The following is a 55,382-nucleotide window of genomic DNA, read 5'->3' as shown; positions in this document are numbered from 1 at the left end:
CGGATCGTCGAGTTCGCGGTCCGTGAATCGGTCGATGTCCTGGCGATGCAGGAGATCAAGTGCAAGGCCGAGCAGTTCCCGTTCGAGCAGTTCGAAGACGCCGGCTACCACGTCGAAGCGCACGGGTTCTCGCAGTGGAACGGCGTCGCGATCGCCAGCCGCGAGCAGCTCACCGACGTGGAGCATGCCTTTCCCGGCATGCCGGGTTTTGAGAAGGACCATGTCGGCCCGGACGCTCCGCAAGAGGCGCGGGCGATCGGGGCCACGGTCGGCGGCATCCGAGTGTGGAGCCTCTACGTGCCCAACGGCCGGTCGCTCGGCGACCCGCACTACTTCTACAAGCTGGAGTGGCTCAGCGCGCTGCAGCAGTACGCGACGGACGCTCTGTCGGCCACGCCCGACCTCGCGCTCGCCCTGGTCGGCGATTTCAACATCGCCCCCACGGATGCCGACAACGGCGATCCGGCCGTCGTGCCCGGGTTCTCGACCCACGTGTCCCCGCCGGAGCGCGAGGCCTTCGCCGCGCTCGAGTCGGCCGGGCTGACCGACGTGGTCCGCCCGCTGGTGCCGGCCGGATTCACCTACTGGGATTACAAGCAGCTGCGCTTTCCCCGCAACGAGGGCATGCGCATCGACTTCATCCTCGGCTCGCATGCGTTCGCCGGGGCCGTGACCGGCGCCAGGATCCACCGCGACGAGCGCAAGGGCAAGGCCCCCAGCGATCACGTACCCGTGGTCGTCGACCTGGATCTGACATCCCCGGACGACGATGACGACCGCCCGATGATCTTCGGCTGAGCATCAGCCCACCTGTCACTATCCCCGAGCACGCGGCATCCGCTACTGTGTGGCGAACCCGAAGCACACCCGAAGCGACCGCGAACCGACGCCCGTCGAGGACCCGAAGCTCGACAGGAAGGCGCCGCCATGGCTGGAACCCGTCCAGGAGGGGTCACCCTCGTCGCTGTGCTGGCCTGGATCTCCGGTGCCGTGAACATCATCGCCGGCATCCTGCTGCTGATCGCCGCGTTGATGGCTCCGCAGGCGCTCTGGTTCGGCCTGGTCCAGCTCGTCCTGGGGATCGTCACGATCGTGGTGAGCATCGGGCTGCTGCGCGGAGCCAACGGCGCGCGCATCGTGCTCACCGTGGTGTTCGTGCTGAACCTGATCTCCGCGGTGTTCGTGATCTTCTCGCAACAGGCGCAGATCTGGTCCGGGATCGTCTCCGGCATCGTGGTGCTGATCGGTCTGGTCCTGCTCTGGACGCGACGGGCGAACGAGTTCTTCCAGCCCTGATCCAGGGGCGAGGAGCCGCTTCGCTCGCGCCGTCGATCACGCGCCGCCGGCCATATCGCCCGTGGCCGGTTCTCCCGGTGCCGGGCCGTACCGCAGCAGCAGCGTCCCCGTGGGGGAGGTGACCGCCGGCTCGAGCAGTCGGAGGTTATGCGGCGCGGCTCCGTCGGGGAACACCTTCTTGCCCTGGCCGAGGACGATCGGATAGACCCACAGCTTCAGTTCGTCGAAGAGCTGCTCGGCCAGCAGCGTCTGGACCAGATCGATGCTGCCGATCACGTGGATGTGGCGGTGACGCCGGCGCAGCTCGCGCGTCTCGGTCGCCAGATCCCCGCGCAGCAGCGCGGATCCGGCCCACCCCAGGTCGGGCGTGTGGCGCGAGGCGACGTATTTGGGGACCGAGTTGAACAGCCGCGCGATGCTCGCGTCGGCCCGGGAGTCCTGGTACGGCCAGTAGTCGGCCCAGATGTCGTACGTGCGCCGCCCGAGCAGCAGCGCGTCCAGATCCGCCATCCCCTCCATGATCTGGCGGCCGACCAGCTCGTCGAACAGCGGCGCCTGCCATCCGCCGAACCGGAATCCGCCGTCGCGGTCCTCGTCGGGTCCCCCCGGTGCCTGCCCGACTCCGTCGAGGGTGGTGAACAGGTCGATGTGGATGCGGCCGAGGCCGTCTGCGTCAGTCATTTCCCCTCCTGGGGTGGATGCCGGAGCCGGCGCTCATGCGGCGACAGCACTGCCGGCGGGGTCGATGTGGAAGGTGGCCGCGAAGCGCGGCAGCAGCGTCGCGTCGCCGGAGATGACGGCGAGCTGGTCCTGGTCGATGGCGTCGGCGGGGGTCAGTTCGCCGGAGATGACCCGGCGGATGCCCGGCCCCGCCGCGAACACGAGCTGCGGCTCGCCCTCGGGGAGGCGGCCGCCGACGGGCGGTGACGGCGGAGCGAGCTGGCTGATCCGCAGCCGCTCGCCGTCGACCCGCACGCGCAGCGCGACGTCGCCGACGTGGACTTCGTAGTCCGCGGGCGGCATGGCGGCCGCGGCATCCGGCTGGAAGGCGGTGCGCAGCGCCATGGTGAGCGAATCCGCGGTCACCACGTCGCCGGGCTCCGGCTCCCCCATCTGCTGGAATCCCCAGCGGCCGAGCGCGAGCACGATGGGCTCGAGCTGGCGCCCGTAATCGGTCAGCTCGTACACGAGCCCGCAGTTCATCAGCGGAACGCGACGCACGACCCCGCCCTCCTGCAACTCCTTGAGCCGCGTGGAGAGGATGTTGGTGGGGATCCGGGGCAGGCCCTGCTTCAGGTCGGTGTAGCGGCGAGGGCCGACGAGCAGGTCGCGGACGATGAGCATCGCCCACCGCTCGCCGACCAGCTCGATCGCCGTCGTGACTCCGCAGTACTGTCCGTAGCTGCGCGAGCCCACTTACGCCTGCGCCTGCTCCGCCATGTAGACATCCGGGCCCTGCTCGGCGGCCTTCGGGTCCATGTAGAGGAACTCGACCCCGTTGCCGTCCGGGTCCTCGAGGTCCCGGCTGTACATGAATCCGTAGTCCTTGGCCTCGTTCGGCTCGGTGCCGCCGGCGGCCAGGCCCGCCTCGAGGATCCGGTCGACGTCCTCGCGCGACTCGCGGCTCAAGGCTATGAGTGTCTGCGCGTGGGTTCTCGGGTCCACCACCTGCTTGTCGGTGAAGGTGGCGAAGTACTCCCGCGTGAGCACCATGAAAAAGACGTTCTCGTCCCAGACGATGCACGCAGCGTTGTCGTCGGTGAAGAGCGGATTGATGTCCGCGCCCAGTGCCGCATAGAACGCCTTCGCGCGCTCCAGATCGGAGGTCGGGATGTTGACGAAGATCTGCGTCATTGCTTTCTCCTTGCCGGTCGTGGTTGCGGCTCCCGCCGCGGTGATGACGCCATGGTTGCAAAAAGCAAGCGAACTTGTCAATAGCAAGTTCCGCGTTTGTCCGCCCTGCGGGGGATGCCGGTCCCGCGGCTCCCCCGTACCGTGGATGGCATGCCCGCGCTCCCCGTTCCCTCCGAGGTGACGACCCGCCCCCGCCCGACGTCCGCGGACCTCCGCGCCGACGGCTGGCTCGCGGCCGGACTGCTCCTGGGGGCGATCCTGAGCGCCGCCCTCGGGTCGGTGGCCGGAGTCTACGGAGAGGACACGTCGCACCTGAGCTGGGCACTGCTGTACACCGTCGCGCTGACCGGTCCGCTCGCCGTTCGCCGGCGGTTTCCGGAGATCGCCGCGGTCATCGTCGCGGTGGCGTTCTTCGTCGGCGTCTCGCTGAAGGTCCCCGAGCTGTACGTCGGCAACATCGCCCTGTTCATCGCCGTGTACACCGTCGGCGCCTGGGTCGACGACCGCCGCCGCGCGAACCTCGTGCGCATCCTCATCATCGTCGGCATGTTCGGGTGGCTTCTGGTCACCACGTTCCAGTCGGCGACGGCACCGATCGACGATGGCCTCTCGCGCGTGGGGGTGTTCTCACCGTTCGTGGCGTTCATGCTCATCCAGTTCCTGGTGAACGCCGCGTTCTTCGGAGGCGCCTACTACATGGGCGATCGGGCATATGCCTCGGCGATCGAGCGCACCGTTCTGCAGCAGCGCACCGCCGAACTCGAACACGAACGCGAGCGCACCGCCGCCCAGGCGGTGGCGCTGGATCGGGTGCGGATCGCGCGCGAGCTGCACGACGTCGTCGCGCACCACGTCTCGGCCATGGGGGTGCAGGCCGGTGCGGCGCGGGCGGTGCTGGAACGCGATCCCGACGCCGCCCGCCGGGCGCTGCGAGGTATCGAATCCTCGGCCCGGTCGGCCCTGACCGAGCTGCGCCAGCTGCTGGAGACCCTGCGCACGTCGCCGGGCGCGGATCCGGCCGAGTCCACCGTCAGCCTCGCCGCGCTTCCGCGCCTCATCGACCACGCCCGCGAGAACGGCCTGCCCACCAGCTTCACCGTCGTCGGCGACCCGGTGGAGATTCCCGAGCTCGCGCAGGTGAACATGTACCGCATCGCGCAGGAGGCCCTGACCAACGCCCGTCGGCACGGCGGCCCCGGTGCCGCGGCCGATGTCCGGCTGCGTTACGACGACTCCGACGTCGAGCTGGAGGTGGCCAACACCGGCCGCGGGTCATCGTTCGCCCGGCCCGGCCTGGGCATCGTCGGGATGCGCGAGCGTGCGGCGGCCTCCGGAGGACGGATCGAGATCGGCCCGCGCGAGCGCGGGGGCTTCCTCGTGCGTGCGCGGATCCCGATCTCCGCCGGGGTGCGCGCGTGAGGGCGCAGCGGGGGAACGCCGCGGACGGCGCAGCGGCTGCGCCCATCCGGGTGCTGCTCGTCGACGATCACGCCGTGATGCGGCTGGGCTTTCGCATGATCCTCGAGGCCGAACAGGACATCGTCGTGGCGGGCGAGGCATCCACCGGCGTGGAGGCGGTCGCCGCGGCATCCGTTCTGCGCCCCGACGTCATCTGCATGGACGTGCAGATGCCCGACATGGACGGGCTGGACGCGACGCGCCGCATCGTGAGGGACTCCGGCCTGGAGGCAGCCGTTGTGATCGTGACGACGTTCGACCGCGACGAGTATCTGTTCCAGGCGCTGGCGGCGGGAGCCAGCGGGTTCCTGCTCAAGAACGCCGGCCCGGAAGAACTGGTCTCCGCCGTCCGGGTGGCCGCCGCCGGTGACGCACTGCTGGCCCCCGAGGTGACCAGACGCGTCATCGAGCGCTTCGCGACGCTCGAGGATCCGCCCGCGAGCGGGCGGGCCGGCGCTGTGCCGGCGGACGGTTCGCCGGCGAACGGTTGTGTTCCGGTCACCGCCGCCGAGCCCGCGTTCACCGAGCGGGAGCGGGAGGTGCTGCACCTGCTCGCCCAGGCGCTGAGCAACGCCGAGATCGCCCAGCGCCTGTTCATCGGGGAGGCGACGGTCAAGACGCACGTCTCGAACGTGCTGCAGAAGCTCGGCGCGCGGGACCGCGTGGCGGCCGTCGTCTACGCGCACCGGCACGGCTTGGCCTAGGAGGCGGCTCCCCTCGCCCCGCGCTCTCTGAGCGGGGGGCGGCGGGGCGGCGCATAACTCCGGCAGACCCGCGGAGCCCGGTGGGTTCGGCCGCGGGTGGTCAGGGCGCCGTGCGACCTGACCCGCAGAGCGCAGGAGTTATGCGCCGTCCGCTACGACGCCGACTACGCGGCGGCCGGAACGCGCTCGCTCGCGTAGCGCTCGACGAGCGCGGCGAACGCGTCGAGGTACGCCACGAGGAACGCCGCGGTCGCGTCATCGGTGACCTCGCCGGTCTCGGAGAACAGACCGGGCGTGGTCTGCACGTACCCCTCGGGCTGGCCCAGGGTCGGGGCGTTCATGTGGCTGAGGATCGCCTTGAGGTGCTGCTGAGCGGCAGCGGTCGCAATGCCGCCGCCGGAGGTGCCGATCACCGCGGTGGGCTTGCCGTTGAACGAGGCCTGCCCGTAGGGGCGCACCGACCAGTCCAGCGCGTTCTTGAGCACGCCGGGGATCGAGCGGCTGTACTCGGGGGTCACGATGATGACGCCGTCGACGTCGGCGATGGCCTGCTTGAAGTCCAGCGCCACCTGCGGAAAGTCCGCGTCCATATCGGGCGAGTAGAAGGGAAGGTCGGCGATGGGGATCTCGACCAGGGTGGTGCCCTCGGGGGCGAGACGCTCCAGGGACTTCGCCAGGCGGCGGTTGATCGAGGTGCTCGAGATGCTTCCGACGATGTAGCCGATGGTGCGCTCGCTCATGGGTTTCCTTCCAGGCAAAGGCGACCCCCGGTGCGGGGGCCACCGTGGACGTTCCGTCCGGTGCAAGGAAGGCGCGGGCAGATGTATTCCTGCATCGTTCTGACCCGATGCGGAGGCCTCCCCCTGCCGGTGGACCGGGGTGTGCGAAAACCCGCCCTCGGGGGGATGCCGCGCGGCGACGGTCTGCGTAGCGTGATTGTCGATGCGCGTGCGCTGCGTATGGACAGCCGAGTGGAAAGACGGGAACAGGATGCTGGAGCTCAGAGGGATCACGAAGAGTTATGGCGGGAGGCGGGTGCTGGACGACGTGTCGTTCGACGTGCGACCGGGCCGGCTCACCGGGTTCGTCGGCGGCAACGGCGCCGGCAAGACCACCACGATGCGCATCGTGCTGGGCGTGCTCGCCGGCGACGGCGGCACGGTCACACTCGATGGCACCGAGGTCACTGCGGCCTCCCGGCGTCGATTCGGGTACATGCCCGAGGAACGCGGCCTGTATCCCAAGATGAAGGTGCTCGAGCAGATCGTCTACCTGGCGCGGCTGCACGGCTACTCGAAGGCGGACGCCACCGAGCGGGCGAGCGTCCTCCTGGAACAGCTCGGTCTCGGCGAGCGCCTGGGCGACAACGTGGAGACGCTCTCGTTGGGTAACCAGCAGCGTGCGCAGATCGCCGCGGCGCTCGTGCACGAACCGCAGGTGCTGATCCTGGACGAACCGTTCTCGGGTCTGGATCCCCTGGCGGTGGATGTCGTGGCCGGCGTCCTCCAGGAACGCGCCGCAGGCGGCGCCGCCGTCCTGTTCTCCTCGCACCAGCTGGATGTCGTCGAGCGGCTCTGCGACGAGCTCGTCATCATCGCCGGAGGCAGGATCCGCGCCGCCGGAACCCGCGACGCCCTGCGCGCCGAGCACTCCCGACGCCGGTACGAGCTGGTCTCGGCCAGCGACGCGGGTTGGCTGCGCGACGAGCCCGGCGTGGAGGTCCTCGAGTTCGACGGCGGCTACGCCGTGTTCGAGACCGAGAGCGAGCAGACCACCCAGCGCGTGCTGCGCCGCGCCGTAGCGCAGGGCGATGTCGCGAGCTTCGCGCCACAGCATCCGACCCTCGCCCAGATCTTCAAGGAGGTCATCCAGTGACCGTGCACACCGACCCGTCGCCGCGCACCGTCGGCACCCCGGGCCCGCCGAGCACCGCGCAGAGCATCGCGCTGGTCGCCGAGCGTGAGATCGCCTCGAAGCTGCGCAGCAAGGCGTTCGTCATCTCGACCGTGATCCTGTTCCTCGGGGCGCTTGCCCTGGTGGTCTGGGGCGGGTTCTCCGCCGGCACCTCGTCCGGCACTCCGGTCGCCGTCACCAGCGACGCCGCGTCGTACGTGCAGGACGTCCCCGGCCTCGAGGTCACCGGTGCGGCGGACCGTGCCGAGGCCGAGGCGCTGGTCACGAGCGGAGACGTGGACGCCGCCATCGTCGGCGATCCCTCGTCGCCCGTCGGCGTCGCGGTCATCGCCGAGACGTCGGCGCCCACCCAGCTGCTGCTGAGCCTGGCCCAGGTGCCCCCGGTCGAGCTGCTGAACCCGTCGGACACCAACCCTGCGCTGCGCTACCTCGTCGCACTCGGCTTCGGGATCGTCTTCCTCTTGGCCGCGTCGCTGTTCGGCGGGACGATCGCGCAGAGCGTCGTGGAGGAGAAGCAGACGCGTGTGGTCGAGTTGCTCATCTCGGCCATCCCGACGCGGGCGCTGCTGGCCGGCAAGGTCGTGGGCAACACCATCCTGGCCATGGGCCAGATCCTGGTGCTGGCCGCGGTGGCCGTGATCGGACTGACCGTGACCGGACAGGGTGAGATCCTGCAGGGCCTCGGCGCGCCGATCGCGTGGTTCGCGGTCTTCTTCTTCTTCGGCTTCATCCTGCTGGCGGCGCTGTTCGCCGCAGCGGCCGCGATGGTCTCGCGACAGGAGGACATCGGCTCGACCACGACGCCGCTGACGATGCTGATCATGGCGCCGTACTTCCTGGTCATCTTCTTCAACGACAACCCGCTGGTGCTGACGGTCATGTCGTACGTGCCGTTCTCCGCCCCGGTCGGGATGCCGATGCGTCTGTACCTGGGCGAGGCGCAGTGGTGGGAACCGATCCTGTCGCTGCTCATCCTGATCGCGACGTGCATCGCCGCGATCCTGATCGGCGCGCGGATCTACCAGAACTCGCTGTTGCGGATGGGGGGGCGCGTGAAGCTGCGGGAGGCACTGCGCGGCTGACCGACGACGACGATGGATGCCTCGGCCGGAGCGGCCGGGGCATCCATCGTTCCCGCACGCGGCGGTGGGAATTTATTCGGACGAATAAGGTTGACTCTGAGGGCCAATGGCGACCCGCCCCCCGAAGAACCGCTACATGTGAGGTCGCCATGACTGCCACCCTGTCCCGCTCGGCCGACACCGACGCTCCCGTTCTCGACGTGCTCAGCGCGCGTTGGAGCCCTCGCGCGTTCGCGGTGGACGCTCCCATCGATGAGTCCAAGCTCGCCAGCGCCCTCGAAGCGGCGCGGTGGGCTCCGTCGGCGAACAACAGTCAGCCCTGGCGGTTCATCGTCGCCCGCCGCGGCAGCTCGGCCCACGACGCGATCCATGACAGTCTGCTCGGCTTCAATCAGGCATGGGCGGACAAGGCCGCGGTGCTCATCGTCGCCGTGGCTGAGACCGCGGACACCTCCGGAAAGGCGACGCCCTTCGCCGCGTACGATCTCGGGCAGGCTGTCGCGCACCTGAGCGTGCAGGCCCACCATGACGGGCTCCACGTGCACCAGATGGGCGGCTTCGACGGCGACGCGCTGCGCGCGCGGTTCGACCTCGGCGAGAACCTCCGCCCCGTCACCGTCATCGCCCTCGGCGTACTCGGCGATGCCGCCGACCTGCCGGAGGCGCTTCAGGAACGCGAGTCGGCGCCCCGTGTGCGTCGCGCGCTGTCCGAGAGCATCCTCCTCGACGCCTGAGGCCCGCCGCCGCGGCCTGAGGGCCGCGCCCGGCTGAGGCCCGGCGCCTCAGCTCTCCTCGGGCCGCTCCACCAGCACGCCGTCCGCATCGGCCCATACGTGCCGGCCCGGCGTGAAGGCGACCCCGGCGATGACGATCGGCACATCCACCTCGCCCGTCCCGTCCTTCGCGCTCTTACGCGGATTGCTCCCGAGCGCCTTCACGCCGATGGGCAGAGTGCGGATCGCCGCACGATCGCGAACGGCCCCGAAGACGATGATCCCGGCCCAGCCCTGATCGACAGCGGATGCCGCGATCACATCCCCGACGAGGGCGGACTCGAGCGAGCCGCCGCCGTCGATCACTAGCACCGCGCCGTTCCCCGGTCCGGCCAGGACCGCCTTGACCAGCGCATTGTCGCGGTGACACCGCACCGTGCGGATCGGACCGTTGAATGCGGTGCGTCCGCCCAGGTCGTGCAGCTGGAGTGCCAGCGAGTTCAGCGCGTCCCCGCGCTGGTCGTACAGGTCCGCAGTCGCGATCGTCATGACGACACGCTAGCCAGTCAGCGCTCGCTGGCGCTCCGATCGTTGTTGTTATAAATCATTGATTTTCACTACAATCTTCTCATGACCAGTGTCGCTCTTCCCCGTACGATCTTCGGCGATTACCACGACGAGTTCCGCGACGTGGTACGCCGCTTCGTGGAGCGCGAGGTCACCCCGCACCTCACCGCCTGGGGCGAGGCCGGACGCGTCGACCGCGACCTCTTCCGCAAGGCAGCCGAGACCGGTCTGCTCGGGATCACCGCGCCCGAGGAGTACGGCGGCGGCGGCATGGACGATTTCCGGTTCAATGCGATCGTGATCGAGGAGTTCGCCCGCGCCGGCGCGAGCGACGTGTCGATGTCGATCAGCGGTGAGAACGACCTCGTCGCGCCGTACTTCACCAACTTCGGCACCGCGGATCAGAACGAGCGCTGGCTCGCCCCGATGCTCGCCGGGCGGAAGGTCGGCGCGATCGCCATGACAGAGCCGGGCACCGGCTCGGATCTGGCAGCCATCACGACCACGGCCGTCCCGGACGGCGACGTGCTCGTGCTCAACGGCGCCAAGACGTTCATCTCCAACGGCCTGCTCGCGGACTTCTTCATCGTGGCCGTCCGCACCGATCCTGCCGCAGGCCGCAAGGGGATCAGCATGCTGATTGTGGATGCGGATGCTGCGGGATTCACCCGCTCCGGACCGTTGAAGAAGATCGGCCTGCCCGCGCAGGACACCGCTGAGCTGTTCTTCCAGAACGTCCGCGTTCCGCGGACCAACGTGCTCGGCGGCGAGGGCGAGGGCTTCACCAACATGCGCCGCAACCTCGCGATCGAGCGTCTCAGCATCGCCATCACGTCGATGGCGCGGATGCGGGCGACCTTCGAGCAAGCGCTCGCCTACGCCGGCGAACGCCGCGCCTTCGGCGAGCGCATCGCGGATTTCCAGGCCAACCGCTTCTACCTGGCCGAACTGGCGACCGAGATCGAGGTGACGCAGACCTTCATCGATCGGTGCATCCTCGATGCGTCCGGGCACGAGCTGGATGAGATCACCGCCGCGATGGCCAAGTGGTGGACGACCGAGCTGCACCAGCGCGTGATCCAGCGGGCGCTGCAGCTGCACGGCGGATACGGCTTCATGCGGGAATACGCCGTCGCTCGGGACTACATGGATTCCCGCGTCGCCACGATCTTCGGCGGCACGACCGAGATCATGAAGGAGATCATCGGGCGCCGCCTGACCCGCTGACGGACGCGCCGACGCGGTCCCGGCTTCAACGCGCGGACGGCGGGTTGAGGTCGGGATGCAGCGCGGTGAACAGGGAGTAGGGCTGACCGTCGGGATCCGGACCGCGCTCCTTGAACTCGTTGATCACCTCATACAGGCGCTGCGCCAGCTCCTCGCGGTGCTCGTCGTTGATCTTCAGCCCGAGCCACGTCGTGTCCACGTCGTCCGGCGGCAGTCCCGCGATCTGCTGCAGGAACGTCTCGACCATGACCAGCGACCCGCCCGGCATCGAGGTCCGCCACGACAGTCCGGTCGCCCGGTACGGCACCTCGCGCGCCCCCTGGGTGCCGGCGCGGTCGGGTTCGGCTGCCAGGAACCCGGTCTGCACGAGCGTTCGCACGTGATGCAGCATCGTCCCGGGGTTGACCCCGAGCAGCTCGGCGAGCTCCTTGTTCGTGCGCGACTCGAAGGCGCACAGCCGCAGGATCCGCAGTCGCGTCGCGGAGCCGAGGGCGCGGATGCGCGCCTGCGCGGCCGGGTCGCCCTCGTCCAGCACGATCCGCTCCTGGCTCATGGCTCCAGCCTAGCCGGGCGATTGACATTCCTCAATCAGTGACGGACACTGATTGGCATGTCCCAATCAGAGTCGGATGGCACGGACCGCGACGTGATCGCCGAGGCCCGTGCCGAATCCGAGCGACCGGGCGGGTTCGCCGGCCCGGTCACCGCGGAGACGGACGGCGACGGGCTCGGGTCTGCATCCGCCGTCCGCACCGGGCGCCCCCGGGCTCCCCGGAGCCTGTGGCGGGACCGCAACTTCCTCACCCTGTGGAGCGGACAGGCGTTCAGCCAGTTCGGATCGCAGATCCAGGAGCTCGCGATCCCCGTGCTGGCCGTGCTGATCCTGAACGCGACCGAGCTGCAGGTGGGCATGCTCACCGCCGCGGGCGTCGCCGCGTTCCTGGTCGTCGGACTCCCGGCGGGGGCGTGGATCGACCGGATGCGCAAGCGCCACGTCATGATCTGGGCGGACGCGGTCCGTGCGCTGGCGCTCGGGCTCATTCCGCTGCTGTGGTGGCTCGGCACCCTGCAGATGTGGCATCTGTATGCCGTCGCCCTGGTCGTGGGGATCGCGACGGTGTTCTTCGACGTGTCGTACCAGAGCATCATCCCCTCGCTGGTGCGCCCGAGCCAGATCGCCGAGGCCAACGGCAAGCTGCAATCCACGTACGAGCTGGCCAACATCGCCGGTCCGGGAATCGGCGGCTGGCTCATCGGCATCCTCACCGCGCCCTTCGCCATCCTCGCCACCGTCGGCACGTACGTCATCTCGTTCGTCGCCCTCCTGCTCACGCGAGACGACGAACAGGACCGCGCCCCCGAGGACCGTGCCCCGATCCTGCACGAGATCTGGGAAGGGCTGCGCTTCGTCTTCACCGAGAAGTTGCTCCGCCGAATTGTCGGGACGACCGGCGCCTCGAACTTCTTCAACACCATCTCGATGACGATGCTGCCGATCTTCCTGCTGCGCGAACTCGGGCTGAGCCCGATCTCGATGGGGGTCATCTTCTCGCTGGGCGCCGTCGGCGGTCTGGCCGGCGCCATCGCCACCCCGCACATCGTGCGGTGGGTCGGCGAGGCCCGGTCGATTCCGCTCAGCGCGATCGGATTCAGCGTCGTCGCGGTCTTCCTGCCGGTCGCGGCGATGGTGCCGTCCGTCGCCTTCCCCCTCCTGGTCGCGCAGGGATTCGTCGCCAGCTTCACGGTGCTCTGGTACAACATCACGCAGGTGACCTTCCGGCAGCGGATCACCCCGCCGCGCCTGCTCGGGCGGATGAACGCCTCGGTCCGCTTCGTCGTGTGGGGTGTGATGCCGCTGGCCGCGCTGCTCTCCGGTGCCCTCGGCGCGTGGCTCGGGGTGGTCGCGACGATGTGGATCGGCGCCCTCGGCCAGCTCTTCGCGGCGCTGTTCGTGCTGATCGGCCCGTTCTGGTCGCTCCGCGACCTGCCCGACGCCCACGCTCCCGCGGCCCGCTGAGCGGGCGGCGCCCCTTCCTCCGTTCACTTGCCCTATATGTACGCGAACCGGGGCGATCGGCGTGCATACAGGGCAAGTGAACAGCATGGGTGGGGGCCGCGGCGAGGATGGGCGGGCGGCGGCGCGGGACGCGACGAGGGCGCACAGAGGCGGCGCACAGAGCAGGGCGCACAGAGGCTGGCGCACAGGGATCGCGATCGTGCAATCCCTTCGCGTCAGCGATGTTCCCGGCATATCGTGAAGCATGACCGCACGCATCCTGTCGATCGGAACCGCGACGCCACCGACGACGATCACACAGGATCGCATCCGCGACTTCTTCGCCCAGCAGCCCGACTGCGACCGGCTGACGCAGCGTCTCATCCGCGCCACGTTCGACGCCGCCCAGATCGAGCGGCGGCACACGGTCCTCCGCGAACTGGGCGATCCCGGTCGCGACGGCATCTTCGTCGACGCCGCGGGCGCGCTGCGCTCCCCCGGCACCGCGCTGCGCAACGCGGAGTACATCCGGCTCGCCCCCGAGCTGTCCCGCCGAGCGGCGCAGTCCGCGCTGGACGAGGCGGGGATGCCGGCATCCCGGATCACGCACGTCGTCACCGTCTCGTGCACCGGATGCTTCGCCCCCGGCCCCGATTTCCGGATCGTCCGCGATCTGGGACTGGCATCCTCGACGGAGCGCTACCACCTGGGGTTCATCGGGTGCGCGGCCGCATTCCCCGCGCTGCGCGCCGCTGAGCGGTTCTGCGCCGCGCAGCCGGATGCGGCGGTGCTGGTCGTGTGCACGGAGCTGTGCAGCCTGCACATCCGGCCGAGCACGTCGCCGGATCAGATCGTCTCGTCCTCCGTGTTCGCCGACGGATCGGCCGCGGCGGTCATCACGGCCGATGCGGCCGAGCGTCCCGGCCTGGACCTGGAGCGGTTCGGCACGACCCTGACCAGCGAGGGCGAGAAGGACATGGCCTGGACCATCGGCGACGACGGGTTCGAGATGGTCCTCACCGGCGAAGTCCCCCGGATCATCGGCCGGGAGATCCGGGCTGCGGTGGACGGCTTCCTGGACGGCGAGGTGCCCACTGCCTGGGCGGTCCACCCCGGTGGCCGCAGCATCCTGGATCGGGTTCAGGCCGGGCTGGAACTGGCCCCCGAAGCGCTGCAGGCATCGCGGGCCGTGCTGCGGGACTACGGCAACATGTCCAGCGCCACGGTGATGTTCATCCTGCGCGAACTGCTGCACGATGACACGGTCGGAGACGGCGCCAGGATCGCCGGCCTCGCCTTCGGACCCGGCCTCACCGTGGAATCGGCGCTCTTCACCAAGCGGACCGCGGCGGTCGTGCCCAGTGCCGGCGCAGAACGACACCTGGCAGCGGCGGGATGAGCCTGGCCGAGCGCGACGTCGCCCTGCGCGAGCTGATGGACGATCCATCGTGCGACCCGGACCGCCTGCGCGCCACGCTGCGGCGGTTCGAGACGATCAACCGGCTGGTGTCGCGGTGGCGACCGGTCTACCGATCACGCATCCGCCCCTTCTTGGCGACCCGCGACGGGCCGGTGCGCGTCCTGGACCTCGGCTGCGGCGGAGGGGACGTGATCTCCCAGCTGTCGAGATGGGCGCAGAGCGACGGATTCGAGGTGGAGTGGGTCGGAGTCGACCCCGACCCGCGCGCGCTCGAAGTCGCGCTCAGCCGCCCCGCTCCGCCCCGGACCACCTTCCTGTGCGCCGATGCTGCCGACCTGCTCGCCACCGGCGAGCGCTTCGACCTCGTGCTGTCCAATCACGTCGTGCACCACCTCACCCCAGCCGAGCTCGGCGAGTTCGTCGAGCAGTCCCGCGACTTGTCCCGCGGCATCGTGCTGCACAGCGACATCGAGCGCGGGCGACTCGCTTACGCGCTGTATGCGATCGGGGTCACGCCCTTCGCCGCCGGCACCTTCCTGCGCACGGACGGCCTGCGCTCCATCCGCCGCAGCTACCTACAGGACGAGCTCGCCGATGTCCTCGGAACGCCGTGGCAGGTGGAGAAGTCCGCCCGGTTCCGCCTGCTGGCGGTGGCACCGGGCTCAGCCGGTGGTTGAGGTCCTCGTCGTCGGCGCCGGACCGGTCGGCACGCTTCTCGCGGCCGAGCTCGTGCGCCGCGGCGTCGACGTGCGCCTCCTGGAGCGCCGGGCGAGGCCGGGCGGAGGCACGCGCGCGATCGGCGTGCACGCACCGGTCCTGGCCGCTCTCGAGGAGTCCGGAGCGACCGAGCGCCTGCTGGACGCCGCCCGCCGGGTGCCGCGCGGCGAGGCGCGCGCCGGGTCTCGGATCCTCGGCATCGTGCGCTTCGATCACCTGTCGGCCCGCTTCCCGTTCGTCGCGACCCTGCCGCAGGCCGAGACCGAGGCGGTGCTGGGCGGGCTCGCACCCGCCCCGGAGCGCGGTGCCGACGTGACAGTGATCCGGCCGCGACCGACCGGCGTGGACGTGACCATCGCACGACCGGGCCGGGCGGACGAAGAACTGCGCGCACCGCTGGTCGTGCTGGCCGGCGGGTGGTCGGCCCGGCACCTGGCGTTTCGCGCCGACCGGATTCCGACCACGACGTACCGGGACCGTTACCTGATGTCCGACGTCCCCGTGGGGGACGGGGCGGATGCCGATATCGCCGTCGTGAATCTCGCACCGAGCGGGGTGCTGGAGTCCTTCCCGCTGCCGGGGTCGATGCGTCGCATGGTGGCGTGGGATGCCGCGGCCGTGCAAGCCGAGGACTCCGCGTCCGCTCGCGTGCAGCGACTGAAGGCGGCGCTGCGAGCCCGGGGTGAAGCATCCGTCGCCGATGCCGTCGTCACCGCGACCGCATTCGGGGTGCGGCGGGTGTGCGCGCCGCGGCTGCGCCACGGGCGGCTGCTGGTGATCGGGGACGCCGCGCACGAGGTCAGTCCGATCGGCGGGCAGGGCATGAATCTGGGGCTGCTCGATGCGGTCGGGCTGGCACCGCTGCTGACGCGGTGGGTGCACGAGCGCGCGGCGCCCGAAGAGGGGCTGGCGGCATGGGAGCGCCGCCGCGTCCGCTCGGCCGTGCGGGCCGGACGACTGGCGGCCGTCAACACGGTGCTCGGTCGTCCGCGCGGCGCCGCCGCCGACCTGGCGCGTCGCACGTTCGTGCGCGGCATGCTGGCTCCGCCGCTCGGGCGCGGCTTCGCGTGGGCCTACGCGATGGGCTTGGACGCCGGCCCCTGAGCCGCCCGCGAGCCCGCGAGACTGCAGAGGAGCCACGAGACTGAGGCATTGCACCACTGTTTCGAGGCGCCTATGCGGTCTCGAGGCGCTCAGCGGGGGCTCAGCGAGCTGGAGGGGCTGCGGCCGCCGACGCGGCTCAGGCGGCGAGCGCCCGACCCGTCGCCGCGAGCAGGACGCACAGCAGCAGCGACGCGAGCATGACGAGCTGGAACACGCGCCGCCCGGGGGGCCGCACCAGCGCGAGCACCAGACCGGCCGCGGCGATGGCGACCACGCCGACGAAGATGACGATGCTCAGCCACTCCGGTCCCGCCGGAGACGCGGGTCCGACCAGCACCGCCACCGCTCCCCCGACCAGCGCCAGCGCCGCGATCACCGCGGAGAGGCGACGACCGAGGCGATGCGGCAGGCCGCGCACACCGGTGCGGGCGTCGTCATCCAGATCGGGCAGGACGTTGGTCAGGTGGATCGCGATGCCCAGAGCGGCGCCGGCGATCCACGCCCACCCGGCGGCGGGCCGCGGCTCCGCGGCGGACAGCGTGACCAGCGAAGGCAGCAGCCCGAAGCTGACCATGAACGGCAGCACCGAGACCGGCGTGGACTTCAGCCCCGCGTTGTAGGACCACGCGGATGCCAGCGCCACCAGGTGCGCGAGCCCCATCGCCCAGCTCAGGGCGACGGACAGGCCCAGCGACAGCAGCACACAGACGGATGCCGCCGCCCACGCGACGCGCAGCGACACGTCCCCGCGCGCGAGCGGCTTGTCGGTACGCGCGATGAGACGGTCCCGACGCGCGTCGATGGCGTCGTTGGAGAGCCCGACCGAGAGCTGCCCGAGCAGGATCGCCGCGGTCAGCACCGCGATCCGCCAGGGGTCCAGGCCTGCGGCGACTCCGAGGGTGAGCGCCACTGCGGTCACGACGAGGCTGGGGCCCGGGTGCGTCGAGCGCCAGAGTGCCGCGATCACCGACGGTTTCGGGTCACCGGCGATTCGCATGCACCCGACCGTACCGCCGTCCGGGGCATCCCCGCGCAGGCCGGGCAGGCCGCTCCCCTGTCACGAACTGCGCGCCGGGCCGGCGTGTCGTGACAGGGGAGCGGAGGACCAGGAGCGCGGCTCAGTCCTCGAGAATCGCCGGGCACGCCGCTCCCCTGTCACGTTCTGCGCGCCGGGCCGGCGTGTCGTGACAGGGGAGCGGAGGACCAGGAGCGCGGCTCAGTCCTCGAGGATCGCTTCGACGACCTCGTCGTCATCCACGGTGGCCTCGGTGCCCTCGGCCGGGCCGGCACTGGTGAGCACCAGCGTCGATCCGTCGACCGCGACGTCCACGCGCACGACGTCGCCGTCGCGTACGCCGCCCGAGAGGATCGCCATCGCGAGGCGGTCCTGGATCTCGGACTGGATGAGCCGGCGCAGCGGTCGAGCGCCGAACACCGGGTCGTAGCCGCGCTCGGCGAGCCACGCTCGCGCGTCCGGTGTGACCGCAAGGGTCAGGCGCCGCTCGTGCAGCCGGCGCTGCAGCGCGTCCACGGTGAGCTCGACGATCTGCGCGAGATCATCCTCGGTCAGGGCCTGGAAGATCACGATGTCGTCCAGGCGGTTGATGAACTCGGGCTTGAACGCCTGGCGCACCAGCCCCTGCACGGCCTCGCGCTTCTGCTCGATCGACAGCGTCGGATCGATCAGGATCGGCGAACCCAGGTTCGAGGTCAGCACCAGGATGACGTTCTTGAAGTCCACGGTGCGACCCTGGCCGTCGGTCAGGCGGCCGTCGTCCATCACCTGCAGCAGCACGTCGAACACCTCGGGGTGCGCCTTCTCGACCTCGTCCAGCAGCACGACGCTGTAGGGACGGCGGCGCACGGCCTCGGTCAGCTGTCCGCCCTGCTCATAGCCGATGTATCCCGGGGGCGCACCGACCAGTCGCGACACGGAGTGCTTCTCGCCGTACTCGGACATGTCGATGCGGACCATGGCGTGCTCGTCGTCGAAGAGGAAGTCCGCCAGCGACTTGGCCAGCTCGGTCTTTCCGACACCGGTCGGTCCGAGGAACAGGAACGAGCCCGTCGGCCGGTCCGGGTCGCTGATGCCGGCGCGAGAGCGCCGCACGGCATCCGAGACCGCCTTGACGGCCTCCTTCTGACCGATCAGCCGCTTGCCGAGTTCGGCTTCCAGATGCACCAGCTTCTCGGTCTCGCCCTGCAGCAGCCGGCCGACCGGGATGCCGGTCCAGGCGGCGATCACCGAGGCGATGTCCTCTTCGGTGACCTGGTCGTTGACCATGCGGTCTCCGGCCGGCTCCTCGCGCTCGGCTTCCAGGAGCTGACGCTCCAGCGCCGGGATCTCCGCATACAGCAGCCGGGACGCCTTCTCGAGGTTGCCCTCGCGCTGTGCGCGGTCGGACTCCATCCGGGCTGCATCCAGCCGGGTCTTCAGGTCGCCGACGCGGTTGAGCGACGCACGCTCGCGCTCCCAGCGGGACTGCAGCTCGCGCAGGCGCTCCTCTTCGCTCTTGAGGTCCTCCCGCAGCTTGACCAGACGCTCCTTGGATGCCGCGTCCTTCTCCTTCTTCAACGCGAGCTCTTCGAGCTTGAGCCGGTCCACGTGACGGCGCAGCTCATCGATCTCCAGCGGCGCGGAGTCGATCTCCATACGCAGGCGTGACGCGGCTTCGTCGATCAGGTCGATGGCCTTGTCCGGCAGCTGACGGGACGGGATGTAGCGGCTGCTCAGCGATGCCGCCGCCACCAGCGCCGCGTCGGCGATGGCCACCTTGTGGTGGGCCTCGTAGCGCTCTTTGAGCCCGCGCAGGATCGCCACCGTGTCCTCGACCGAGGGCTCGCCGACATACACCTGCTGGAAGCGGCGTTCCAGCGCGGCATCCTTCTCGATGAACTCCCGGTACTCGTTGAGCGTGGTGGCGCCGATCATCCGCAGCTCACCGCGGGCGAGCATCGGCTTGAGCATGTTGGATGCCGCGACCGAGCCCTCGCCGCCGCCGGCGCCCATCAGCACATGCAGCTCGTCGATGAAGGTGATGACCTTGCCGTCGGATTCGGTGATCTCCTTCAGCACGCTCTTCAGGCGCTCCTCGAACTGACCGCGGTACATCGCCCCGGCGACCAGCGCCGAGATGTCCAGAGTGACCAGTTCTTTGTCCTTGAGGGACTCCGCGACGTCGCCGGCCACGATCCGCTGAGCGAGGCCCTCGACGACGGCGGTCTTGCCGACGCCGGGCTCGCCGATCAGGACCGGGTTGTTCTTGGTGCGGCGGGTGAGCACTTGGCTGACGCGCCGGATCTCGCTGTCGCGTCCGATGACCGGGTCGAGCTTGCCTTGACGGGCGCGGTCGGTCAGGTTGATCCCGAACTGCTCCAAGGGGCTCTGCTGCTCCTCCTGTCCGGGCTGCTGCGTGGCGTTCATCTATCTCCTGAGGTCTGGGGTCGGGCTCATTCAAACTTGAGCCGCGTTGACTCAAGTTTACCAGAGGGGCGCATGGGCGGCAATGCCCCTGCCCGCAGCGCGGTCGTGACCAGCCCTACCCAACCGGCGGGACGTTGACTAACGTCGGAGCGTCGGCGTCAACGAGGTCGCCGAAGGTCCGAGAGGAGAACCATGTCCTTCACGTCCCGCAGGACGGCTGCGGCGATCGCCGCCGCTGCCATGGTGGCAACGGTGGGTCTGGCATCACCAGCATTCGCCGTACCCGAGGCCGATACGGTCACAAAGATCACCCGCGCGGTGAAGATCAGCCAGGTGATGAACCACCTGAAGGAACTGCAGCGCATCGCCGATGACAACGGCGACCGCGCCGCCGGACGGCCAGGGTACGCGGCATCCGTGGATTACGTGGTGCGGGAGCTCGAACGCGCCGGCTACACCCCGGAGGTCCAGGAGTTCCCGTTCACCTACGCCGAGGAGAACTCCGCGCTCTCGCGCGTCGACCCCCCGACGACGTGGGTGGACGGCCAGGACTTCCTGCGCAACAACTTCGACTCCGGGAGCCCCGAGGGCACCGGGACCGGTCCGCTTGAACCGGTCGATCTGGTTCCGCCGTTCCCCGCGGACGGAACCAGCACCAGCGGGTGCGAGGCGGAGGACTTCGCCGACTTCGACGCCGGTTCGGTCGCGCTGGTCCAGCGCGGCACCTGCGACTTCTCGCTGAAGGCGCTGAATGCCCAGGCTGCCGGCGCTGTCGCGGTGATCGTCACCAACGACGGCCGCCCGGGGCTCGTGGGAATGATCGGAGACGCCACCGGCCTGACGATCCCGGCGATCTTCGTCGCGTCATCCGTGGGGCAGGACCTCGCCTCGACACCGGGCGCGGAGGTCACGGTGACCGTGGACTACTTCGCCGAGGAGCGGACCGCGTTCAACGTGATCGCCGAGACGCAGATCGGCGATGACAGCAACGTGGTCATGGCCGGCGCGCACCTGGACAGCGTGCAGAACGGCGCGGGCATCAACGACAACGGCACCGGCAGTGCAGCGCTGCTGGAGACGGCGATCCAGATGCAGCGCGTCAAGCCGACCAACACGGTGCGCTTCGCCTGGTGGGGAGCCGAGGAGGAGGGCCTGCTCGGCTCGGAGTACTACGTCAACAACCTCACGCCCGAGCAGCAGGATGAGATCGCCCTGTACCTGAACTTCGACATGATCGGCTCGCCGAACTTCTTCTACGGGATCTACGACGGCGACGACTCGAGCGGAACGGCGCCCGAGGGGTTCATCCCCGAGGGTTCCGCGGCGATCGAGGACGTGTTCGAGCAGTTCTACCAGTCGCAGGGACTGCCGTATCAGGACACCGACTTCTCGGGACGTTCGGACTACGGCCCGTTCATCAGCGCCGGCATCCCGGCCGGCGGACTGTTCACCGGTGCAGAGGAGATCAAGACCGCCGAGGAGGCCGCGCTGTACGGCGGGCTCCCGGATGTCGCGTACGACCCCTGCTACCACCAGCCGTGCGACAGCCTGACTGCGGACGGCGCGGACCAGGAGCTGTACAAGGCGCTGAACAAGTCGTACAAGCAGCGGCTCGCCGGCAACGTCAACCGGATCGCCCTGGACGTCAACTCCGACGCGATGGCGGCGGCCATCATCACGTTCGCGTTCGACACGTCGACGGTGACCGGGACGGTGGACACCTTCAGCGCGAAGTCGGCGGGGTCGGGCGTCGACCTGAACGCCCTCCGGGACCGCTTCACGCAGTAACGGGCACGGTGCGACCGAAGCGGCGGGGGCGGTGCGTCCCCCGCCGCTTCGGTGTGAGCGGCAGCGAAGCGCGCCGATCCGCCGGGCTATGCCGCCGGGACCGCTGTCGTCGCGCGCGCGGTGTCGTGCGCCTCGAGCGCGGAGCCGTTGGTCCCGATCCCGCAGCAGAACGTCGCCCGGTACGCGGTCGGGGTGGTGCCGAGCACGCGCGAGAAGTTCTGGCGCAGGACGGATGCCGATCCGAAACCGCACTCGTAGGCGATGCGGTCCAGGCCCAGGTCGGTCTGCTCGAGCAGCCGCTGGGCGTGGATGATCCGCTGCCGGCCGAGCCATGCCGCCGGCGTCGTGCCGTAGTCGGCCTTGAACCTGCGCGCGAACGTCCGCGGCGACATGTGCGCCTTCGCGGCGAGCTGATCGACGGTCAGCTCCATTCGCAGGTTCCCCAGCATCCAATCCGTGACCGGCGACAGCGAGAGGCTGGCCACCTGCGGAAGCGGCCGAGAGATGAACTGCGCCTGCCCGCCATCCCGCTGCGGCGGCACCACCATGCGTCGTGCGATCGTGTTGGTCATCTCGGCGCCGAGCTCCTGACGCAGCAGGTGCAGGCACGCATCCAGGCCCGCCGCGGTGCCGGCGCTGGTGATGATGCGGCCGTCCTGCACGTACAGCACGTCTGGATCCACGTCGATCGCCGGGTACATCCGGGTCATGGTGTCGGCGTACATCCAGTGCGTCGTGGCGCGGCGACCGTCCAGAACGCCGGCCTCGGCGAGGATGAACGATCCGCTGCAGACGCTGAGCAGCCAGGCTCCGCGTCTGGCGGCGTGCCGAACCACCTCGAGCACGCGCGCATCCGTCCGGCCCCACCATTCCTGGGGCGTGGGCGAGACGACCACGAGGTCGGCTTCGTACGCGAAGGACAGGTCGTTCTCGACGTTGATCGAGAAACCCAGCTTGGATTGCACGATCCCGGGCGCGGGGGCCACGATTCGGAAGTCGAAGTTCGGGATGCCGTCGTCGGTGCGGTCCAGACCGAACGCCTCGCACGCGACACCGAACTCAAAGGGCGCGAATCCGTCTTGGACGATGACGGCAACGGTCTTCATGGCGGCTCCTCGATGGGGTCGTGGCAGTAATCGTGCGCTGCATGGCCATCCTGCCACTCGTGGCGGGATTCGGTCAAGCGTAGCGTTCCTGCCATGTTGATGATCATTGCAGTTGCCGCCATTGCCGCCTACGCGATCGGTGCTTCGGTCCTCGCCCTGACCAAGGACGGCTACCACCGGGTGCCGACCGACTACACGCGCCTTCCTTGAGCGGTCCCCGTCCACCACAGGCCCATAACTCCTGCACTTCGCCACCATCGGCGATCGCGGAAGGCCGGATACCGGCTCGACCCGGCACCACTGCTCGCAGAGTGCAGGAGTCATGCGCCGCACACGGGCGGGTCCGCGCTGACGACCGCTGCCCCGGTCAGGCCCGAGCGCGCCGGTAGACCTCGACCATCGCCGCGGTGCGCGACGACTGCCGGAATCTGTCCCGCACAGAGCCGTCCGGAATCGGGCCGTGCCCGCTCGCGATCTGTGTGACCGCGGTGCGCAGGGTTGCCGCCAGCGCCGCGGATGAGGCATCCGGCACCGCCCAGAGGCCCGATCCCAGCTCGGCGGCGATATCCGGGTCGCTGACGACCGCGGGCGTGCCCAGCGCTGCGGCCTCGAACACCGTCATGCCCTGCGTCTCGAAGCCGATCGAGGTCTGCACGACCGCGTCGGCCGCGGCGATGCGGTGCAGGGTCTGGACGTACGGCAGCCGACCGGCGAACACGACGGATGCCGTGGGCGTGAGCCGCTGCACCAGCCTGCGCGCCGCACCCTCCTGCCCCCCGCCGCCGATGATCTCCACCTCCGCCTCGATCCCGGCCTCGGCAACGGCCTCCAGGAACGGCAGCAGACGCTTCTCGGGACTCATCCGCCCGAGCCAGACCAGACGCGGTCGCCCCGCGGCCCGCCGGGCCGGTTCGGAGGCGAGCGCGGCATCCAGCACGTCGTCGTCGATCCCGTTCCACACGACATCGACGCCGGGCACGGCCCCGAGGCCGGGAGTCACGCCGTGCTGCTCCAGCCGCCGCGCGAAATGCGATGACGGCGCCGTGACCGCCTGCGACCGCGCGGCGAAGCGGCGCAGATACGCCCAGCCGTCCCGCCCGGTGGTCGCTGCGGCGGTCCGGTCGGGGGCAGCCGCAGCGCCGCGCCCGACCGGCGCGAGTACGCGCCGCTGCCACGCGTTCAGGCTCCGCAGCACCACACCCGGGAACGGCGCGGTGGCCTCGATCCCGACGTCCACGCGGTTGTGCATGGTGTGCACCACCGGCAGTCCGTGCCGCGCCGCGAAGCGGTGGCCGATGAATGCGCCCCAGAAGTCACCCTGGACGTGCACCACGTCCACCGGCGGGCGACCGGACAGGGCGGCGTCGACGAACCGGTCCGTGCGGCGCCCGGGCCAGGACATCGAGTATTCGCGATCGACCGTGAGCGGGATCGAAGGGGTGTCGATGTAGGCGTCGTCCGCGATGCCGGCGCGGGGGCCGTGCATCCGCGGCGCCACGATGCTCACGGTGTGGCCGGCACGCTCCAGGAAGCGCCGCTGCAACCGCATCGAGACCTGCGCCCCGCCGAGGGATTCGACGTGCTGATCGCCGAACATCACGACGTGCATCGGCACCTATTCCGGAATCGGGTCGCCGCGGTACAGCGCCTCGAACGTGTCGAGTGTGCGGTTGATGTCGTGGATCACGACGCCGTCGAGCGAGGCCTGCTGCATGCGGAGGCGCTCCTCGGGAGCTGCGGTGAGCACGTCCGCGAGCCGCGCGGACATCTCCTGGACGTTGCCCGGCTCGAACAGGTACCCGTTCACGCCGTCGTGCACCAGGTGCGGCAGCGCCACGGCGTTGGCGGCCACGATCGGCAGACCGGAGGCCATCGCCTCCATGGTCGCGATCGACTGCAGTTCGGCGATCGAGGCGATCGCGAAGACGCTGGCGTGACTGTACAGCGCACGCAGCTCCTCCTCGGGGGCGTGCCCGTGGAAGCGGACGCGCGCGTCCAGGCCGAGGGAATGCGCGAGCTGCTCGAGGTTCTTGCGCTGATCCCCCTCTCCGACCAGGTCCACGTGCACGTCCAGCCCAGCATCCAGCTGTGCCGCTGCGCTGAGCAGGACGTCGATGTGCTTCTCGGTGGTGAGCCGGCCGACGAACAGGATGCGGTTGGCGTCGCGCGGGGTCAGGTCGGGGACGTAGTTGGAGCGATCGATGCCGCAACTGATCGGGATGACCCCGTGGATGTCGATGGTCGACTCCAGGAAATCCGCCGCCCGGCGAGTGGGTGTGGTCACCGCGCGGGTCATGCCGAAGGTGCGCTTCGCGTCCGCCCACGCGAGTTTGACCATCACGTCGTTCAAGGCCTTCGGCAGGGTGGTGTGATCCAGGACGTTCTCGGCCATCACGTGGTTGGTGGCGATGATGGGGATGCCGCGCTTGCGCGCCTCGCGGGACAGCCCGCGGCCGATCACGATGTGCGACTGGATGTGCACGACGTCGGGCTTGACCTCGTCCAGCACGCGTCGGGCGTGGCGCTTGGACATCCACGGCAGCACGAAGGTGAGCCAGTCGTGCGGATACCAGCGCCACGACGGCAGTCGGTGCACGGTCATCGGCTCGCCCTCGATGATCTCGGTCGAGGTTCCGCGCGTCCAGTGCGTGGCACTGGGCGCCATGACGTGCACCTCGTGCCCGCGCGAGACCAGGCCGGCGGCGAGGCGCTCGGCGAACCGCGCTGCGCCGTTGACGTGCGGAGCGAACGTGTCGGCGCCGATCAGGACCGCGAGGGGTCGCCGGGTGTCCGGCCCGTCGGCGCGGGGATCGTCGGGCGTCTCGGACGGGGTCACGGGATGCTGGTTGCCTATCTCTGCGCTGGGGGCGGGTCGCACAGGTCGGTGCGTGCGCGCTTCAACTCTAGCCGAGGGGTCTGTGGGAGGCCGGGAAGCACCGTGGCCGGGTCCGATGTCCGCCCGGGGTCCGCGCCGGCGCGGTGCAATCGGCGGCGGATGCGGTGCTCCCACCTCGTACCCTGGAGGCATGCCCCGACTTCAGGCTGATGCCGACCCGAACCGCTGGGTCGCCGTGACCGGTTCGCTGATGTTCGGCGGTCGCCGGCACCGCAAGGCCGCGATCGGCATGCTCCTCGATCAGGCCACGCGTGCGCTCGGCGCGTCCGGGACGCCGGCCGACGGCGGCAGTCCGCGCCGCCGGGGTGGCTTCGCGGCGTGGGCGATGAGCCAGGCCACCCCGTTCCTGATGCGCCGCGCGGCGGGCCGCGTGCTGGTGTGGGTGTGGAAGGCGGACCCAGAACTGCTGGTGGTGATGGCTCAGGTTCAGGAGGCCACCGCACAGCTGCGCGCCGCGCGCGCCTCGCTGCCGATGGAGTACGACGACACCGAGTCGTTCCGCGGCACGTACCTCGGCATGGGCGAGAAGCTGGTGATCCCGCTGCCCCCGGATCAGCGCACGCCGCCGTTCGCCACGTACACATGGGATACCGGCACCCACTTCGTGACCGTCACCGCGGTGTGCGGCGACCGCGAGCGGTTCGGCACGGTGATCGGCGCCGTCGACGATCTGGCGCGCACCCTGCGGATCGTGGATGACCTGGCGGTCGGCGAATCCCCGGAGGTCCTGCGGATCGAGCCCTGAGCCTTCCGCCCGGCCGGTACGCCGCGCTCCGCGGGGCGCTGCGGTTCAGCGCGGCGCCGTGCCGGCGGTGTCCCCGGAGAGCCAGCGCAGCCAGCGCGCGTCCGGGTCGACGTCCAGCACGAGCGCGCGCACGAGCAGGGTGAGCGGGATCGACAGGATCGCGCCGAGCGGGCCGATGATGAAGGTCCAGAAGATGACCGAGAAGAAGCTCAGCGTGAGGGTGAGATCCACCGCGTCGCTGACGAACTTCGGCTGCACCAGGACCTGCAGCACGACGTTGACCACGCTGTAGATCGCGATCACGACGAGCATCAGCGGCCAGCCGCCGACGACCAGGGCCAGCAGTGCGGGCGGGATCAGGCCGATGACGAAGCCGATGTTGGGGATGAAGTTGGTCACGAACGCGAGGATCGCCCACACCACCGGTGCCGGGACCCCGATCGCCCACAGCGCCAGTCCGTCGAGGACCGCGACCAGAGCCCCGAAGGTGGCGTTGACGACGTAGTAGCGGCGTACGCCGGAGTTGAAGAGCCGGATGCGATGGACCACGGGCGTCGCGGCGGTGCCGAAGGCCGCCTCGGCTCGGCTGTAGCGGGCCCCGTCGACGGCCATGAAGATCACATACGCCAGGACGAAGAACATCGCGGTGAGGATCCCTACCGCCGTTCCGCCCACGGATGTCACCGCCGACACGATGCTCGACGGCTCGAAGACGGATGCCGCGGCATCCGAGGCCTCATCGCTCAGGCCCACCGTTCCGAGCCAGTCGACGAAGCCGCCGGCCGCGTCGCGCAGCTGGTCGGTGTAGTCGCCGACGAGTCGGACGAACTGCGTGCCCGCGAAGAACAGCAGCACCCCGAGGACGGCCAGGATCAGGTAGGCCAGGCCGATCACGGCGGTCGTGGCCAGCCAGCGCGGCCAGCGGTGGCGCTCCAGCCCGTGCCGGACCGGGTGGCAGATGATCACGATGACGCCGGCCAGCACGAGCGGGCCGACCAGCTCGCGGGCGAAGAACAGGCCGGCGAGCGCGATCACCGCTGCGGCCAAGCCGAGCAGAAGCCGCAGGGAGGGCGCCATCGCGGGCGGGGGGACCCGGCCGGAATCGCTCATCGTGCGTCCGCGTTCTCGGCGGGCGGGCGTGGCAGGCGAGCGCTGATGTCGTCGATCTTGTGCGCCACATCGCGCAGCTGTCCACGGGTGGCCGGCTCGTCGGCGTCCCGGCCGATGGCCGCCCGCTCCAGCACCCAGGACGCCAGCGTCGCCGTCACCACACCCACCAGCGCGACGCCTCCGCACATCAGCAGCACCGCGATCGTGCGGCCCCACGGGGTGACCGGATAGAAGTCGCCGTAGCCGACGGTCGTGACGGTGACGAACGCCCACCAGATCGCATCGCCGAAGGTCTCGATGTTGGCGCCGGCCGCTCCGCGCTCCGCTTCGAGCTCGGCCAGGGCCGCGACCCAGATGAGCACGGCAGCCGCACCGGACCCGTAGATCGCGATGCGACTGCGCAGCGCGGTGCCCGCGGTCTGCTGCAGCATGTGGACGAGGGTGAGCGCCTTGAGCAGGCGCAGCGGCTTGAGGACCGGAAGGACGACGACCAGAAGGTCGAAGATGTGCCTGCGGAACCACGGACCGCGCGGGTGAGCCAGCCCCAGCCGCACGGTGTAGTCGACGGCGAAACTCACCCACGTCAGCAGGATGAACACGCGTGCGACCAGATAGGCGGTGCCCTGAAGGTCGGCGATCACCTGCCAGGAGTACACCACGATGAAGATCACCGAGGAGACCAGAAGCGGCCAGTAGGTCAGCTGCCGCCACCGCTCCTCGGTCATGCCCGAACTTTAGAACCGGCACCGGCGGGATGCCGGATCCCGCGCGGCGCGGCGGCGACCGCACTGCGCCCCCGCGTCACTCGTGCTCTGCCAGCCAGCCCCGGGACAGCCGCTTGGGCGCCTTCAGAAGCCACGAGTCGGTGATCACCTCGCGCAGGAAGTCCCGCGTGATGATGTCCAGGCGGACCAGGACGGCCGGGTAGCCGTCGAAATGCGGGATGGTGAAGAAGACATCGGGGTACGCGCCGAGCAGCGCCTCCTTGCCCTCCAGCCCGTCCGTGCGCACCCCCACGACGGCGCCCTCCGGCCAGGACCTGCCCAGCTCCGCCAGCGCGGCGAGGTCGGCTTTGCTGGGACCGCGTTCCCAGACGAACAGGCCGTCCGCGGTGCGCCAGCCCGCGCCGCCGCGATGGCCGTCCACCTTCTCGAACGTCTCCGGAAAGCCCAGCGCGATCGTGCGCACATCGGCCAGAGTGGGCATACCGACAGTGTGCTCGCTCCCGCCTCCGCCGCCAAGCCGCTCCGGAGCGCGCCGGACTCAGCCCTGGGTCTCGGCTGCGCCGACTCCGCCGCGCGCGCCCACCGCCTCTTCCGGCGTCCCGTCCGGCGCGTCCGGCGCGTCCGGCGCGTTCTCCAGTGCCAGGCGCGGTCGCCAGACCACGATGTCGGTCGCACGCCGCACCCGTCGGCCCTGACGCAGCGTGATCACCGACCCTGTGGCCCCGGCGGCGAAGACGCGCGCACCGGGGCGGTTCTCCAGTTCGGCGCGCATGCGAGCCTCGAGATCGTTGACCCGATGGTGCAGTTCGCGGACGCGATCTTCGAGCTCGATGATGCGGGCGATCGCCGGCAGGCTCATGCCGTCGGAGGAGAGACGGGCGACTTCGCGCAGCTGCTCCACATGCCGCGTGGAATAGCGGCGCGATCCGCCCCGCGTGCGGGCCGGAACCACCAGGCCGAGCCGGTCATACTGCCGCAGAGTCTGCGGGTGCATGCCGGCGAGTTCGGCGGCGACGGCGATCGCGAAGATCGGGGCGTCCTCATCGATCTCTCGGTCAGCCATCCCTCTCACCTCATCCCGTCTCTCACTGGATCTCGTTGCTCAGCCCCTGCGGGCTATCCGCGCGCCTTCGACATCAGGTCCGAGCGAGGGTTCTCTTTCGGCTCCAGATCGTGGAACCGCTGAAGCGCCTCGCGGGCCGCCTCGTCCAGATGCGACGGCACCGCGACCTGCACCTCGGCCAGGAGGTCTCCGGTGCCTTTCCCGGTCTGCACGCCGCGGCCTTTCACACGCAGCACCCGGCCCGATGGGGTGCCGGGCGCAACGCGCAGCTTCACGGGATCGCCGCCGAGGGTGGGCACCTCGATCGTCGCGCCGAGCGCAGCCTCGGTGAAGGTCACCGGCACGGTGACCCGGAGGTTGAGCCCCTCCCGGGTGAACACCGGGTGCGGTCGCACCGCCACCTGAACGACGATGTCACCGGACTCGCCGCCGTCCGGGGACGGACGCCCCCGCCCGCGCAGGCGAATCTTCTGGCCGTCCGCGACGCCGGCGGGGATCTTCACCTTGAACGGCTTGCCGTCCTCGCCCTGCAGCGTGATCGTCTCGCCGCGGGTCGCGGTGATGAAATCGATCGTCGTGCGGGCGGTCACGTCGGCGCCCCGGCGCGGGCCGCCGTACCCGCGGAATCCGCCCGAGGGCTGGCCGAACCGACCGGAGCCGAAACCGCCGCCCTGCTGCTGGTTGAACATGCTGAAGATGTCGTCGAAGTCCTCCGGCGCCGCCTGGCGGGCGCCACGGCCCTGCCCGAACATGCTGAAGACGTCCTCGAACCCGCCGGGCTGATCGCCCGCCGTGAAACGAGCCCCCGAGCCCATCGCCCGGATCTGGTCGTACTCCTTGCGCTGTTCCGGGTCGGAGAGCACCGAGTACGCCTCGCTGACCTCTTTGAACTTGGCCTCCGCCTTCGCGTCACCCTGATTGGAGTCGGGGTGGTACGTGCGCGCGAGCTTGCGGTAGGTCTTCTTCAGGTCGGCCTCGCTGACGCTCTTATCGACACCCAGGACCTTGTAGAAGTCCTTGTCGAACCAGTCTTGACTGGCCATCCAGTGATCCTCCTGCTTACTCGGCCGGCACCGCGACGACCACCTTCGCGGGCCGCAGTTCGACCGAACCCAGGCGGTAGCCGACTTCGACGACCTCGAGGATCGTCGGCTCGGTGGTCCCCGGTGTCGGCGCCTGGAAGATCGCCTCGTGCTGCTGCGGGTCGAAGGGTTCTCCGACGACGCCGTACGCGACGGCACCCAGCTTCTCGGCCAGCGCGCGCACCTTGTCGCCGATCGCCGCGAGGGGGCTGCCCTCGACCAGATCGCCGTGCTTGTCGGCGCGGTCGAAATCATCGAGCACCGGCAGGAGACCCTTCACGGCCTCGCCCCTGGCTCGTTCGATCTCGCGCTCGCGCTGGTCCTCGGTGCGCCGACGATAGTTGGCGTACTCGGCCTGCAGCCGCTTGAGGTCGACCATCAGGGGCGCATCCGGGTCGGCGGCACCGGCGTCCTCGGACGCGGCATCGACGGTCTGCGCGGCGTTCAGGATGTCCTCGACCGTCCAGCCCTCGTCGGATCCGCCCGGCTGCGAATCGGGGCCGGAGACCTGCGCCTCCGACCCCTCCTCGTCCGGTCGAACCTCGTCGGCAGGCTCGCGATCAGCGCTGTGCTCTTCGAAGTTCTTGTCCGTCATGGCTACTTCTTCTCTTCGTCCTCGTCGTCGACGACCTCGGCGTCGATCACATCCTCATCGGATGAGGCGGCCCCGTCCGCGGAGCCGGCGCCGGCCGAAGCATCGGCCCCGGCATCCGGAGCGGACTGCGAAGCCTGACCGGACGCGTAGATGGCCTCGCCCAGCTTGCCCTGGCTCTGGTTCAGCTTGTCGAACGCGGTCTTGACCGCGTCGTCGTCCTCGCCGGCCAGCGCGGCCTTGAGCGCGTCCACGTCGGCCTGCACCTCGGTCTTGACGTCGGTGGGCAGCTTGTCGTCGTTGTCCTTGATCAGCTTGTCGATCGAATACGACAGCGTCTCGGCCTGGTTGCGGACCTCGGCCGACTCACGGCGCTTCTTGTCCTCGGCCGCGTGCTCCTCGGCCTCGCGCACCATACGCTCGATGTCCTCCTTCGGCAGCGACGAGCCGCCGGTGATCGTCATCGACTGCTCCTTGCCGGTGCCCTTGTCCTTGGCGGACACGTGCACGATGCCGTTCGCGTCGATGTCGAACGTGACCTCGACCTGCGGGATGCCGCGCGGCGCGGGGGCGATTCCGGTGAGCTCGAACGTGCCCAGCGGCTTGTTGTCGCGGGTGAAGTCGCGCTCGCCCTGGAACACCTGGATCGCCACCGACGGCTGGTTGTCATCGGCCGTGGTGAAGGTCTCGCTGCGCTTGGTCGGAATCGCGGTGTTGCGCTCGATCAGCTTCGTCATGATGCCACCCTTGGTCTCGATGCCGAGGCTCAGCGGGGTGACGTCGATCAGCAGCACGTCCTTGCGCTCACCGCGCAGGACACCGGCCTGCAGTGCGGCGCCCACGGCGACGACCTCGTCCGGGTTGACGCCCTTGTTGGGCTCCTTGCCGGCCTCCTGCTTGACCAGTTCGGCGACGGCGGGCATGCGGGTGGATCCACCCACGAGCACGACGTGGTCGATGTCGGAAACCTTGATGCCGGCCTCGCGGATGACATCCTCGAACGGCTTCTTCGTGCGGTCCAGCAGGTCCTTGGTGAGGTCCTCGAACTTCGCGCGCGTGATCGTCTCGGACAGCGAGACCGGTCCGCTGTCGGTCAGGGACAGGTAGGGCAGGTTCACGGAGGTGGACATGGAGCTGGAGAGCTCCTTCTTGGCCTGCTCCGCGGCCTCCTTCAGACGCTGCAGCGCGATCTTGTCGTGGGAGACGTCCACACCGGTGGTGTCCTTGAACTGCTTGATGAAGTAGTCCACCAGACGCTGGTCCCAGTCGTCACCGCCGAGGCGGTTGTCACCGGCGGTGGAGCGCACCTGGATGGTCGAGAAGTCGTCGTCCTTGCCCACTTCCAGCAGGGACACGTCGAACGTTCCGCCACCGAGGTCGAAGACGAGGATGAGCTCGTCCTCCTTGCCCTTGTCCAGACCGTAGGCGAGGGCGGCCGCAGTCGGCTCGTTGATGATGCGCAGCACGTTCAGGCCGGCGATCTCACCGGCTTCCTTGGTCGCCTGGCGCTCGGCGTCGTTGAAGTACGCGGGCACAGTGATGACGGCATCCGTCACGGTGTCACCGAGATACTCCTCGGCGTCGCGCTTGAGCTTGCCCAGAATGCGCGCAGAGATCTCCTGCGGGGTCCACTTCTTGCCGTCGACGTCGAACTTCCAGTCGGTGCCCATGTGGCGCTTGACCGACGAGATGGTCCGCTCGACGTTCGTGACGGCCTGGCGCTTGGCGGTCTCGCCGACCAGCACCTCGCCGTCCTTGGTGAACGCGGTCACGGACGGGGTGGTACGGAAGCCTTCGGCGTTCGCGATGACCTTCGGCTCGCCGCCCTCGAGGACGGCCACGACAGAGTTCGTGGTTCCCAGGTCGATTCCAACAGCACGGGCCATGTGTTTCTCTCTCCTTGTTCAGGGGCGGACGAATCCGGACCCCGGGTGGTGTGAAGTCGTTGGCGGGCAACCCCGAACCGGAGACGTGAGCCTCGGCCTCGAAGGGGTTGAGCCGCGATGACTCAAGGTTACCGGAGGTCGCTCGAGCCTGTCAAATGAACTTGATAAGGAATGGCTCAACTTTGCGGTCGCCGGTGCACGCAGGCTGCGGCGTACGGCTCCGGCTGTCAGGATGGGCCCATGCCCCTGCCGTGGGAGTTCCGAGAGCCGATTCAGGGCGACCGGGTGAGTCTGGATCTGCTCCGCCCCCACGACTTCGACGCGCTGTACGCCATCCAGTCCGATCCCGAGGTCTGCCGCTACCTGCTCTACGAGCCGCGCTCGCCGGAGCGCGTGCGGGACGTCTTGGACCGGGATGCCGCGGCCACGCGCCTGGCCGCGCCGGACGATTACCTTCAGCCCGCGATCCGCAACAGCGCAGGGCAGCTGATCGGGACCATGTATCTCAGGCTCGCCAGCGTGCCGGATAAGGCCGGCGAGCTCGGCTGGCTCCTGGATCCTCGTTTCCAGGGGCGCGGCTACGCCCGAGAGGCCGCCGGACTGCTCCTGGACCTGTCGTTCGGCGAGCTCGGCCTGCACCGGGTCTTCGCCGAACTGGACCCTCGGAATGCGGCATCCGTCGCGCTGTGCGAACGGCTCGGGATGCGCCGTGAAGCGCACTTCCGCGAGCAGATGTGGTTCAAGGGCGAGTGGGCCGACACCGGCGTCTACGCGATCCTGGAGCAGGAGTGGTCCGCGCGGCGCGCCTGAGCGCCGCTAACCGGCCGTGGCGGAACCCGCGCGGCGCTTGGCCTCGATGCGTCGGGTGGTCTGGATGAACCGGCCGGAATCCGGGATGCGGGCAAGGAGCGGGCCGGCCACCATCGTGATCAGGACATAGGCCGTCGCGAGGGCGGCGAGGGACCGGTCTACGCCGGCCGCGACGGCCAGGGCCGCGATGACGATGGAGAATTCGCCGCGCGACATCAGCGCGAAGCCCGCGCGCCAGCGTCCGGCCTCACCGATGCCGGCGCGCCGCGCCGCGATGTAGCCGGTCAGGAGTTTGGTGCCCATCGTCACGATCGCGAGCAGGATCGCCGGCACGAGCATCGAGAGCAGCTCGCCGGGATCGGTGGAGAGGCCGACGAAGAGGAAGAACACCGCCGCGAAGAGGTCCCGCAGCGGTGTCAGCACGCGCTGCGCGTGCTTGGCGGCAGGCCCGGAGATCGCGATGCCGACCAGGAACGCTCCGACGGCGGCCGACACGTTGGCGCCCTCGGCGAGGCCCGCGACCAGCAGCGTCAGGCCGAACACCGACAGCAGCAGGACGTCGGCCTCCTTGGACCAGACGAGGCGAGACACGATCCTGCTGTGGCGCAGCGCGACGTACAGGATCAGCGCGACCGAGGCGAGGGCGACCACCACCGAGACGGTGCCGGCCAGCAGGCCGGTCCCGACCAGGAGCGCGGTCAGCACCGGAAGGTAGAACGCCATGGCCAGATCCTCGATGACCAGGATCGACAGCACGACGGGCGTCTCGCGGTTGGTGAGGCGGCCGAGGTCCTGCAGGACCTTGGCGACGACGCCGGACGAGGAGACCCAGGTGATGCCCGCCATCGCGACCGCGGCGACCGGGCCCCAGCCGAGCAGCAGCGCCAGCAGGGCCCCGGGAACCGCGTTCAGCGCCATGTCGATCAGGCCGGCGGCCTTCGATCCGTTCAGGCTGGAGACCAGTTCGCGTGCGGTGTATTCCAGTCCCAGCATGAGCAGCAGGAGGATGACGCCGATCTCGGCGCCGATCTCGATGAATTCCTCGCCCTGCGTGAAGGGGAAGAATCCACCCTCGCCGAATGCGAGACCGCCCAACAGGATCAGCGGGATCGGTGAGATCTCCAGGCGAGACGCCAGCCGGCTGAGCAGCCCGATCCCGAGGATGAGCGCGCCGATCTCGACGAGGACGAGCGCGCTGTGGGCCATCCGCTGCGATCAGGTGCCGCTGACGATGCGGACGAGGTGGTCGAGGCCATCACGCGTGCCGACGACGACGAGCAAGTCGCCGCTGCGCAGAACGTCGTCAGGCCCCGGAGCGGGCAGGATCTCGGTCGCCCGCACGATCGCGACGATCGAGCATCGGGTGCGGGTGCGGGCTCTGGTGTCCCCGAGCGGGCGAGCCACGAAGGGAGAGTCGGCGCGCACCGGGATCTGCTCGACGGCGAGGCCTTCGACCTGATGGCGCAAACCGGCCAGTTCGGTGAGCAGGACCGAGGCGCCGAGCACTTCGGACAGGGCGATCGCCTCGTCGTCGCTGAGGGTGATCGTCTCGCCGGCACGGTCGGGATCGTCCTCATCGGACAGCGCGATCTGACGGCCGCCGTCGCGGAGGTTCAGTACCGAGAGCCGGCGGCCCTCCTCGGTCACGATGTCGTGGCGGACACCGATTCCAGGCAGCTCGGCGCGTTCGACGTGGGCAGGCATGCGTACATAATGGCACCGTCCGCGGCACCGGCGTCGTCGCTTCCGCCAGGCGGTGCATGCCGGGGTAGCCTGAGCAGGCCGCAGAGACGCGGCCCGCGTGCACTGCCGCACCCGCCGTTCACCGAAGGGCCCTACCGTGACGGACATGAGCGATCCTGATCTTCGTGGGACGACGCCTGAGGGGCCGCAGTTCTCCGGCGTCACCCCGACCGATGCGCTGGCCACGGCGATGGCCGCGGAGGAGCGTCCATCCAGCACCCGCAAGCGCATCGTGCTGGCCTGGGGCCTGTGGGACTGGGGCTCGGCGGCGTTCAACGCGGTCGTGACCACCTTCGTCTTCACGGTGTACCTCACCAGTTCGGCCTTCGGACCGACGGGCACGGTGGAGGCGCTGCTGGGCTGGGCGCTGGCCGGCGCCGGGCTCGTGATAGCCGTGCTCGCACCGGTGACCGGGCAGCGCTCGGACACCTCGGGGCGCCGCAAGCTGTGGCTGGCGGTGAACACGTACATCGTCGTGGCCGCGACGGCGGCGATGTTCTTCGTGGAGCCCGACCCGTCCTTCCTCTGGCTCGGACTGCTGCTGGTCGCCGGCGGCAACGTGTTCTTCGAGTTCGCCGGCGTCAACTACAACGCGATGCTCTCGCAGGTGTCCACACCGCGCTCGATCGGCAAGGTCAGCGGCTTCGGCTGGGGAATGGGCTACATCGGCGGGATCGTCCTGCTGCTGATCGTCTACTTCGGCTTCATCGAGGGACTGTTCGGGGTGCCCGAAGGCGACGGGCTGCCGGTCCGGGCCGCGGTGCTGGTCTCGGCGGCCTGGTTCGGGCTGTTCGCGCTGCCGGTCCTGTTCGCCGTTCCCGAGTACCGCGGCGCAGGGGTCCGGCGGCAGCACGTCGGGTTCTTCGCCTCGTACGTGCGCCTGGGACACGACATCGCGAAGATGTGGCGGGAGTCGCGGCACACGGTGTGGTTCCTGCTGGCCAGCGCCGTCTTCCGCGACGGCCTGGCGGGCGTGTTCCTGTTCGGCGGCGTGCTCGCGGCATCCGTGTTCGGCTTCTCCCCCGGAGACGTGATCATCTTCGCCATCGCGGCCAACGTCGTCGCCGGCGTCTCGACCATCCTGGTGGGTGCCCTCGATGACCGGCTCGGGGCCAAGCCGGTGATCGTCGCCGCCCTGGTCGGGCTGATCATCTCCGGCCTGCTCGTGTTCTTCCTGCACGACGGCGGGCAGATCGTGTTCTGGACGGCGGGGCTCGCCCTGTGCCTGTTCGTCGGTCCGGCTCAGTCCGCCTCGCGGACGTTCCTGGCGCGGATCATCCCGCCGGGTCGTGAGGGCGAGGTGTTCGGCCTGTACGCGACGACCGGCCGCGCGGTCTCATTCCTGGCGCCGACCATGTTCGCCGTGTTCGTGTCGGTGTTCGGCGCCGCGTACTTCGGCATCCTGGGCATCGTGCTGGTCCTGGCAGTCGGGCTGCTGCTGCTGATCCCGGTGAAGGCCGTGCAGGAGCGGCTGAAGGACTGACGCCCCGGCAGGCTCAGGCCCGGCACGGGTCGTCGCGCCCCGGCGGCGAGGGTCGCTGCGCGGTCGGCGCGCTCACTTCGGCCAGGAGTCCGCGAGCTTCGTGAGCAGGCGGGCCAGTTCGGTACGCTCCTGCTCGCTGAACGAGGAGAGCGCCGAGTCGACGGCATTCCGACGCTCGCCGCGGAAGCCCCGGACGATCGCGAGCCCCTGATCGGTCAGGGCCACGCGCGTGCGACGAGCATCGTCCGGGTCTGCTTCCCGACGCACCAGCCCCATCTGCGCCGCCTGCTGCACCAGGCGCGAGGCGCGGGGCTGATCGACTCCCACCGCATCGGCGAGCTCGTTGACCGACAGCGGCCCGGCTGCCGCGGACAGCGCCTCGAGCAGCCTCAGTCGCGCGGGTCCGCCGATCCGCGGTCCGCCGCCCCACGGCGCTGGACCGCCCATGCCGCCGTGCGTGCCGTGCATGGCGTGCGGACCGCCGCGCATCCAGCCCCCGTCACGGCGATGGTCGCCGGGGTCGCCGTGATGTGCGCCGGGGCCGTGGCTCCCGTCCCACGGCGGTCGCGGCATCCGCCGCCCGCGCAGGCGGGCGAGCGCTGCCGCGATCGCGTCGGCGGGATCGGAGGGTGCGGATGTCATTCTTCGAATTTACATGTGACTTGACATGTTCCGCGACTGCATGTCACCCTACATGTACATGTTCTTCTACATGCAACATCGGTGGCCGCTCGTGCCGCCCCCTGGAAAAGGACTTCTGATGAACGACGAAGACACGAATGTCAACGACCCCTCCGATGAGGGAACCGCCGGCGCGCCGGGAGGCGTGCCCACCGACCGTCCGCTCGGGTACTGGCTGCGCACGGTCGACGACCTGATCAGCCGCAAGTTCGCCGCAGCTTTCGACGGGACCGGCGTCACCCGCCGTGAGTGGATGCTGCTCAACGCACTCTCGGGCGACCTCGACCTGCCTGCGTTCGCGGACCGCTTCGTCCGCAAGGGCAAGCGGCTGCGCCGGCTGGAGGATCGCGGCTGGATCGAACAGACCGGCGACGGCACCTGGGTGCTCACCGACCAAGGTCGGGCGGCCCGCGAGCGCCTCGGCGAGATCGTGGAGGGCGTCCGCTCGCGCGTGGCCGGCGCGGTCTCGCCCGAGGACTTCGCCACCACCCTGGCCTCGCTGGAGGCCATCGCCCGGGAGCTGGGATGGGATGAGGGCGCCCGGATGCCGCGGCGCGGGTTCGGCCGTGGGTTCGGACCCGGCTTCGCGGCGGATCACGACAGCACCGAGTCCGACCGCGGCTTCGGTCCTGGGTCCGGTCGTGGGTTCGGTTTCGGTCCTGGGTTCGGGTTCCGCGGTCACGGCCGCGGTCATCACCACGGCCACCACCACCGCGGCAACCACGGCTACGGCCACGGTCCAGATGAGCACGGCCACGGCCACGCGCACGAGCACGGCTACGGCCCCGCGCACGAGCACGGCCACGGCCCCGCGCACAAGCACGGCCACGGCCACGCCCACAGCCACGACCACGCGCACCGGTGCGGGGGCGGCCATCCCCACGAGAGCGAACACGCCTTCGAGCGCGGCTTTGCCGCCGGGTACGCGGCATCGCGCAATGCCGCTGCCTGACGCGCGGCCATCGGCGTCTCTTATCGCTCAGCCACCCCTCTCTCAACCCGTTGGGCTGCGCGACCGCCCCCGCGACCTCCTTCACGAGGCGACGGGTTCAGCCCGCAACCTCGTGCAGGAGGAACGCGGCAAGGAACCCGAGCGTCGCCCACAGACCGGTGAGCGTCCGCTGCTTTTCGAAGGCCTCGGGAATCATGGTGTTGCAGATCATCGCAAGCAGCCCTCCCGCGGCGATCGCGATGACGAATGCGATGAACGCGTCGGATGCGGGCTGGAACGCGAGGTAGCCCAGCAGCGTCGCGACGACCGTGATGAGCGCGATGCCACACCACAGCAGCGCGACTCTGCGTGCGCTGGAGCCGCCCCTCTTGAGAGCGGCGGTGGACCCGAGCCCTTCCGGGAAATTGCTGATCGCGACGGCGACGACGATCGGGATGCTGATGCCGCCGCCGTGCAGCACCGCCAGTCCCATGACGATCGATTCTGGGATGCCGTCGATCAGGGCGCCGATCGCGATCGCCGCGCCCGTCCCGCTCGCGAATCGCGCGGTGCTGCGCCGGTCCACGATGTTCGCCGGAGCGCCCGTCGCAGGCTGAGAGGGCCGAGACACGAGCCAGTCCGCCACGATATAGAGGAGCGCCCCGACCAGCAGCCCTCCCGCCGTCGGTCCGACCCCGCCGTCCGACACCGCTTGGTCGACGAGTTCAAATGCCACGGTCGCGATGAGCACGCCGGCGCCGAGCGCCAGGATGCCGGCCACGGCCCGCTGCGGGATGTCGACGAACCACGCGATCGCTGCGCCCAGCAGGAGTGTGGCGGCTGCGATGAGTCCGCTCAGCGCGGCCAACCAGACGCCGGTCATGGCCTCAACCTAAACCCAGCAGCGTGAGACCCGAGCAGGTCGTCCGTGCGGCGTCGTCCTCGCGGCGAGCATCGGCTCAGTGGCCGCGCGAACCCGCATCGCTCGAGCCCACGTCGGTGCGGTGGAAGTTCTGGAACGAGCGGGATGCCGTCGGCCCACGCTGTCCTTGATACCGATTGCCATAGGGGCCGGAGCCGTACGGATTCTCGGTGGGCGAGGACAGGCGGAAGAAGCACAGCTGCCCGATCTTCATCCCAGGCCACAGCTTGATCGGCAGGGTCGCGACGTTCGAGAGTTCCAGTGTGACGTGGCCCGAGAAGCCGGGATCGATGAATCCCGCGGTGGAGTGGGTGAGCAGCCCGAGCCGCCCGAGCGAGGACTTCCCCTCCAACCGCGCGGCGATGTCGTCGGGCAGCGCGACCAGCTCGAAGGTGCTGCCCAGGACGAACTCGCCCGGGTGCAGGATGAACGGCTCCTCCGGCGCGGTCTCGATCAGGTGCGTCAGCTCGGGCTGATCCTCGGCCGGGTCGATGAACGGGTACTTGTGGTTGTCGAAGAGCCGGAAGTAGCGATCGAGCCGCACGTCCACGCTCGACGGCTGCACCATCCCCGGTTCCCAGGGCTCGAGCCCGATCCGGCCGGCGTCGATTTCGAGGCGGATGTCGCGGTCTGAGAGCAGCACGCCGCAAGCCTAGCGGCGCCGTGGTGGACCACAATTCCTGCCATCCGGACGCGGAACGCGCAGCGGGCCCCGTCATCACGCCGAGCCCCGGACAGTGCCTATCCGAAGTGCAGGAATCATGCGCCGCGTGGGTCCTCGCGGACGTCTCTGTTATCCTGTCCAGGCGCCGAAAGGTCGTCCGGGGATGTAGTTCAATGGCAGAACTTCAGCTTCCCAAGCTGATAGCGCGGGTTCGATTCCCGTCATCCCCTCCACGAGACCCCCCGTTTTCCGGGGGTTTTCGCTTTGGCGGCGCCACAGCACACCACGTGGCGCCACAGCTATGTGTACAGCGATGTGTACACCGATCAGGGATCGCCTTGGGGCATGCCCAAGGCTCGCGAGCATGGTCAGGGCGCCCTTATTGGGTGGAGTCGCGTTAGATGTGGCGCGCTGTCATCGACGTCGGCTTCGACCTCAAAGAGACAGAAGGCGGTCGAGAACTTGTCTACGTGGTTCGACTCACTGTAGCCACAGATAATTCAGGTTGGGCAGGCCGCCCAAAGCCAACCATTTGATTGTTGGTCGTCTGCTCGTCGCCAGACCACACGGGACGTCCGCTTCAGCGGTCTCGCTGACGAAGCGTCTGGCGCGTCGGTAACGCCCGACGCGCAGCCGCGTCAGACCTTCGCGGGCTCTTGCACGCGGAACCGGTCGAGAATCTCAGCGATAGTACCTCTCGAGCCGACGTTGCCCGGGACCACGACGTATTCGAGGGATCGACCGGTACTGTCTTCAAGTTGCCAGACCGAAACGCCAGGGCGAATCTGTCCCTGGACAAGGGCCTGAGTGGCTCCGATACCTGCGCGTGCCACCTCCGCCGACGTGATTCCGCCTTTCGAGACCACAAGGTCGACATCGGCGACAAGTCGCGCCACACAGGCTGTGAGCGCTTCCATCACGCGTTGGCCGTGTTGCAACGTCCCGTGATCCTCGCTTCGCGTTCGCTCGGAGGAGATGATTACGAGAGGAGACTCCGCCAGTACGGCCTTGGCGGCCTCCGCCAGTGCGGTCCCGGCCGCACTCGGGTCCGCGAGCGCGTGAGAGGTGGTGAGCACGAGTGAGCGCCCCCATCGTTCTTCGACCGCGTGCAACTGCTCCCCGGCTGCCGCAGTATGCGATCCGCAGACGAGGAGCGTCGCGCGTGGCGACCGTTCGGGCGGCAGATACGGAGCGTCGCTGACGACGCTAGCGAGGGCTGCCGCGAGAGGGGCGCCGCACCTCACGACGATCTTCCGACCCGCGGCGCCCGCTCGCCGGATGGCGTCAGCGATCGCATCGATGTCTGAGCCGGTTGCCACGTCCGGTAGCACGACCGCTCCGGCTGGCACACGGCAGAGGGTGCGAAACAGCTCGTCCGACCGCACGGAGGCGAGAGAGACCGGAACGGGCGTTCGGGGAGACTTCTCTCGCACGTAGTCCGCTAAGGTTTGCCCACCGAAAGGAAAGACCGGGTCGCGGGCGAATTCAGTCTTGTGAGCGGGTACGTCGACCTCGTCGATTGCGACAAAGTGCACGTTGTTGAGGGTGCGCCGCCCACCTTCGGGAAATGCGGGTACAAAGACGAGTACGGAGTCGTCGTCCATGAATTGATCGGACTCCGCAAAGACGTGCCCTCTCAGCGTGGAATCACCCCGGAGGACGAACTGGATATCAACGCCGAGCTGCGCCGCCGCGTCGAGCGCGTTTGCACGCACCTCATTGACGAGTGATATTGCAGAGTCTTCTTCAATGGAACGAGTGTTGGTCAGGATGTAGACGCTTACGCTGTCGCGAAGCGCTTCCCGGATGGCGTCTGTTTCCCAAGAGAAAAGTACGCGTACCCCGGAGGCACTCTGCGTGCCAGTGGGGTCGTCGTCAAGCACGATCGTGCGAACTGCCTGCTCGGCCGGGGAGGTAGTGGTCATCTTCAGTGCAGGTCTTTCTCGTGGCCATATGGGACATCGGAGACGGTGGCGCGGTCGTTCAACGCGCGGGCGCGCACGCTCCCAATGTGTTCAGTCATTGCCTCATAGGACTTGTCTGCGTCGCCGCTGACGATCGCTTCGAGGATCATGGCGTGTTCGGCGACGGCGTGATTGACATCGGATCTGCCGACAGCGCCGAACAATCGGAAGCGTTGCACGTGGGCTTCGAGAGACTTGTACGCGCGGAAGAGAAAAGGGTTGTTCGCCTGCTGGGCGATGAGGTCATGGAACTCCTCGTCGGCCTTGCGGTATAAACCGTACCGTCCCGCCTCACGCTCGAGCAGTCTCATGCGCGACAGGTTGTCCCGAAGCGCCGCGAGGAATGGCGCGGTCGCATTCGAGCAGGCGAGCCGAGCTCCGGGAGCCTCGACAATGGCGCGGGCGTCCATGAGCTGGAGCAACTGGTCCATCGTAAAGAGAGGTGCAGCGCGATATCCACGGAGTGCCTCCCGCTCAACAAGACCGGTTGCCTCGAGTCGCGCTAGCGCCTCACGAATTGGCGTCGGGGAGACCCCCAGATCCCGGGACAGCGATTCGATATTCATCGCCGATCCTGCCTGAATTTCACCCTCAATGAGCTGGTCCAGCAATATTTCGTAGATGCTGTCCGCCAGGGACTGGCGGGAAGGTAGCCTGACCCGTGCAGTGTCGTTCGGGGGAATCATGGTCGAAAGTCCATCGTTTTCAGGGGGCAAGGGAGCGCGTCCTGCGGCCGACACGCCGTTCGGCCGCAGGACGTGAACAACGGCCTAACTCTCGTCTTCGAGCTTCCCGGACTCAAGATTCCGGTCGACGACGTCGGCGATTCGCGCCAGGAACTGATCCTTGTCTGAGACGACGTTGCCATAGAAGTCATCCACGTTCTCCGAAGTTACCGGCGCCATCGTGTACGTGTACAGCTTGTCCAGAGTTTCGCCCTCGACGACGTGGTAGAGCGCCGCAAGACCTGCCGCGAACTCGGTTCGCGCGTGCTGCATCTGCGAGCCGATGAATCGGCCATCCTTGATCGCGTTGAGCCCGTCCTCTGTAGCGTCCACGCCGACAACCGCGACTGTCTTGCCGCTTTCGGTAGCTGCTTGGACCGCTCCTAGGCCGATCTCGTCGCCGCAAGCGATGACGCCATCAATCTGAGGGATCGCCGTCATCCAGTTCTTCACCTTTTCGGTTGCCTCGGCGATGTTCGGAGCGCCGTCCTTCGCGACCACTTCGACCTCCGGGTAGTCGGCGAGGACTTCCTCCATGCCCTGCGTGCGCTGGATCTCATAGGAGGCGCCCAGCAAACACTGGAGAATCGCCACCTTGCCCTCTCCTCCGAGGTGATCCATCATCATCTGAGCAGCCTGGCGGCCCGCCGCCACGTTGTCGGGCAGAACCGCGACATCGACCGACGAATCATCTTGAACGGTCGCGTTGACGAAGCCGATCTTAATACCGGCTTCCTTCGCAGCCGCAAGCTGCGGCGCCAGAGAGTCGAACTGCACCGGGGCGACGAGGATGCCGTCGACACCGGCGTTGATGTACTGGTCGATCTGATTTGCTTGGGTCGCGACATCGCCATCGGCCGAGTTCCACAGCAGTTCAATGTCGCGCGCCTCGGCGTACGCCTCGATTCCTTCTCTGCCCTGCGCCGCGAAGTTGTCCTGACCGTATACTGTGACGCCGATGCGCACGCGCTCTCCGGAGCCGTCCGAAGTGGCACCTGTGTCGCCCGACGCACAGCCAGCTATGCCGAGCACGAGTGCGGCGGTGCCAATGACGGCGTATGCCCGAGGTTTGAACGTTGCCATGTGACCCTCTATTCCTGTGTGTGTGTTGGTGTGGATGGGGAGGTGTTGCTAACGATTGAGTTTTCGCGTGACGAACACGTCGATACCGACTGCAGCGGCGATGAGTACGCCCTTTATGACGTCTTGCCAGTACGACGGGATCAACATGATGTCCAAGCCGTTGTTCAGGGTCTGGATTAGGAGGAGTCCCACGGCAGTTCCCCAAACCGTCCCCCGACCACCGAAGAGACTTGCTCCGCCGATAACGACGGCAGCGATCGCGTCCAGCTCGTAGCCGGCGCCTAAGCTCGGCGCGGCATTAACGACACGGGAAGAGAGCAGTACCCCGGAGATGCCCGCGAGAAGCCCGCAGATGGCGTAGACCTCAAAACGCACCCGCTTGACCTTGATGCCAGCAATCTCGGCGGCGACCGAGTTGCCGCCGACTGCATAGATGCGTGTGCCAAAGGCAAACTTGTGGAGCATCAGTCCGATGACGATCAGCCCGAGGAACATGAGCCACACTGGTACCGGCAGTCCGGCGATTCGTGTATTCGCCAAGTCCCCGTATGCCGGAGGGATACCAAGAATTGGCGCGCCCTTTCCGACCGCATAGGCCAGCCCGCTCGCCGCAGTGAGCGTGGATAGAGTCGCAACGAATGGGGCGATACCGAGCACCGACACAAGGAACCCGTTGACGACGCCGACGGCCAGTCCCGCTGCAACGCCTATTAAGAATCCAAGCCAAATGTTCTCGGGGTCCTTGACCGCGAACCACGCAGAGGACATCGCGCTGAGGGCGATCACCGATCCCACGGAGAGGTCAATGCCTCCGGTGAGGATGACCAGCGTCTGGCCCAGCGCGATGAGAGCGAACGGCGCGGCAGCGATGAGTATGGACTGCAAGTTCTGCGGGGACGCGAACCGCGGTGACGCGATCGTGAACACCACTACAGCGAGGAGCATCACTCCGACCATCGAGTTCCGGATCAGGAACGTGCCGCCTCCCGACCTCCAGAACGCGCCGGGCGCTCTGGAGGCGTCAGGTATGACTGTCGTGTCAACTCGCATAGTTGTTCTCCTGATCAGGGTCGGCGATGCCGGCCGCGTGACGGAACACGAGTTCCTGCAGCCGCTCGGCGTTGGGGTGATCGGTCTGATTGAGTTCAGCCACGATCTCGCCCTCACGCATGACTGCGATGCGATGCGAGAGACCGATCAGTTCGGCCATGTCGGACGACGCCATCAACACGGCAATGCCTCGCTCACGGGCAAGATTGGCGATCAGTTGGTATATCTCGCCGCGTGCGCCGACGTCCACGCCCCGGGTAGGTTCGTCGAGAAGAAGCACTCGTACATCTCCGGTCAACCACCGTCCAATGACAACCTTTTGCTGGTTACCGCCAGAGAGGTGACCCACCTCTTGCCTCAGGCTCGTGCGCTTCAACCGAACGGCATCCATCGTCTCCGCCACCTGCTGGCTAGCCGACCGTTTTGAAAGCCAACCGAACGTGGTAAAACGACGCAGGCGAGGAAGGATCCCGTTGAGCAGAATGCTCATCGACAAAACCGCACCACCGACTTTGCGATCCTCTGGCACCAGTGCCATGCCAGCGCGAATCGCGCCTTGGGGGTCACGTGGTCGAACTAATCTGCCGTCGAGAAGCACGGTTCCCCCGTGTGGGCGGCGTGCTCCGAATACCGTCTCGATGAGCTCGGTGCGACCAGCGCCAAGCAGACCCGCAAGCGCGACGATCTCGCCCGCGCGAACGTCAAGCGACACACTCGGGCCACCGCTTTTGACCCTGATCCCTCGGAGCGAGAGCATCGGTTCAGTCCCCGTGGGTGCTTGCAGTTCGGGATACAAGTCACCCAGCTCGCGACCGATCATCGCGGTAACAATTTGCCCATCCGAAATGCGCTCGGCGAGTTCGTCGGCGATCAGAACACCATCGCGAAGAACGACCACCCGGGTTGCGATCGCCCTAATTTCTGACATCTTGTGCGTCGTGAAAAGTATGGCGACGCCCTGACTGCGCAGGTCCGTGATGATGCGGTAGAGCTGGTCGACTTCGTGTTGCGTAATGGCCGACGTGGGCTCGTCGAGGAGGATGACTCTCGCCCCTGTCGACGTGCACTTCACAACCTCGATCAGCTGCTGCGTGGCAGTGCTGAGCATGCGCATGGTAGTACGCGGATCGACATCCAGCTCGAACGAGCGGAGTAGCTGACTCGACTCCTGGATCATGATCTTTCGGTCCAGCGCGCCCCACGCCGTACGACGTTCCCGCCCTAAGAAGATGTTTGCGTAAACGGGCAGGTCCAGGACAGGCGCGAGTTCTTGCGGCACAATTGCAATGCCATGTCGTCGCGACTCGCGCACGAGGCCAAGCGCCAGTGGCTCACCCTTGACCGTGATACCACCGGTATCCGGGTCAACGAGCCCGGCGATGATCTTCATGAGAGTGGACTTGCCAGCGCCGTTCTCCCCGGCGAGTGCGATCACTTCGCCAGGCGAGATGCCGAGATCAACTCCCCGCAAGACGGCATTGTCGCCGTAGCTCTTTGCGATGTTGCGGAGCGCGATGAGCGGCGACACTGCGTCGCTGACGCCCGTTGCCACATCTCCCGAACCCATAAGCATCTCCAGACCACGATTGGCATTTCCTGGAGACTATAGGATCTAGGAAATACCGCAAAGTTTGTGATCCGGTTGCGGACAAGCGAAGGAGGCAGCAATGCACTTCCTGGAGATTCACGAGGTCGCTGCGCGCATTCAGCGCGGCGAGCTGAGCTCACGTGAAGTCACGGAGGCGATCCTGGCCCGAGTTGAGGCGCATGACTCGCACCTGTCGAGTTATAGTCAGCGCTTCGGCGAGGAGGCGCGCCGTGAGGCGGCGGGGCGCGACGCTGCGCGCCTGGCTGGCGAGGAGTGCGGACCGCTGCACGGGGTCCCAATTGCAGTCAAGGACCTCTTCGCCGTTGCCGGAACCGCGACGACGGCCGGCACACGTGCACTTGCCGAAAACTTCGCAGACTCGGACTCGACCGCTGTCGCGAGGTTACGTGGTGCGGGCGCTGTGATCATCGGGAAACTAAAGATGTCCGAGGGTGCGTTCGCCGCCCATCACCCGGACATCAGCACGCCGCTCAACCCGTGGGGGGACCAGCTTTGGCTCGGCGCATCATCGAGCGGGAGCGCTGCTGCCACCGCCGCAGGCTTGTGCTTCGGCTCGCTAGGGTCGGACACCGGCGGATCGATTCGGTTTCCATCGGCCGCTGCGGGGCTCAGCGGACTCAAACCCACCTGGGGTCGGGTGTCGCGGGCCGGCATGGTGGAATTCGCTGGCACTTTGGACTGCCCGGGACCAATCGCCCGAAGCGTGCGCGACTGCGCCATCCTCTACGACGTCATTGCAGGCGCGGACGATCATGACCCGATTACATTGGGGCGACGCGAGCCGCAGTCGTTGCGCACCGCTTGCAACCACGCAGAGCAGTCAGCCTACGGCCGGCGAATCGGGATTGACCCGTCGTTTCTAGCTGTCTGTGACGACGACACGCGTTCCTCGGTGCTCGCCGCGGCAACCGCATTCGAAGCGCTCGGTGCCATCATCGTCGAAGTCGCCCTACCTTCCGTCCACCAGATGGTCGACGACTGGACTCCCGCATGCGCTGCCGAGGCGGCTGCCGTACATGCCGGATGGTACGACCGCTCGCCGCAGGCGTACGGCGCACAACTGGCAGAACTTGTCGAGCAGGGGCTAGCGATGTCTGCAGGCACCTACCGGGAGATCCTGCGCCGACGCGAACGCTTCGCGGGGCGAATGCGGGCGGTGCTTTCCACCGTGGATGCAGTGCTCCTCCAGGTGACCGGAACCGCGGCACCAAGCGCGAGGTACTTGGAAGCGATCGGCGTTGGACCGGAGTGGCGGGACAAGATCATGATGGCGACTTGCCCAATCAACGCAGCGGGTCTTCCGGCGATGACCATTCCGGGCGGAGCGACTGCGTCTGGCGCCCCGATCGGCTTCCAGCTAGTCGGACGCCCCGACGGAGAGGCCGCGATCGTCGGCCTTGCGCACGCTTTCCAAACCCGCACCGGGCACCACACCCGTCGTCCTCCGGCGTTCAGCTAGCGAAACCAGCAACCACGAGAAAAGGAAGTACTGATGAGTAATCTCCCCGACAGCCGCACCGCGATCGTTACCGGCGCCGCTTCACAACGCGGAATTGGCAGAAGGGTCGCAGAGCGACTCGCAGGTCTCGGATGGAACCTCGCCATCATCGACCTGGACGGCGGAGCGGCCGCTGACACGGCGAGCGCTCTTGCAGAGCGATTTGGAGTCTGTGCAGCCGGATGGGGCGCCGACGTCACGGACCAGGCAGCAGTAGTGAAGGCAATCGATGATGCGGAGAAGTCGTTGCCACCCATCGTCGGCCTCGCCAATCTAGCTGGCATTTCGTCCCCCACGCCATATCTTGATCTGACGCTTGAAGAATGGCGCCGACAAATTGACGTGAACTTGACAGGTGTGCATATCGTCACCCAGCGGGCAGCGCGTTCGATGGTGTCGCATGGCGTCGGCCGCATCGTCAGCATTTCCTCGATCTCGGCCCAACGCGGGGGCGGGACCTTCAGCAAAACCCCCTACTCGGCCGCGAAGTCTGGGCTAATAGGGTTCACCCGGTCTATCGCACGTGAGCTCGGCCATTTCGGAATAACAGCGAACACCATATCCCCTGGACCAATCGACACTGACATCATGGGCGGGCAGTTGACTGAAGAACGCAAGCAGTCGTTCATCTCCGAGCAGATCATTAAGCGCGTGGGCACGCCCACCGATGTCGCCGAAGCAACGTCCTTCCTAATGTCAGACGGTGCTGGCTTCATCACCGGCCAGAACCTCAACGTCAACGGCGGCCAGTACATGAGTTGAGGCAGCCCAAATTGCACATTTTTCGGAGCCAACCTGGTTCTACGGTGGGTCTCTTCGGCGGTCTGCGCGCGAGCGCTTGAGACGCCGAAACCGGCAGAAACTTGCGGGTTTCCGAGGATCTCGGACGTGATTCGGTGTCACCCAAACTTTACCCGTGAGCTGAATCGGCGAGAGCAATAGCCTCTGACCAGGACGTTCAGGCCGCGGGCGAGGGAACTCCCCACCACCGCGTCGGCACGACGCGACGATTTGATGCTCCGTCATCGCGTCGTGCGCTTGATTCTCAAGTGACGAGGTCCGGCGACGCAACAGCAGGAAGAGTGCGGCGCGCACGTGCGCTCGAAGTCGAGCAACTCCGGTGTTGCTTGCGTTCGCGGAGTTCCCGTACCCGCACTGGCGGCAGATATGGTCCACGAATCCGCTTGAGCGGGTGAACAAGGAGATCAAACGCCGTGCCAACGTGGTCGGCACGTTCCTCAACCCGGCCGCGGTGTTCCGCCTGGCCGGGCACGTCCTGATCGAGCAGCACGACGAATGGGACGGCACGACCGCCGCTACTTCTGCCAGCACTCCATGGCCCTGCTCCTGGCCTAACACGAGGAGGTGGCGATCCCGGAATTGACCGCGACATAATCACGGAAGCTGACTCGCACAGTGTTGAGAAACTCCCCCACTCAGCGGGACGTCACCGATAGCGCGGGTTCGATTCCCGTCATCCCCTCCACGAGACCCCCGGTTTTCCGGGGGTTTTCGCTGTGGCTGCGCCACGCAAAGCGAAAAGCCGACAGAGCCGCAGGGCCTAGCTGCGCGCCTGCGTGGGCGACCACGTCAGCCAGCGTGCGGCGTTCACCGTCGTGATCGTCTCCACTGCGGGGGTGCCGACCCGCTCCCGGAGGCGAGGGACGAAAGCCCGGCCGAGGTACTCGAGCCCGGGCACACCGCCGTAGGCCCGGTAGCGGCTGGAGCGCGCGACATCGGCGCCCAGGAGGATCCGATCGCCTGCGCCGGCCGCCACGAGCGCTTCGAGCGCGCCCAGCAGCACCGAGTCCGGCCATTCCTTGTACCGGCCGGCTCCGTCGTAGCCGACGTACGCGCCCCGGGCGGCGATGGCGCTGTGCAGCCCCGCGTCGGGCGTGCGGTCCGCGTGGGCGATCACCACCCGCTCCGCCGGCACGCCGGCAGCCTCCAGCAGGTCGAGCGCCAGATCGACTGCGGTGCAGTACTCGGTGTGCACCATCACCGGAGCACCCGTCGCGCGGTGGGCGATCCCGACGGCCGCGATGGCTTCGCGCTCCGCGGCGGTGATCGTCCAGTAGTCGATTCCCGCCTTCAGCACGCCGGCCCGCACATCGCTGCGCGCCACCGTCCCCGCGCCGGGAGCGAGCGCACGGTCATCGATCGGCATGCCTTCGACCAGATCCGCCGTGAACAGCTCGCCCATCCGCTCGGCGCCCAGTTCGAGGATCCAGTCCTGATCGGAGTAGTGCGCGTCTCGGTGACGTCCGGTCGTCGCAACGATGGAAACGGCAGCTTCTGCCGAGACGCGCCGCAGACCGAGAGGCTTGCGCCCCAGCCCGAGGGGCGTGGCGTCCACGACGGCCGGGAAGCCGGAGGCGACCAGCTGACGGGCCTCCTGGATGCCGGCATCCTCGTCGCAGAGCTCATCCCCCGGCAGCAGCGGACTGACCTGAAAGAAGTGCTCGTGGTAGTTCACCGGTCCCAGAGCGTCGGGCCGGACGTCGCCGCGGACCGTGCGGACGAACGGGTCGCTCACCGCACCGAATTCGCCCGGAGGGCGAGTCGGTGGAACAGCTCCGGAGTCATCTCGACGTCGAAGACCTCCGCGATCACCTGCGTCCAGCCGTGCAGGAAGTACACCCAGCCGTCCTCGACGGTCAGAGCGCGCTCCTCCTGCCGTCGCCGTGCCTGATGGAGGAACTCCAAGGAGCCTCGATAGTTGAACTCCCAGACGTACGCCCCCGAGGGGTATCGCACATCGTCACCCAGTGGGGATCCGGGGCGGTCCTTGCCCATGCCGGTGGCATTGGCGATCACCACGCCCTCGCCCGCGGCCTCGACGATGCGATCGGCCGAGCCGACGACGTCGTCGGAGTCCAGCAGGGCGTAGCGGAACAGACTCAGGTCCAGCCCGCCGCGCTCGTGCACTCCGCGGAGGTGATCCAGGGCCGCCTGACGACGAGCGGTGATCGTGACCGACGCGGGCCGGTCTTCACGGTGGGCGAGGTACCACGAGAGCGCCGTGCCGGATCCGCCCGCGCCCAGGCAGACCACCCCGGCCCCGGTGCGCGCGAAGTGATCGTCCGGGAGGAAGGCCTCGAGGGCGGCGCCGGCGGTGATGGGGTCCTTCGCGGAGGCGCCGAGCACCCCTTCGCGTTTGTAGATCGAGGAGATCTCGCCGCAGGCCAGAGCGAACGGGTCGATGGCGTCGAACATGTCGCTCGCCGCCTCGTAGATGCGGAACTTGTGGGTGGTCACCAGCGCACCGGCCTGGCCGGCGTCGTCGCGGATCCTCGCCACGACGTCGCGGTAATCCGAGTCGGCCGCGCCCAGAGGGATGTCGAAGCCACGTAGATCGCCGCTGGCCAGACCGAGCTCTTCGGCCCAGAGCGGGAACACCCGGTTGATGGACGAGTGCGCGGTGTCCACACCGACGAATCCCATGCGCCCGCCGATCATGCGGACACCGACTCCCGGGATGCGCGCAGCGCGGCTGCGAACTCGACGGCGCGGCGGGTGATCCCGGCGAACGAGTCCGCTGCGAAGTCCGCGTTCGAGACCAGCTCTCCGCCCACTCCGACGGCGAGGGCGCCTGCGGTGAACCAGTCATGCAGGTTGGCGACGCTGACACCGCCGGTGGGCATCAGCGGCACGTCCGGAAACGGCCCTCGGAGGGCACCGAGGTAGCGCGGTCCGCCCAGGCTGGCCGGGAAGATCTTGACGACATCCGCCCCGCTCTCGGCGGCGAGCATGACCTCGGTCGGCGTGAGTGCTCCGATCATCGTGGTCAGACCGGTCCCGATCATCGCCTCGGCCACCGCCGCGGAGTACCCCGGCGCCACCAGGAACTCGGCGCCGCTGTCGGCCGCCAGTCGCGCCTGATCGGCTGTCGTGACGGTGCCCGCGCCGACGGCGACATCAGACCCGTAGCGGCCGCGCAGCGCTTCCAGCACGCGTGGCACGTCCGGCGTCGAATAGGTGATCTCGATGCCGCGGATTCCTCCTTCGACGAGTGCATCGGCGGCCCCGATGGCCGCCGCGGCGGACGGGGCTCGGATGACGGAGATGACGCCGACGGAATGCAGGACGTCGAGGGGGATCTTCACAGCTGGATGCCTTTCGTTCATGACGTGACGGGATACGCCGGCACGCGGCCCGCGAGGACGGCGAGGACGTCTTCGGTGCTCATCTGCGTCATCCGGTCGATCGCCTGGATCGTCTGGGCGCCCCAGTGCGGTGTGATGCAGACCCTGCCGACGAGGTCTTCGCTCAGCAGCGGGCTGGAGGTCTCCGCCGACTCCGAGCCCAGAGTGTCGGCGTGGTAGGCCGCCAGCCCGCCGGCGCGCAGTGCTGCCGCGACCTCGGCCTCATCGACCAGATCCGCCCTCGCCGTGTTCACCAGCACCGACTCGCGCGCCAGGGCGAGCCACTCGGGTCCGATGATCTGCTCTCCGCCGGGTGAGTGCAGAGACACTGCTGCGCACGAGGCGAGGTCGCTCAGAGCATGGGCGCGCGTCACCCGGTCGGGCAGAGGGGCATCGGCGGGCAGGTACGGATCGAAGGCGAGCACATCGGCGCCGAGCGCGATGACACGCGTGGCCAGCGCCCGGCCGATGCGCCCGAAGCCGACGATGCCGATGCGCTGCCCAGAGATCTCCCGTCCGCGGGAGGCGCCCCAGTCCCCGCGGCGAACCGCGGCATCCCCGGCGGAGATCCCGCGCAGGCCGGCCAGGATCGACGTGAGCGCCAGGTCGGCCACCGATTCGGAATTGGCACCGGGGGTGTTGGTGACCGGGATGCCGCGCTCGACAGCCGCCGCGAGGTCGACCGCGTCGACGCCGACACCGTAACGGGCGAGGATGCGCAGGGCCGGCGCGGTCGCGAAGTGGTCGGCCCCGATCGGCCCGGTGCCGGCGATCCATGCGACGGCCTCCGGAAGCGTGTCGGCGAGGTCGGCGAGGTCGTGCGTGGGAGGTTTCACGATGACGCGGTATCCGGCGGCGCTGAGCAGGCCCGGCCCGTCGAAGGTCCCGGACCCGAACGAGCGGCTGGTGACGAGGACGACCGCGCTCATGCTGAGCCTCCGCCGTCGTACCATCCCTCGAGGCGCTGGTAGGCGTCCTCGAATCTCGCCTGCCCGCTGGCGTATGCGGCCGCACGGGCGGCATCCGGTTCGAACACGGCCGTGACCTCGGAGAGCGCACGCGCGGCATCCGCCGACGCGACCGCGCCGATTCCGATGGCGCCCAGGACCGCCGCGCCCAGGCTGTTGGCCTCGTCCACGATCGTGCGGCGCCGGACCGGCACGCCCCAGACATCCGCGAGGATCTGCAGCCAGGTGTCGGATTTCGCGCCGCCGCCCACGGCGTCGACCCGGTCGATCCGGGCGCCGGACTGGCGGAAGGCGCGCAGGCAGGTGCCGAGGTTGAACGCCACGCCCTCCAGGACGGCGCGCGTCATGTGGGCGCGTTCGTGGGCGCGCGAGAGGCCCACGAAGGATGCGCGCACCGTCGCGTTCCAGTGCGGCGAACGCTCACCGAGCAGGTGCGGGAGGAAGTAGAGCCCTTCGCCGGATGCGTCGATGTTCTCCGCCTCACCGACCAGGCGCGCGAACCGGTCGCTGCCGCCGCCGGGTTCCAGCACTCCGGCGATCCAGTCGAGGGCGCCTGCGCCGGTCTGCATCGTGGCGGTCGGGACGAACCGGCCCGGCACCACGTGATTGAAGGACATCGTCCGCCGATGCGGGTCGTGCAGGGGCGCGTCGGCGGCGAAAGAGATCCATGAACTCGTTCCGAGCGACACGTACGCGCCGTCCTCGGGCGCGACGATGCCGGCGCCCAGCGCCGCCATCGGGCCGTCTCCGCCGCCCACGACGACCGGGATGCCGGGCCGCAGACCGAGAAGCGCGGCGGGCTCGGGCAGGAGGCCGCCCAGGATCTGCGTGGACGCGGCGATCTCGGGGAACAGGGCCTTCTGGACGCCGGCGGCATCGAGGAGCTCCTGCGACCAGTCGCGCGCCGACTGATCGTAGGCGCTGGCTCCCGACGCGTCCGACGCGTCGGTGACCAGTCGCCCGGTCAGTCGCGCGTTGACGTAGTCCTTGGCGAACGCGATGTGCCGCACCCGACCCCACGCGTCCGGTTCCCGCTCCTGCACCCACATCACCTTGGGCAGCGTGTAGGTCGGGTTCAGGGGATGCCCGGTTATCCGGTACCCCGCATCCTGCCCGACACGCGCGATCAGGCGATCCGTCTCCGCTCCGCTGCGCGTGTCCGCCCAGATCATGGCCGCCCGCACGGGTTCCAGGTCGCCGTCGAGGAAGACGCCGCCCATCATGTGCCCGGACACCGAGATCGCGGAGATGTCTCCCGCGCTCGTTCCGGTGCGCTCGAGCAGCTCCCGCGAGGACCGCACGACGGCATCCCACCAATCGTGGGGATTCTGCTCGACCGCCCCGCCGGGCAGGTACTGCGTGGGATACGCGGCCGTGGCGGAGGTGACGAGGGTTCCGTCGTCCGTGTGCAACGACGCTTTGTCGGCGGTCGTGCCCAGATCGTGCGCGATGATCACGGCGACGCCTACTTGATGCTGCGGAGGCGCGAGCGATCGATCGTCAGCGCGACGGCCAGGATGATGACCGCACCGTAGACGATCTGCTCGTAGGCGGGATCGACACCCATCGCGGTGAGGCCGACGCGCAGGACGACGATGATGAGGGCGCCGATCAGTGTCTTGATCGCGCCGCCGACGCCGCCGGTGATGGCGGTGCCGCCGATGACGACGGCCGCGATGGCGGGCAGCTGCAGCGTATCGGCGAGCGTGGGGCCGCCGGATCGCTGCGCAGCGGCCAAAGCGATCGCGGCGAACCCGGCGAACAGGCTGCACAGGGTGAAGGCGAGGACGCGCAGGCGGCGCGTGGAGACGCCGGACATCAGCACGGCCGGCTCTGCCAGGCCCATCGCGTGCAGGCTGCGTCCCCGGTTCAGCGCCCACATGGCCACAGCCACGATGACCGCCAGAGCAATGGAGAGCACGCCCACGAGCGGCAGCTGTGCGACGCGCGCATCGGCAAGCCAGGACAGCGCCTCGAAGCCTTCGCTGATGCGGATCGTCGACGCACCCGAAACCCACAGCCCGAGCCCGGTGTACAGGCCGAGGGATCCGAGGGTGACGATGAAGGAGGGCACTTGAGCGACCGCGACGACGTACCCGTTGATGAATCCGATGAGGGCCAGTGCGGCCAGCATCAACAGGACGCCCCCGGGACCCATCATGGGGATCCACAGCGCGAGCAGAACGGTGCCGAACGAAGCGGTCACCGCGAAGGACAGGTCGATGCCGCCGGTGAGGATGACGAACATCTGCCCGATCGCCAGCAGCAGGATCGGGGCCATGCTTTCGAGCAGCCCGCGGACGCTGGTGATGTTCAGGAAGTTCGGCTGCCGCAGAGCGACCACCAGGATCAGGCCGACCAGGACCACCAGCGGAACGAGGGTGACCAGGCGGGAACGGTTCTTCTCGGTCACCCTCCGGATCAGTGCGGTGGACGTGGTGACCGGTCCGGCCGGACCGGGCGCGGTAGTGCTGCTGGCCATGGCCGTCACACCATCCTCTCGACGAGCTCTACGGGGGTGGGCTTGCTGCCCGGCGGCGAGTCGAAACGCCGTTCCACGCGGCCGTCGCGCATCACGATGATCGAGTGGCTCAGGGCGATCGTCTCTTCCAGCGAATCGGCCAGCAGGACAACGGC

General features: G+C 68.6%; 54 protein-coding genes, 1 tRNA gene and 1 pseudogene (2 of these 56 only partly in view). 21 read left to right on the top strand and 35 right to left on the bottom strand.

The features are described from left to right. Together NQ152_RS05055 and NQ152_RS05050 are read left to right on the top strand one after the other, a co-directional pair. Positions 1-798: the 3' portion of an exodeoxyribonuclease III gene (locus NQ152_RS05055; protein ID WP_257523221.1), read on the top strand. 48 nt of this gene lie to the left of the window's left edge; only the last 798 of its 846 coding nucleotides appear in the window; the start codon falls outside the window, past its left edge; its stop codon occupies positions 796-798. Between the two features lie 129 nt (positions 799-927). Next, positions 928-1,296, top strand: a complete 369-nt coding sequence (locus tag NQ152_RS05050; RefSeq protein WP_257501105.1) for a hypothetical protein — start codon at positions 928-930, stop codon at positions 1,294-1,296. A gap of 36 nt (positions 1,297-1,332) precedes the next feature. Here the strand turns inward: NQ152_RS05050 and NQ152_RS05045 are convergent, their stop codons facing one another. From NQ152_RS05045 to NQ152_RS05035, 3 genes are read right to left on the bottom strand one after another with little or no spacing between them, the layout of a single operon-like run. Next, positions 1,333-1,977, bottom strand: a complete 645-nt coding sequence (locus NQ152_RS05045) for a dihydrofolate reductase family protein (protein WP_257523220.1) — start codon at positions 1,975-1,977, stop codon at positions 1,333-1,335. A gap of 33 nt (positions 1,978-2,010) precedes the next feature. Beyond that, positions 2,011-2,712, bottom strand: a complete 702-nt coding sequence (locus NQ152_RS05040; RefSeq protein WP_257501103.1) for a helix-turn-helix domain-containing protein — start codon at positions 2,710-2,712, stop codon at positions 2,011-2,013. Beyond that, positions 2,713-3,150: a VOC family protein gene (locus tag NQ152_RS05035; RefSeq protein ID WP_257523219.1), complete on the bottom strand. Its 438-nt coding sequence runs from the start codon at positions 3,148-3,150 to the stop codon at positions 2,713-2,715. 150 nt (positions 3,151-3,300) lie between these two features. Here NQ152_RS05035 and NQ152_RS05030 point away from each other — a divergent pair, with 150 nt between their 5' ends. After that, positions 3,301-4,569 (top strand): sensor histidine kinase, encoded by a 1,269-nt coding sequence (locus tag NQ152_RS05030; RefSeq protein ID WP_257523218.1) that lies wholly within the window; start codon positions 3,301-3,303, stop codon positions 4,567-4,569. A gap of 77 nt (positions 4,570-4,646) precedes the next feature. Next, complete coding sequence (locus tag NQ152_RS05025) at positions 4,647-5,312, top strand: response regulator (protein ID WP_374113565.1); 666 nt, start codon at positions 4,647-4,649, stop codon at positions 5,310-5,312. Positions 5,313-5,476: 164 nt separating this feature from the next. On the opposite strand, the gene NQ152_RS05020 is transcribed toward NQ152_RS05025, so the two are convergent. Then, positions 5,477-6,052, bottom strand: coding sequence for an NADPH-dependent FMN reductase (locus NQ152_RS05020; RefSeq protein ID WP_257523216.1), 576 nt, complete (start codon positions 6,050-6,052; stop codon positions 5,477-5,479). Between the two features lie 250 nt (positions 6,053-6,302). Between NQ152_RS05020 and NQ152_RS05015 the strand changes: the two genes are divergently transcribed. The 3 genes from NQ152_RS05015 (at position 6,303) to NQ152_RS05005 (ending at position 9,042) form a co-directional block, all read left to right on the top strand. Further along, positions 6,303-7,187 (top strand): ABC transporter ATP-binding protein, encoded by an 885-nt coding sequence (locus NQ152_RS05015; RefSeq protein ID WP_257523215.1) that lies wholly within the window; start codon positions 6,303-6,305, stop codon positions 7,185-7,187. Positions 7,188-7,189: 2 nt separating this feature from the next. Continuing rightward, positions 7,190-8,308: an ABC transporter permease gene (locus NQ152_RS05010; protein WP_257523246.1), complete on the top strand. Its 1,119-nt coding sequence runs from the start codon at positions 7,190-7,192 to the stop codon at positions 8,306-8,308. 149 nt (positions 8,309-8,457) lie between these two features. After that, positions 8,458-9,042: a nitroreductase family protein gene (locus NQ152_RS05005; protein WP_257523214.1), complete on the top strand. Its 585-nt coding sequence runs from the start codon at positions 8,458-8,460 to the stop codon at positions 9,040-9,042. Positions 9,043-9,090: 48 nt separating this feature from the next. Here the strand turns inward: NQ152_RS05005 and rraA are convergent, their stop codons facing one another. Beyond that, positions 9,091-9,570 (bottom strand): ribonuclease E activity regulator RraA, encoded by a 480-nt coding sequence (gene rraA, locus NQ152_RS05000; RefSeq protein WP_257523213.1) that lies wholly within the window; start codon positions 9,568-9,570, stop codon positions 9,091-9,093. An 81-nt stretch (positions 9,571-9,651) separates the two neighbouring features. Between rraA and NQ152_RS04995 the strand changes: the two genes are divergently transcribed. Next, entirely contained in the window at positions 9,652-10,815 is a 1,164-nt protein-coding gene (locus NQ152_RS04995) for an acyl-CoA dehydrogenase family protein (RefSeq protein ID WP_257523212.1), read from the top strand. Positions 10,816-10,840: 25 nt separating this feature from the next. On the opposite strand, the gene NQ152_RS04990 is transcribed toward NQ152_RS04995, so the two are convergent. Then, a complete protein-coding gene (locus NQ152_RS04990; RefSeq protein WP_257501094.1) occupies positions 10,841-11,368 on the bottom strand; it encodes a helix-turn-helix domain-containing protein in 528 nt (175 codons plus the stop codon). A 57-nt stretch (positions 11,369-11,425) separates the two neighbouring features. Here NQ152_RS04990 and NQ152_RS04985 point away from each other — a divergent pair, with 57 nt between their 5' ends. The 4 genes from NQ152_RS04985 (at position 11,426) to NQ152_RS04970 (ending at position 16,052) form a co-directional block, all read left to right on the top strand. After that, positions 11,426-12,832 carry an MFS transporter gene (locus tag NQ152_RS04985; RefSeq protein WP_257501093.1) on the top strand — a complete coding sequence of 469 codons (1,407 nt, stop codon included), beginning with the start codon at positions 11,426-11,428 and terminating at the stop codon, positions 12,830-12,832. A 244-nt stretch (positions 12,833-13,076) separates the two neighbouring features. After that, the gene (locus NQ152_RS04980; RefSeq protein ID WP_257523211.1) at positions 13,077-14,210 is read left to right on the top strand and encodes a type III polyketide synthase; all 1,134 of its coding nucleotides are present in this window, start codon (positions 13,077-13,079) and stop codon (positions 14,208-14,210) included. After that, positions 14,207-14,908, top strand: a complete 702-nt coding sequence (locus NQ152_RS04975; protein ID WP_257523210.1) for a methyltransferase domain-containing protein — start codon at positions 14,207-14,209, stop codon at positions 14,906-14,908. Before NQ152_RS04980 ends, NQ152_RS04975 begins: the two co-directional genes overlap by 4 nt. After that, a complete protein-coding gene (locus tag NQ152_RS04970; protein ID WP_257523209.1) occupies positions 14,901-16,052 on the top strand; it encodes an NAD(P)/FAD-dependent oxidoreductase in 1,152 nt (383 codons plus the stop codon). Before NQ152_RS04975 ends, NQ152_RS04970 begins: the two co-directional genes overlap by 8 nt. A 136-nt stretch (positions 16,053-16,188) precedes the next feature. Here the strand turns inward: NQ152_RS04970 and NQ152_RS04965 are convergent, their stop codons facing one another. Both NQ152_RS04965 and NQ152_RS04960 read right to left on the bottom strand, forming a co-directional pair. After that, positions 16,189-17,049, bottom strand: a complete 861-nt coding sequence (locus NQ152_RS04965; protein ID WP_257523208.1) for a UbiA family prenyltransferase — start codon at positions 17,047-17,049, stop codon at positions 16,189-16,191. Between the two features lie 219 nt (positions 17,050-17,268). Next, on the bottom strand, positions 17,269-19,476 hold the full coding sequence (locus tag NQ152_RS04960) for an ATP-dependent Clp protease ATP-binding subunit (protein ID WP_257523207.1): 2,208 nt from the start codon (positions 19,474-19,476) through the stop codon (positions 17,269-17,271). Positions 19,477-19,668: 192 nt separating this feature from the next. Here NQ152_RS04960 and NQ152_RS04955 point away from each other — a divergent pair, with 192 nt between their 5' ends. Beyond that, entirely contained in the window at positions 19,669-21,264 is a 1,596-nt protein-coding gene (locus tag NQ152_RS04955) for a M28 family peptidase (RefSeq protein WP_257523206.1), read from the top strand. 86 nt (positions 21,265-21,350) lie between these two features. Here NQ152_RS04955 and NQ152_RS04950 read toward each other — a convergent pair whose 3' ends face one another. The 3 genes from NQ152_RS04950 to NQ152_RS04940 all read right to left on the bottom strand — a co-directional run bounded on the left by NQ152_RS04950 (position 21,351) and on the right by NQ152_RS04940 (position 25,206). Continuing rightward, on the bottom strand, positions 21,351-22,370 hold the full coding sequence (locus tag NQ152_RS04950) for a GlxA family transcriptional regulator (RefSeq protein ID WP_257523205.1): 1,020 nt from the start codon (positions 22,368-22,370) through the stop codon (positions 21,351-21,353). A 367-nt stretch (positions 22,371-22,737) separates the two neighbouring features. Beyond that, complete coding sequence (locus NQ152_RS04945; protein WP_257523204.1) at positions 22,738-23,979, bottom strand: glycosyltransferase; 1,242 nt, start codon at positions 23,977-23,979, stop codon at positions 22,738-22,740. A 6-nt stretch (positions 23,980-23,985) separates the two neighbouring features. After that, entirely contained in the window at positions 23,986-25,206 is a 1,221-nt protein-coding gene (locus tag NQ152_RS04940; protein WP_257523203.1) for a glycosyltransferase, read from the bottom strand. A gap of 190 nt (positions 25,207-25,396) precedes the next feature. On the opposite strand from NQ152_RS04940, the gene NQ152_RS04935 reads away from it, so the two are divergent. Then, entirely contained in the window at positions 25,397-26,011 is a 615-nt protein-coding gene (locus NQ152_RS04935) for a hypothetical protein (protein WP_257501083.1), read from the top strand. Between the two features lie 45 nt (positions 26,012-26,056). Here NQ152_RS04935 and NQ152_RS04930 read toward each other — a convergent pair whose 3' ends face one another. The 7 genes from NQ152_RS04930 to dnaK form a co-directional block, all read right to left on the bottom strand. After that, positions 26,057-27,121 (bottom strand): AI-2E family transporter, encoded by a 1,065-nt coding sequence (locus NQ152_RS04930; RefSeq protein WP_257501082.1) that lies wholly within the window; start codon positions 27,119-27,121, stop codon positions 26,057-26,059. Then, on the bottom strand, positions 27,118-27,846 hold the full coding sequence (locus NQ152_RS04925) for a potassium channel family protein (protein WP_257501081.1): 729 nt from the start codon (positions 27,844-27,846) through the stop codon (positions 27,118-27,120). Before NQ152_RS04925 ends, NQ152_RS04930 begins: the two co-directional genes overlap by 4 nt. Before the next feature lie 76 nt (positions 27,847-27,922). Continuing rightward, positions 27,923-28,327 carry an MmcQ/YjbR family DNA-binding protein gene (locus tag NQ152_RS04920; RefSeq protein WP_257501080.1) on the bottom strand — a complete coding sequence of 135 codons (405 nt, stop codon included), beginning with the start codon at positions 28,325-28,327 and terminating at the stop codon, positions 27,923-27,925. A 57-nt stretch (positions 28,328-28,384) separates the two neighbouring features. Beyond that, entirely contained in the window at positions 28,385-28,909 is a 525-nt protein-coding gene (locus NQ152_RS04915) for a heat shock protein transcriptional repressor HspR (protein ID WP_257523202.1), read from the bottom strand. A gap of 53 nt (positions 28,910-28,962) precedes the next feature. Beyond that, positions 28,963-29,952 (bottom strand): DnaJ C-terminal domain-containing protein, encoded by a 990-nt coding sequence (locus NQ152_RS04910; RefSeq protein WP_257523201.1) that lies wholly within the window; start codon positions 29,950-29,952, stop codon positions 28,963-28,965. A 16-nt stretch (positions 29,953-29,968) separates the two neighbouring features. Beyond that, positions 29,969-30,586 carry a nucleotide exchange factor GrpE gene (locus NQ152_RS04905; RefSeq protein ID WP_257523200.1) on the bottom strand — a complete coding sequence of 206 codons (618 nt, stop codon included), beginning with the start codon at positions 30,584-30,586 and terminating at the stop codon, positions 29,969-29,971. 2 nt (positions 30,587-30,588) lie between these two features. Further along, a complete protein-coding gene (gene dnaK / locus NQ152_RS04900) occupies positions 30,589-32,469 on the bottom strand; it encodes a molecular chaperone DnaK (protein WP_257523199.1) in 1,881 nt (626 codons plus the stop codon). Between the two features lie 240 nt (positions 32,470-32,709). On the opposite strand from dnaK, the gene NQ152_RS04895 reads away from it, so the two are divergent. After that, positions 32,710-33,279: a GNAT family N-acetyltransferase gene (locus NQ152_RS04895; protein WP_257523198.1), complete on the top strand. Its 570-nt coding sequence runs from the start codon at positions 32,710-32,712 to the stop codon at positions 33,277-33,279. Between the two features lie 6 nt (positions 33,280-33,285). On the opposite strand, the gene NQ152_RS04890 is transcribed toward NQ152_RS04895, so the two are convergent. After that, a complete protein-coding gene (locus NQ152_RS04890; RefSeq protein ID WP_257523197.1) occupies positions 33,286-34,485 on the bottom strand; it encodes a cation:proton antiporter in 1,200 nt (399 codons plus the stop codon). Between the two features lie 9 nt (positions 34,486-34,494). Beyond that, entirely contained in the window at positions 34,495-34,983 is a 489-nt protein-coding gene (locus NQ152_RS04885) for a cation:proton antiporter regulatory subunit (RefSeq protein WP_257501073.1), read from the bottom strand. Between the two features lie 145 nt (positions 34,984-35,128). On the opposite strand from NQ152_RS04885, the gene NQ152_RS04880 reads away from it, so the two are divergent. Beyond that, the gene (locus NQ152_RS04880; protein WP_374113561.1) at positions 35,129-36,505 is read left to right on the top strand and encodes an MFS transporter; all 1,377 of its coding nucleotides are present in this window, start codon (positions 35,129-35,131) and stop codon (positions 36,503-36,505) included. A 72-nt stretch (positions 36,506-36,577) separates the two neighbouring features. On the opposite strand, the gene NQ152_RS04875 is transcribed toward NQ152_RS04880, so the two are convergent. Further along, complete coding sequence (locus NQ152_RS04875) at positions 36,578-37,147, bottom strand: MarR family winged helix-turn-helix transcriptional regulator (protein ID WP_257523196.1); 570 nt, start codon at positions 37,145-37,147, stop codon at positions 36,578-36,580. A 118-nt stretch (positions 37,148-37,265) separates the two neighbouring features. Here NQ152_RS04875 and NQ152_RS04870 point away from each other — a divergent pair, with 118 nt between their 5' ends. Next, positions 37,266-38,138, top strand: coding sequence for a MarR family winged helix-turn-helix transcriptional regulator (locus NQ152_RS04870; protein ID WP_257523195.1), 873 nt, complete (start codon positions 37,266-37,268; stop codon positions 38,136-38,138). 97 nt (positions 38,139-38,235) lie between these two features. Here NQ152_RS04870 and NQ152_RS04865 read toward each other — a convergent pair whose 3' ends face one another. Both NQ152_RS04865 and dcd read right to left on the bottom strand, forming a co-directional pair. Then, positions 38,236-39,000 carry a ZIP family metal transporter gene (locus NQ152_RS04865; RefSeq protein ID WP_257523194.1) on the bottom strand — a complete coding sequence of 255 codons (765 nt, stop codon included), beginning with the start codon at positions 38,998-39,000 and terminating at the stop codon, positions 38,236-38,238. 76 nt (positions 39,001-39,076) lie between these two features. After that, a complete protein-coding gene (dcd, locus tag NQ152_RS04860) occupies positions 39,077-39,682 on the bottom strand; it encodes a dCTP deaminase (protein WP_257501069.1) in 606 nt (201 codons plus the stop codon). 180 nt (positions 39,683-39,862) lie between these two features. Here dcd and NQ152_RS04855 point away from each other — a divergent pair. After that, positions 39,863-39,936 (top strand) — tRNA-Gly (locus tag NQ152_RS04855). 405 nt (positions 39,937-40,341) lie between these two features. Here the strand turns inward: NQ152_RS04855 and NQ152_RS04850 are convergent. From NQ152_RS04850 to NQ152_RS04830, 5 genes are all read right to left on the bottom strand, one after another. Then, positions 40,342-41,628 carry a four-carbon acid sugar kinase family protein gene (locus tag NQ152_RS04850; protein WP_257523193.1) on the bottom strand — a complete coding sequence of 429 codons (1,287 nt, stop codon included), beginning with the start codon at positions 41,626-41,628 and terminating at the stop codon, positions 40,342-40,344. A gap of 2 nt (positions 41,629-41,630) precedes the next feature. Then, a complete protein-coding gene (locus NQ152_RS04845; protein WP_257523192.1) occupies positions 41,631-42,353 on the bottom strand; it encodes a GntR family transcriptional regulator in 723 nt (240 codons plus the stop codon). A gap of 84 nt (positions 42,354-42,437) precedes the next feature. Continuing rightward, entirely contained in the window at positions 42,438-43,475 is a 1,038-nt protein-coding gene (locus tag NQ152_RS04840) for a substrate-binding domain-containing protein (RefSeq protein WP_257523191.1), read from the bottom strand. Positions 43,476-43,523: 48 nt separating this feature from the next. Further along, on the bottom strand, positions 43,524-44,525 hold the full coding sequence (locus NQ152_RS04835; protein ID WP_257523190.1) for an ABC transporter permease: 1,002 nt from the start codon (positions 44,523-44,525) through the stop codon (positions 43,524-43,526). Beyond that, positions 44,515-46,092 carry a sugar ABC transporter ATP-binding protein gene (locus NQ152_RS04830; protein WP_257523189.1) on the bottom strand — a complete coding sequence of 526 codons (1,578 nt, stop codon included), beginning with the start codon at positions 46,090-46,092 and terminating at the stop codon, positions 44,515-44,517. Before NQ152_RS04830 ends, NQ152_RS04835 begins: the two co-directional genes overlap by 11 nt. 100 nt (positions 46,093-46,192) lie before the next feature. On the opposite strand from NQ152_RS04830, the gene NQ152_RS04825 reads away from it, so the two are divergent. From NQ152_RS04825 to NQ152_RS04815, 3 genes and pseudogenes are all read left to right on the top strand, one after another. Beyond that, positions 46,193-47,593, top strand: coding sequence for an amidase (locus NQ152_RS04825; protein ID WP_257523188.1), 1,401 nt, complete (start codon positions 46,193-46,195; stop codon positions 47,591-47,593). A 33-nt stretch (positions 47,594-47,626) separates the two neighbouring features. Continuing rightward, positions 47,627-48,394, top strand: a complete 768-nt coding sequence (locus NQ152_RS04820) for an SDR family NAD(P)-dependent oxidoreductase (protein ID WP_257523187.1) — start codon at positions 47,627-47,629, stop codon at positions 48,392-48,394. Positions 48,395-48,755: 361 nt separating this feature from the next. Continuing rightward, positions 48,756-48,941: pseudogene (locus NQ152_RS04815) on the top strand (transposase); the annotation flags it as partial. A gap of 252 nt (positions 48,942-49,193) precedes the next feature. Here the strand turns inward: NQ152_RS04815 and NQ152_RS04810 are convergent. The 7 genes in view from NQ152_RS04810 to NQ152_RS04780 are tightly spaced (at most 17 nt apart) and all read right to left on the bottom strand, a layout consistent with a single transcriptional unit that may run on beyond the window. After that, positions 49,194-50,168, bottom strand: a complete 975-nt coding sequence (locus NQ152_RS04810; RefSeq protein WP_257523186.1) for an aryldialkylphosphatase — start codon at positions 50,166-50,168, stop codon at positions 49,194-49,196. Then, positions 50,165-51,076: a shikimate dehydrogenase gene (locus NQ152_RS04805; protein ID WP_257523185.1), complete on the bottom strand. Its 912-nt coding sequence runs from the start codon at positions 51,074-51,076 to the stop codon at positions 50,165-50,167. Before NQ152_RS04805 ends, NQ152_RS04810 begins: the two co-directional genes overlap by 4 nt. An 11-nt stretch (positions 51,077-51,087) precedes the next feature. Beyond that, positions 51,088-51,738, bottom strand: a complete 651-nt coding sequence (locus NQ152_RS04800; RefSeq protein WP_257523184.1) for a bifunctional 4-hydroxy-2-oxoglutarate aldolase/2-dehydro-3-deoxy-phosphogluconate aldolase — start codon at positions 51,736-51,738, stop codon at positions 51,088-51,090. A 17-nt stretch (positions 51,739-51,755) separates the two neighbouring features. Continuing rightward, on the bottom strand, positions 51,756-52,706 hold the full coding sequence (locus tag NQ152_RS04795; protein ID WP_257523183.1) for an NAD(P)-dependent oxidoreductase: 951 nt from the start codon (positions 52,704-52,706) through the stop codon (positions 51,756-51,758). Next, positions 52,703-54,202, bottom strand: a complete 1,500-nt coding sequence (gene xylB / locus NQ152_RS04790; protein ID WP_257523182.1) for a xylulokinase — start codon at positions 54,200-54,202, stop codon at positions 52,703-52,705. The genes NQ152_RS04795 and xylB overlap by 4 nt, the downstream gene beginning before the upstream one ends. Positions 54,203-54,210: 8 nt before the next feature. Further along, entirely contained in the window at positions 54,211-55,227 is a 1,017-nt protein-coding gene (locus NQ152_RS04785) for an ABC transporter permease (protein ID WP_257501033.1), read from the bottom strand. A gap of 5 nt (positions 55,228-55,232) precedes the next feature. After that, positions 55,233-55,382, bottom strand: partial view of a sugar ABC transporter ATP-binding protein gene (locus NQ152_RS04780; RefSeq protein WP_257501032.1) — the 3' portion only. Its footprint extends 1,368 nt past the window's final position; only the last 150 of its 1,518 coding nucleotides appear in the window; the start codon falls outside the window, past its right edge — the gene reads right to left on this strand; it ends in the stop codon at positions 55,233-55,235.

Source organism: Microbacterium sp. zg.B48 (assembly GCF_024623505.1).
Taxonomy (GTDB): Bacteria; Actinomycetota; Actinomycetes; order Actinomycetales; family Microbacteriaceae; genus Microbacterium.
Note: the sequence above shows the minus strand (reverse complement) of the source record. Positions and strands in the feature narration are given on the sequence as shown.

Bases quoted from the DNA above. Each gene is read 5' to 3' on its own strand.
- NQ152_RS05050 (WP_257501105.1), top strand. From the start codon at position 928: ATGGCTGGAACCCGTCCAGGAGGGGTCACCCTCGTCGCTGTGCTGGCC.
- NQ152_RS05045 (WP_257523220.1), bottom strand. From the start codon at position 1,977: ATGACTGACGCAGACGGCCTCGGCCGCATCCACATCGACCTGTTCACC.
- NQ152_RS05035 (WP_257523219.1), bottom strand. From the start codon at position 3,150: ATGACGCAGATCTTCGTCAACATCCCGACCTCCGATCTGGAGCGCGCG.
- NQ152_RS05030 (WP_257523218.1), top strand. From the start codon at position 3,301: ATGCCCGCGCTCCCCGTTCCCTCCGAGGTGACGACCCGCCCCCGCCCG.
- NQ152_RS05025 (WP_374113565.1), top strand. From the start codon at position 4,647: ATGCGGCTGGGCTTTCGCATGATCCTCGAGGCCGAACAGGACATCGTC.
- NQ152_RS05020 (WP_257523216.1), bottom strand. From the start codon at position 6,052: ATGAGCGAGCGCACCATCGGCTACATCGTCGGAAGCATCTCGAGCACC.
- NQ152_RS05015 (WP_257523215.1), top strand. From the start codon at position 6,303: ATGCTGGAGCTCAGAGGGATCACGAAGAGTTATGGCGGGAGGCGGGTG.
- NQ152_RS05005 (WP_257523214.1), top strand. From the start codon at position 8,458: ATGACTGCCACCCTGTCCCGCTCGGCCGACACCGACGCTCCCGTTCTC.
- rraA (WP_257523213.1), bottom strand. From the start codon at position 9,570: ATGACGATCGCGACTGCGGACCTGTACGACCAGCGCGGGGACGCGCTG.
- NQ152_RS04995 (WP_257523212.1), top strand. From the start codon at position 9,652: ATGACCAGTGTCGCTCTTCCCCGTACGATCTTCGGCGATTACCACGAC.
- NQ152_RS04990 (WP_257501094.1), bottom strand. From the start codon at position 11,368: ATGAGCCAGGAGCGGATCGTGCTGGACGAGGGCGACCCGGCCGCGCAG.
- NQ152_RS04985 (WP_257501093.1), top strand. From the start codon at position 11,426: ATGTCCCAATCAGAGTCGGATGGCACGGACCGCGACGTGATCGCCGAG.
- NQ152_RS04980 (WP_257523211.1), top strand. From the start codon at position 13,077: ATGACCGCACGCATCCTGTCGATCGGAACCGCGACGCCACCGACGACG.
- NQ152_RS04975 (WP_257523210.1), top strand. From the start codon at position 14,207: ATGAGCCTGGCCGAGCGCGACGTCGCCCTGCGCGAGCTGATGGACGAT.
- NQ152_RS04965 (WP_257523208.1), bottom strand. From the start codon at position 17,049: ATGCGAATCGCCGGTGACCCGAAACCGTCGGTGATCGCGGCACTCTGG.
- NQ152_RS04960 (WP_257523207.1), bottom strand. From the start codon at position 19,476: ATGAACGCCACGCAGCAGCCCGGACAGGAGGAGCAGCAGAGCCCCTTG.
- NQ152_RS04955 (WP_257523206.1), top strand. From the start codon at position 19,669: ATGTCCTTCACGTCCCGCAGGACGGCTGCGGCGATCGCCGCCGCTGCC.
- NQ152_RS04950 (WP_257523205.1), bottom strand. From the start codon at position 22,370: ATGAAGACCGTTGCCGTCATCGTCCAAGACGGATTCGCGCCCTTTGAG.
- NQ152_RS04945 (WP_257523204.1), bottom strand. From the start codon at position 23,979: ATGCACGTCGTGATGTTCGGCGATCAGCACGTCGAATCCCTCGGCGGG.
- NQ152_RS04935 (WP_257501083.1), top strand. From the start codon at position 25,397: ATGCCCCGACTTCAGGCTGATGCCGACCCGAACCGCTGGGTCGCCGTG.
- NQ152_RS04930 (WP_257501082.1), bottom strand. From the start codon at position 27,121: ATGAGCGATTCCGGCCGGGTCCCCCCGCCCGCGATGGCGCCCTCCCTG.
- NQ152_RS04925 (WP_257501081.1), bottom strand. From the start codon at position 27,846: ATGACCGAGGAGCGGTGGCGGCAGCTGACCTACTGGCCGCTTCTGGTC.
- NQ152_RS04920 (WP_257501080.1), bottom strand. From the start codon at position 28,327: ATGCCCACTCTGGCCGATGTGCGCACGATCGCGCTGGGCTTTCCGGAG.
- NQ152_RS04915 (WP_257523202.1), bottom strand. From the start codon at position 28,909: ATGGCTGACCGAGAGATCGATGAGGACGCCCCGATCTTCGCGATCGCC.
- NQ152_RS04910 (WP_257523201.1), bottom strand. From the start codon at position 29,952: ATGGCCAGTCAAGACTGGTTCGACAAGGACTTCTACAAGGTCCTGGGT.
- NQ152_RS04905 (WP_257523200.1), bottom strand. From the start codon at position 30,586: ATGACGGACAAGAACTTCGAAGAGCACAGCGCTGATCGCGAGCCTGCC.
- dnaK (WP_257523199.1), bottom strand. From the start codon at position 32,469: ATGGCCCGTGCTGTTGGAATCGACCTGGGAACCACGAACTCTGTCGTG.
- NQ152_RS04895 (WP_257523198.1), top strand. From the start codon at position 32,710: ATGCCCCTGCCGTGGGAGTTCCGAGAGCCGATTCAGGGCGACCGGGTG.
- NQ152_RS04890 (WP_257523197.1), bottom strand. From the start codon at position 34,485: ATGGCCCACAGCGCGCTCGTCCTCGTCGAGATCGGCGCGCTCATCCTC.
- NQ152_RS04885 (WP_257501073.1), bottom strand. From the start codon at position 34,983: ATGCCTGCCCACGTCGAACGCGCCGAGCTGCCTGGAATCGGTGTCCGC.
- NQ152_RS04880 (WP_374113561.1), top strand. From the start codon at position 35,129: ATGAGCGATCCTGATCTTCGTGGGACGACGCCTGAGGGGCCGCAGTTC.
- NQ152_RS04875 (WP_257523196.1), bottom strand. From the start codon at position 37,147: ATGACATCCGCACCCTCCGATCCCGCCGACGCGATCGCGGCAGCGCTC.
- NQ152_RS04870 (WP_257523195.1), top strand. From the start codon at position 37,266: ATGAACGACGAAGACACGAATGTCAACGACCCCTCCGATGAGGGAACC.
- NQ152_RS04865 (WP_257523194.1), bottom strand. From the start codon at position 39,000: ATGACCGGCGTCTGGTTGGCCGCGCTGAGCGGACTCATCGCAGCCGCC.
- NQ152_RS04850 (WP_257523193.1), bottom strand. From the start codon at position 41,628: ATGACCACTACCTCCCCGGCCGAGCAGGCAGTTCGCACGATCGTGCTT.
- NQ152_RS04845 (WP_257523192.1), bottom strand. From the start codon at position 42,353: ATGATTCCCCCGAACGACACTGCACGGGTCAGGCTACCTTCCCGCCAG.
- NQ152_RS04840 (WP_257523191.1), bottom strand. From the start codon at position 43,475: ATGGCAACGTTCAAACCTCGGGCATACGCCGTCATTGGCACCGCCGCA.
- NQ152_RS04835 (WP_257523190.1), bottom strand. From the start codon at position 44,525: ATGCGAGTTGACACGACAGTCATACCTGACGCCTCCAGAGCGCCCGGC.
- NQ152_RS04830 (WP_257523189.1), bottom strand. From the start codon at position 46,092: ATGGGTTCGGGAGATGTGGCAACGGGCGTCAGCGACGCAGTGTCGCCG.
- NQ152_RS04825 (WP_257523188.1), top strand. From the start codon at position 46,193: ATGCACTTCCTGGAGATTCACGAGGTCGCTGCGCGCATTCAGCGCGGC.
- NQ152_RS04820 (WP_257523187.1), top strand. From the start codon at position 47,627: ATGAGTAATCTCCCCGACAGCCGCACCGCGATCGTTACCGGCGCCGCT.
- NQ152_RS04805 (WP_257523185.1), bottom strand. From the start codon at position 51,076: ATGGGATTCGTCGGTGTGGACACCGCGCACTCGTCCATCAACCGGGTG.
- NQ152_RS04795 (WP_257523183.1), bottom strand. From the start codon at position 52,706: ATGAGCGCGGTCGTCCTCGTCACCAGCCGCTCGTTCGGGTCCGGGACC.
- NQ152_RS04785 (WP_257501033.1), bottom strand. From the start codon at position 55,227: ATGGCCAGCAGCACTACCGCGCCCGGTCCGGCCGGACCGGTCACCACG.